The organism is Ruminococcus sp. 1001136sp1_2201st1_G3_2201SCRN_220225 (assembly GCF_040924365.1).
GTDB lineage: Bacteria > Bacillota > Clostridia > Lachnospirales > Lachnospiraceae > Blautia_A > Blautia_A faecis.
Genome location: NZ_JBCOME010000006.1, coordinates 1 through 48876, shown reverse-complemented (window position 1 = coordinate 48876; position 48876 = coordinate 1). Strand labels below are relative to the sequence as shown.

Annotated in this window: 40 protein-coding genes, 6 pseudogenes and 1 riboswitch; of the genes and pseudogenes, 3 read left to right on the top strand and 43 right to left on the bottom strand. The window is 41.0% G+C overall.

What is annotated here, in order from left to right; translation table 11 throughout:
* The 36 genes and pseudogenes from AB5642_RS03695 to AB5642_RS03520 all read right to left on the bottom strand — a co-directional run.
* Nucleotides 1–210: pseudogene (locus AB5642_RS03695) on the bottom strand (conjugal transfer protein); the annotation flags it as partial.
* Nucleotides 211–226: 16 nt separating this feature from the next.
* Nucleotides 227–1234 carry a lysozyme family protein gene (locus AB5642_RS03690; protein ID WP_195659000.1) on the bottom strand — a complete coding sequence of 336 codons (1008 nt, stop codon included), beginning with the start codon at nucleotides 1232–1234 and terminating at the stop codon, nucleotides 227–229.
* A pseudogene (locus AB5642_RS03685) lies at nucleotides 1231–2466 on the bottom strand (CD3337/EF1877 family mobilome membrane protein); the annotation flags it as partial. The pseudogene AB5642_RS03685 and the gene AB5642_RS03690, both read right to left, overlap by 4 nt.
* 6 nt (nucleotides 2467–2472) lie before the next feature.
* A pseudogene (locus AB5642_RS03680) lies at nucleotides 2473–3039 on the bottom strand (TatD family hydrolase); the annotation flags it as partial.
* A complete protein-coding gene (gene qatC, locus AB5642_RS03675; RefSeq protein ID WP_055220279.1) occupies nucleotides 3036–4406 on the bottom strand; it encodes a Qat anti-phage system QueC-like protein QatC in 1371 nt (456 codons plus the stop codon). The gene qatC and the pseudogene AB5642_RS03680, both read right to left, overlap by 4 nt.
* A 2-nt stretch (nucleotides 4407–4408) precedes the next feature.
* Nucleotides 4409–5092 carry a hypothetical protein gene (locus AB5642_RS03670; protein WP_055220276.1) on the bottom strand — a complete coding sequence of 228 codons (684 nt, stop codon included), beginning with the start codon at nucleotides 5090–5092 and terminating at the stop codon, nucleotides 4409–4411.
* Between the two features lies 1 nt (nucleotide 5093).
* On the bottom strand, nucleotides 5094–6179 hold the full coding sequence (locus AB5642_RS03665) for a P-loop NTPase fold protein (protein ID WP_368371470.1): 1086 nt from the start codon (nucleotides 6177–6179) through the stop codon (nucleotides 5094–5096).
* A 13-nt stretch (nucleotides 6180–6192) separates the two neighbouring features.
* On the bottom strand, nucleotides 6193–6507 hold the full coding sequence (locus AB5642_RS03660) for a P-loop NTPase fold protein (protein ID WP_368371469.1): 315 nt from the start codon (nucleotides 6505–6507) through the stop codon (nucleotides 6193–6195).
* A gap of 42 nt (nucleotides 6508–6549) precedes the next feature.
* Nucleotides 6550–6675, bottom strand: coding sequence for a hypothetical protein (locus tag AB5642_RS03655; RefSeq protein WP_368371468.1), 126 nt, complete (start codon nucleotides 6673–6675; stop codon nucleotides 6550–6552).
* Between the two features lie 25 nt (nucleotides 6676–6700).
* Nucleotides 6701–7261, bottom strand: coding sequence for a relaxase/mobilization nuclease domain-containing protein (locus AB5642_RS03650; RefSeq protein ID WP_368371467.1), 561 nt, complete (start codon nucleotides 7259–7261; stop codon nucleotides 6701–6703).
* Between the two features lie 630 nt (nucleotides 7262–7891).
* Nucleotides 7892–9856 (bottom strand): annotated as a pseudogene (gene brxL, locus AB5642_RS03645) (protease Lon-related BREX system protein BrxL); the annotation flags it as partial.
* 20 nt (nucleotides 9857–9876) lie between these two features.
* On the bottom strand, nucleotides 9877–12519 hold the full coding sequence (gene pglZ, locus AB5642_RS03640; protein ID WP_173717975.1) for a BREX-1 system phosphatase PglZ type A: 2643 nt from the start codon (nucleotides 12517–12519) through the stop codon (nucleotides 9877–9879).
* A gap of 9 nt (nucleotides 12520–12528) precedes the next feature.
* Complete coding sequence (locus AB5642_RS03635) at nucleotides 12529–14001, bottom strand: RNA-binding domain-containing protein (protein ID WP_173717974.1); 1473 nt, start codon at nucleotides 13999–14001, stop codon at nucleotides 12529–12531.
* Nucleotides 14002–14043: 42 nt separating this feature from the next.
* Nucleotides 14044–14994, bottom strand: a complete 951-nt coding sequence (locus AB5642_RS03630; RefSeq protein WP_173717973.1) for a hypothetical protein — start codon at nucleotides 14992–14994, stop codon at nucleotides 14044–14046.
* Nucleotides 14991–15236, bottom strand: a complete 246-nt coding sequence (locus tag AB5642_RS03625; protein WP_173717972.1) for a DUF3791 domain-containing protein — start codon at nucleotides 15234–15236, stop codon at nucleotides 14991–14993. Before AB5642_RS03625 ends, AB5642_RS03630 begins: the two co-directional genes overlap by 4 nt.
* Nucleotides 15233–15703, bottom strand: a complete 471-nt coding sequence (locus tag AB5642_RS03620) for a DUF3990 domain-containing protein (RefSeq protein ID WP_173773126.1) — start codon at nucleotides 15701–15703, stop codon at nucleotides 15233–15235. Before AB5642_RS03620 ends, AB5642_RS03625 begins: the two co-directional genes overlap by 4 nt.
* The gene (locus AB5642_RS03615; RefSeq protein WP_173717970.1) at nucleotides 15700–15939 is read right to left on the bottom strand and encodes a DUF3791 domain-containing protein; all 240 of its coding nucleotides are present in this window, start codon (nucleotides 15937–15939) and stop codon (nucleotides 15700–15702) included. Before AB5642_RS03615 ends, AB5642_RS03620 begins: the two co-directional genes overlap by 4 nt.
* A gap of 14 nt (nucleotides 15940–15953) precedes the next feature.
* A complete protein-coding gene (locus AB5642_RS03610; RefSeq protein WP_237925772.1) occupies nucleotides 15954–17393 on the bottom strand; it encodes a hypothetical protein in 1440 nt (479 codons plus the stop codon).
* Between the two features lie 5 nt (nucleotides 17394–17398).
* A complete protein-coding gene (pglX, locus tag AB5642_RS03605) occupies nucleotides 17399–20890 on the bottom strand; it encodes a BREX-1 system adenine-specific DNA-methyltransferase PglX (RefSeq protein WP_173717969.1) in 3492 nt (1163 codons plus the stop codon).
* Between the two features lie 37 nt (nucleotides 20891–20927).
* A complete protein-coding gene (locus AB5642_RS03600; RefSeq protein WP_173717968.1) occupies nucleotides 20928–22373 on the bottom strand; it encodes an SEFIR domain-containing protein in 1446 nt (481 codons plus the stop codon).
* Nucleotides 22374–22382: 9 nt separating this feature from the next.
* A complete protein-coding gene (gene brxC / locus AB5642_RS03595; RefSeq protein WP_368371466.1) occupies nucleotides 22383–25922 on the bottom strand; it encodes a BREX system P-loop protein BrxC in 3540 nt (1179 codons plus the stop codon).
* Between the two features lie 13 nt (nucleotides 25923–25935).
* On the bottom strand, nucleotides 25936–26496 hold the full coding sequence (locus AB5642_RS03590; RefSeq protein WP_195379247.1) for a DUF1788 domain-containing protein: 561 nt from the start codon (nucleotides 26494–26496) through the stop codon (nucleotides 25936–25938).
* An 11-nt stretch (nucleotides 26497–26507) separates the two neighbouring features.
* Entirely contained in the window at nucleotides 26508–27113 is a 606-nt protein-coding gene (locus AB5642_RS03585) for a DUF1819 family protein (protein WP_195379246.1), read from the bottom strand.
* A 14-nt stretch (nucleotides 27114–27127) separates the two neighbouring features.
* A complete protein-coding gene (locus AB5642_RS03580; RefSeq protein WP_002578407.1) occupies nucleotides 27128–27346 on the bottom strand; it encodes a helix-turn-helix transcriptional regulator in 219 nt (72 codons plus the stop codon).
* Between the two features lie 604 nt (nucleotides 27347–27950).
* A pseudogene (locus AB5642_RS03575) lies at nucleotides 27951–28076 on the bottom strand (helix-turn-helix domain-containing protein); the annotation flags it as partial.
* A gap of 141 nt (nucleotides 28077–28217) precedes the next feature.
* Complete coding sequence (locus AB5642_RS03570; RefSeq protein ID WP_368371465.1) at nucleotides 28218–29117, bottom strand: ORF6N domain-containing protein; 900 nt, start codon at nucleotides 29115–29117, stop codon at nucleotides 28218–28220.
* A gap of 333 nt (nucleotides 29118–29450) precedes the next feature.
* Nucleotides 29451–30401 carry an acyl-CoA thioester hydrolase/BAAT C-terminal domain-containing protein gene (locus tag AB5642_RS03565; RefSeq protein WP_195379245.1) on the bottom strand — a complete coding sequence of 317 codons (951 nt, stop codon included), beginning with the start codon at nucleotides 30399–30401 and terminating at the stop codon, nucleotides 29451–29453.
* A gap of 26 nt (nucleotides 30402–30427) precedes the next feature.
* Complete coding sequence (locus AB5642_RS03560; RefSeq protein WP_195379244.1) at nucleotides 30428–31228, bottom strand: class I SAM-dependent methyltransferase; 801 nt, start codon at nucleotides 31226–31228, stop codon at nucleotides 30428–30430.
* A 16-nt stretch (nucleotides 31229–31244) separates the two neighbouring features.
* Complete coding sequence (locus AB5642_RS03555; protein ID WP_195379243.1) at nucleotides 31245–31886, bottom strand: class I SAM-dependent methyltransferase; 642 nt, start codon at nucleotides 31884–31886, stop codon at nucleotides 31245–31247.
* A 433-nt stretch (nucleotides 31887–32319) separates the two neighbouring features.
* Nucleotides 32320–32907 carry an AAA family ATPase gene (locus AB5642_RS03550; protein ID WP_368371464.1) on the bottom strand — a complete coding sequence of 196 codons (588 nt, stop codon included), beginning with the start codon at nucleotides 32905–32907 and terminating at the stop codon, nucleotides 32320–32322.
* A gap of 13 nt (nucleotides 32908–32920) precedes the next feature.
* Complete coding sequence (locus AB5642_RS03545; RefSeq protein WP_368371463.1) at nucleotides 32921–34288, bottom strand: MATE family efflux transporter; 1368 nt, start codon at nucleotides 34286–34288, stop codon at nucleotides 32921–32923.
* A 221-nt stretch (nucleotides 34289–34509) separates the two neighbouring features.
* Nucleotides 34510–35724: a carboxynorspermidine decarboxylase gene (locus tag AB5642_RS03540; RefSeq protein WP_195391760.1), complete on the bottom strand. Its 1215-nt coding sequence runs from the start codon at nucleotides 35722–35724 to the stop codon at nucleotides 34510–34512.
* A complete protein-coding gene (locus AB5642_RS03535; protein ID WP_173717550.1) occupies nucleotides 35724–36983 on the bottom strand; it encodes a saccharopine dehydrogenase family protein in 1260 nt (419 codons plus the stop codon). The genes AB5642_RS03540 and AB5642_RS03535 overlap by 1 nt, the downstream gene beginning before the upstream one ends.
* Nucleotides 36984–37024: 41 nt before the next feature.
* Nucleotides 37025–37882: an agmatinase gene (gene speB / locus AB5642_RS03530; protein ID WP_195391759.1), complete on the bottom strand. Its 858-nt coding sequence runs from the start codon at nucleotides 37880–37882 to the stop codon at nucleotides 37025–37027.
* A gap of 3 nt (nucleotides 37883–37885) precedes the next feature.
* Complete coding sequence (speE, locus tag AB5642_RS03525) at nucleotides 37886–38740, bottom strand: polyamine aminopropyltransferase (protein ID WP_148461219.1); 855 nt, start codon at nucleotides 38738–38740, stop codon at nucleotides 37886–37888.
* A 112-nt stretch (nucleotides 38741–38852) separates the two neighbouring features.
* Nucleotides 38853–40319: an aminotransferase class I/II-fold pyridoxal phosphate-dependent enzyme gene (locus AB5642_RS03520; protein ID WP_148461333.1), complete on the bottom strand. Its 1467-nt coding sequence runs from the start codon at nucleotides 40317–40319 to the stop codon at nucleotides 38853–38855.
* Between the two features lie 796 nt (nucleotides 40320–41115).
* Nucleotides 41116–41225: riboswitch (glycine riboswitch) on the top strand.
* A gap of 2 nt (nucleotides 41226–41227) precedes the next feature.
* Here AB5642_RS03520 and AB5642_RS03515 point away from each other — a divergent pair.
* The gene (locus AB5642_RS03515; RefSeq protein ID WP_148461218.1) at nucleotides 41228–42637 is read left to right on the top strand and encodes a sodium:alanine symporter family protein; all 1410 of its coding nucleotides are present in this window, start codon (nucleotides 41228–41230) and stop codon (nucleotides 42635–42637) included.
* Between the two features lie 92 nt (nucleotides 42638–42729).
* Here the strand turns inward: AB5642_RS03515 and AB5642_RS03510 are convergent.
* Nucleotides 42730–42861 (bottom strand): annotated as a pseudogene (locus AB5642_RS03510) (DUF6783 domain-containing protein); the annotation flags it as partial.
* On the opposite strand from AB5642_RS03510, the gene AB5642_RS03505 reads away from it, so the two are divergent.
* Nucleotides 42799–42957: a DUF6783 domain-containing protein gene (locus AB5642_RS03505; protein WP_306467773.1), complete on the top strand. Its 159-nt coding sequence runs from the start codon at nucleotides 42799–42801 to the stop codon at nucleotides 42955–42957. The pseudogene AB5642_RS03510 and the gene AB5642_RS03505 overlap by 63 nt on opposite strands.
* Here AB5642_RS03505 and phoU read toward each other — a convergent pair.
* The 5 genes from phoU to AB5642_RS03480 all read right to left on the bottom strand — a co-directional run bounded on the left by phoU (nucleotide 42938) and on the right by AB5642_RS03480 (nucleotide 47287).
* Nucleotides 42938–43618 (bottom strand): phosphate signaling complex protein PhoU, encoded by a 681-nt coding sequence (gene phoU, locus AB5642_RS03500; RefSeq protein WP_173736609.1) that lies wholly within the window; start codon nucleotides 43616–43618, stop codon nucleotides 42938–42940. The two genes, AB5642_RS03505 and phoU, sit on opposite strands and share 20 nt — an antisense overlap.
* Before the next feature lies 1 nt (nucleotide 43619).
* A complete protein-coding gene (gene pstB / locus AB5642_RS03495; RefSeq protein WP_179988267.1) occupies nucleotides 43620–44369 on the bottom strand; it encodes a phosphate ABC transporter ATP-binding protein PstB in 750 nt (249 codons plus the stop codon).
* Between the two features lie 176 nt (nucleotides 44370–44545).
* A complete protein-coding gene (gene pstA / locus AB5642_RS03490) occupies nucleotides 44546–45403 on the bottom strand; it encodes a phosphate ABC transporter permease PstA (protein ID WP_173717954.1) in 858 nt (285 codons plus the stop codon).
* Complete coding sequence (pstC, locus tag AB5642_RS03485; RefSeq protein ID WP_118582954.1) at nucleotides 45396–46250, bottom strand: phosphate ABC transporter permease subunit PstC; 855 nt, start codon at nucleotides 46248–46250, stop codon at nucleotides 45396–45398. The genes pstA and pstC overlap by 8 nt, the downstream gene beginning before the upstream one ends.
* 176 nt (nucleotides 46251–46426) lie before the next feature.
* Nucleotides 46427–47287, bottom strand: coding sequence for a substrate-binding domain-containing protein (locus AB5642_RS03480; protein ID WP_173717953.1), 861 nt, complete (start codon nucleotides 47285–47287; stop codon nucleotides 46427–46429).
* A gap of 269 nt (nucleotides 47288–47556) precedes the next feature.
* On the opposite strand from AB5642_RS03480, the gene AB5642_RS03475 reads away from it, so the two are divergent.
* The gene (locus AB5642_RS03475) at nucleotides 47557–48252 is read left to right on the top strand and encodes a GTP pyrophosphokinase family protein (RefSeq protein ID WP_243872621.1); all 696 of its coding nucleotides are present in this window, start codon (nucleotides 47557–47559) and stop codon (nucleotides 48250–48252) included.
* Nucleotides 48253–48413: 161 nt separating this feature from the next.
* Here AB5642_RS03475 and AB5642_RS03470 read toward each other — a convergent pair whose 3' ends face one another.
* The gene (locus AB5642_RS03470) at nucleotides 48414–48743 is read right to left on the bottom strand and encodes a hypothetical protein (RefSeq protein ID WP_118584332.1); all 330 of its coding nucleotides are present in this window, start codon (nucleotides 48741–48743) and stop codon (nucleotides 48414–48416) included.
* Nucleotides 48744–48876 lie beyond the last annotated feature (133 nt).

Genomic DNA, 48876 nt, shown 5'->3' with positions numbered 1-48876 from the left:
CTGCAAGCGAAGTTCAATGATTTCTTTTTCATGGGTGGTGTGCTGGTCGATAGCCGTAAAATTCTTATACACCCCAAAGCTCACGCTTGCGACAAGCACCACCCACAACGCAATCACGGTTTTCTTATGTGTGCCTACCTTGACAGTACGCACCTTTTTTTCTTTTGGTTCTTTGATAGTTTCTGTCTGTTTCTTATTCTTCTTAAACATATTTTTCAAGTCCTTTCTATTGTTTTACTCGTCCTGCACCGATTAAGTGCTGTTGCCAGTAACTACTACTTAGGTCTGCATATCCTATCGGGTCGCCTGCGTGGTACATCTGTGTCGGCGAAACAAGAATACCGACGTGTGTTACATACGAACCAGCGTTATAGGTGGAATGGAAAAACACCAAATCGCCTGCTTTTGCCTGCGAGAGTGGCAGATGTTGGGTTGCGTCATACTGTGCTTGTGCTGTTCTCGGTAAGGAGATACCAGCTTTTCCATAGCACCATTGCGTCAATCCCGAACAATCAAAGGAAGTATTCGGGTTACTGCCACCATACACATACTTCCAGCCTTGATATTTCAACGCTTCATTCATTACCTTTTGTGCCAGTTCTCCCGATACCTGCGGAACTGCTAAATACTGATTGACTACTTCCACATAGAACATATTTCCATAGCCATACCGCCAGCCCCCATTCTTAGCAACGGCTATCGGGTTGGTGTAGGTTACTTTCTTTCCACCCGATTTCTCACGGGCGAAGCTCTCTGCAAGATTAAAAGTGTGTTTTTTTCCTTTTCCTGCCACATATCCCACATAGCCACCGCCATAGTTATAAGACTGTATTGCTACATTCAAGTCGTCGATACCTTGATTTTTGCAGGAAGAAAGCAGGGACGCAAAATACTTACACCCCTGCTTGATTGAGCTTTCCGTATCTAAAGAGTTGGGCGGTAAACCCAGACTTTCCGAACTCTGCATAACATCTTCTGCCGTACCACCACTTTCTACTTGAATGATAGCAAGTAGCACATTGACATACTCGGAGATACCGTTTTCTCTGGCGTACTTTTCCACCATAGGCTGATGTTTCAAGACTTCTGCGGATAAGTTCATACCCGTAATGCCAGAAGAAAAGTTGCTGTTCTCATCGTCGCTGTCCGCACTAATCAGCACCCCAAAGAAAAGCACCAGAGAAAAGAGGATAGGAAACAGATTGCCGATAAGAGCGATATGTTTCAGTTTCATTTTTTCTTCTGTCCTTTCTTCGTTACAAGGTTACGAGTTTTCTCTATGGTCTGTTGGTTCTTCTGGACGGTTTGTGTTTGCTGAACCTTTATCCTGCGGTCTTTGGTGTCATTCTGGTGTGTTTCCTGCGATACCACTTTTTCTACATTCTGCCTATGTACTGGCTGTGCAGGCTGGGTCGCTTTTCTATCAGAAGCACCAGAAGATAGCGGACGCTCTTTGATAACATTTGTCTTGACTGGCTCACTTGCTTTTGAAGTGGTCGCTGTGGCAGGGCGTTTCACTTCCTGCATTTTTTCCGCACTCGGCTTTGGAATGGTTGAAGCTGTGGCTGGTCGCTCATGGGGACGGGTAGCTCCCGTTGTCGCTGATCCGTCAGCCTTTCGCTGTGCCTGCCTTGCTTCTTGTGCCTTTTGAAGTTCCATACGCTTGTCAGCGATATTCTGTCTGCGTTGCTCCTGCTTTTCCAATTGTCCCGTCTGTCTGGACTGCTGTTCCTGCACCATGCCACGCTTAAAGTCAGACACGCTGGACTTTGCCTTTTCCTTTGCGGAATACACCGCATAAGCGGTCTGTGTCGGCATATCCTTGATGTTTTCTTTGACAGCGTTTGCCTTGTCTTTCACTTTATTTTTCGTATCTAAGACAGCACCCACCTTTGAGCCTGCACGCTGTCCCATGCTGGAAGTGATATTGCCCCGATTTTCTTTAGAAGCTGTATTTTTTCTTTCAGCCCTCTTGCCAGCAACGGCACTTCCAGCCACCGCACCAGCGACACCGCCCGAAATACCGCCAGCACTTACCGCCCTTGCAATACGGTGTTCCATACGCCTAGCTCTATGTCGCATAAACAGATACGGTCTGCGGAAAATTCTTCGTCCCATGCTTTGACTATCATTAGCGTTCAAAGAGAACATATTCATTAAATCGCCCAGCTTCATATAGATACCAGCAAAACATACTATCTGCAAGAACGCCACCATGAAGAACGGATAGTCCGTGGAAATGTTATAAAACATACTGGAAATGCTGAACGCCACCGTTACAATGAGCGTTATTCCTGCCCGTGTCATAATGGTATTAAACACCCTAACGATTGCCTGTTTTGCCATGCTTTCATAGCTCGGTATCATGGAAAGTAGAAAGCTGATAGGTAAAAACATTGCAAAGATAATAAAAAGTATCTGGCTAAACAACATCATGCCCGTAAGCAAGAATACAAATATCGTTAATACTCTTGTTTTTGGTATCAAATACAATTTTTCTTTATTCTTTTCATTTGTTACCATGTTAGAATTAAGTGAAAAATAACATCCTATATCCACTAATTGTTGCAATTGCTCTCCGTTTCCATTAAACCAATGAATAATGCACCTACGAGGACGATATTTTTTCAAAATAGATATTGCTTCTTCCTCCGCTCTTCTAAGATGCACAGACATTAATTTATCCTTTTCTGCACACACTCTTACAATTTGCTCAAAATACATACATTGTTTATTACGCGAAATATAACTTTGTCTTGAAAAATCAAGTCCTATTTCTCCTACATAATTAGTTGTATTTACCAATTGCATAAAATCATAAAAATCCGCATCTTTCAGTGATACATCCTGTGGATGGAATCCAAGTGCAAATTTCAAATATTTTGTTTCCGGATATATGCGTTTACAGGATATATATACTCCAGGCGAATTCGTCATGCACAATGTATATTGTTTTCTTTCATTTATTCCGTCATATATTTTCTGATGCTCTTTGTAATAATCCAGATGAAAGTGTGTATCAATAAGGTGTTGAATCATAATCCCAGATACTCCTTCATTCTCTGATCTGCGGAAAAAAGTTGTACTAAATCCTCTATACTTTTCTTGTATAATGATAAAAATTTTTCAACTTCCTCTTCTGTTAATTCTCCTACGCATCTAATATATCTTTTTAATTCTTTATCCGAAGAATGTTTACAACGATAGATACTTCCAAGCACCGCTCTTAAATCTGCACTCTTCTCACTTTCTTCATATTCTATCAAAAAATCATAAGCTTCTCCCTGATAAGAATATTTTTTTATCTCATCTATGTCCAAAAGTGAACTTTTGCGTATCAAACACGGATAACAGTATCCGCAGTTTACAGGATATTCTTTAGAGCCCTTTTTATTATATCTTGCTAAACAAGGATGTGAGCATGAAATTGTATCTGCATAACAGCTTTTAAATGCATCTGTATCTTTAACTTGTCCTACAATCTCTCTCTTTGTATTGTACGCAAAAAAATTAGTAATAGTATTCTTTATTCCTACCTGTTCTAAGATACCATTAAATTGTCTTAAAAAATATGGGTGAGTAGTTCTTGTACTGCAAGTCCCTTTTCTTCCTCCCGTTAGTGGAATATTGAGTCCGATGAATCCATTTTCCGGAATATAAACCGGTACATTTTCTCCTAAAATACCAGCCACGCTAAGTGCTGCACATAAAAACAGTAATGACCTGCCACGAGAAGTATTTTCGCTCCCCTTTAATATTCCTTCTTTTTCACTTATAGGAGCTCTGGAATTTGCTGTAAAACTAATAAATTTAACAGATTGTTCTGGATAAAGATCCTGAAAAGTCCTGACAAATAAATTCTGTCTTTTTGCAAGTTTAGGATATTCATTATGTCCAACCAGGCAAGGAGATCCCCCTTCTTCTAATAGTCTAATTGCACCACAAAAAGAATCCAATCCTCCTGAAAACAAACATACACAATCACAATCCTGAACATTCAAATGAATCCTATTTGCATGCTCTCTATAGCTATATATTACTTCGCTTTTTCTAAATACAATATGCCAATGATCTCCCGTTAAAAATCCAAGCATTTTTTCCCATTGTAAGCCCGTATCCTTCCATTTATCATATTCCAATACCGGAATTGATACATTTATATCTCTAGTCCAACAATTTTTAAACCTTCTTCTGGATACTCTTTTGTCTAAAGCAAAAATACTCAAACCTATTATAAATAAATCCTCATATATTGCAGGAATCTGCATTTGGTCCATCCGGTACCAGCTATTCGTTATATTTGTAAATATCGTACTATATTGTTTTCGATTAATCGAAAAAACATATGCATCTTTCCATTCGCCATCTGGCTTTTTCTCTTGTTCCTTATCAACCCAAAACCGCATTTCTACTCCTCCCCATAATACTTTTCAAATACAGACAAGGCATCTCTTAATGCATCCTCCACGATTTGTGATGTTCCCATGTTAGAAAAATCAACCGATTTCAAATTATCCAAGTTCAAATCACCGTCAATACTATTTTCTATATATTCATGCATATCATTTAAAATTGCAGATGTTTGTGCAGGTGTTTTCCCTTTGGATATTTTTTCTTCATATCTAAAATCAAAATTTTCTTTTATGTATTCTTTCAACATTTCCTTCAGTAATATATCAACTGAAACATTCCCTATATCCGCAATATCTTCTATTTCCAAATTATCCATAGCCTGTGACAATGCGTCTGCTGCCATATTATCTTCTACAGATGCTCCAGAATTTGTGAATTCATGCAGTAATTCTGTCCAAACAACTTCCGACGGCTTCCCTATAAGATCCTCTCTATTATATTCACGCAAAGCATTGTCCAGCCCACCAGACGCAACTTTTTGTGCAAAGCCTAAAGTTCTTGCAGCTGCCGATTGAAAACTACCACCTGTCGACATATCTGTTTTCATTGCTGTAGCATATTTACTAGCAGCTTTCGCTTTAGAATCAAAGTCTCTATTATTTATAAAGGCCGTCACTGCTCTTTTTGCGGTTGACCAATGCGATGTTGTTGGTGCTATATATCCTTTTGATGTACCCATATTAGCTTTTCCTCTGCTCTTTTATTTCTGTAATCTGCTCGTCTGTTAACGTTCCTCTTTTTACCATGGTTTCTAATACAGTATTCATATTTCCCGTATCACTATTATACATTGTTCTTAATGCAGCCATATCACCTGCTTTAATTGGAACTGTTGATTTTCCAATTGCATCCACTATTTTTCCTTTATATGCATCAAAATTCAAAAACAAATCTCTTACAACAAAAAATTTCATTTCACCTTTTTCGATTTTTGATACAACAACCTTAAATGTATCCGCAATTTCTTCTGCTCTCAACTTTTCCATATCTTTTATAATAGCCACCATTTGACCAGATTTAGCTCGTCCAATTCTTTCCAAAATTTCTTTCGTATTTTTACTGAATCCAGACTCGTCAATACTAGATCTTTTCAAATTTTCTCTTGTCAAATAAAAATATTTTTCCAATCGATATTTTTCTAATTCAACAGGTTTGCATTCTAGCCACTTTTTTATTTGTGATGTGTTCCACGGATTCTGAGCATCAACATTTCCCTCCATCACTTTTGTTCGAATTTCCTTAAATTCTTTATTTTCAGTATCAAATTCTTTATTCCATTCATTCAATTGTATAAACAAGTCATTATCCAACTTTTGCAACACTAATAATTTGGCTAAAATGGAAATATCAATTTCATCACCATAATAAATTTTTGCCAACTGGCGTTTGGTAATAAATGTGTTCAAAAAGCGTTTTGCCTGGCGTGGATTGCCTTTCAATGTAGATGCAACAATTTCTCTTATTTCATCAATAATTTTCGCCGTCTCATTAAAAGCTGTTTGTCCTCCATCCTGCCAATTCAATCCTAACTCACCAATCGACTTATTAATTTCTTCTAGCGTAATTACATCCCCAGAAATTGTTCTTTTTTCTTCGAATATCTTATCTATTAGATGCTTAAAACTCTCTTGTTCCAAATAGCTTTGTGTGACCAATAATAATAGATAATTTTGTATATCCTTTGCCGATAACTCCGGGATATATATTGGCAATTGAATAATTTTTTCAATGTATTCTTTGTCCAGTTCTACATCAAATCCATTCATTGGTGGATACTTTTCACGGATAGAGTACTTTAGTTTCTTCTACAGGAACTTCCTCTTTAAGTTCCTGTAATAAAGCCTCCATAATTGCAGTTTTAGCATCGTCATATGATTCAAACATCCATGCATTAATAGTTACACAAATAATTCCATCCTGACTCTTAAGTTTTTCACCTATTAACTTCAATAAGGTTGATTTTCCTGCACCCCATAATCCAAACACACCAACTGTCAATGGATTATATTGTTCATTTTTTGCAATATCGGCAATTATTCTTGCATACGGCTCATAAAATAAAATATCAATATCTGACGCATTATCTAGCCACATAAAAACCCTCCCTTGCCTTTTCATACCATCATAGTTTCTTTTTTATTTCCCATATTTAACCGGTTCTTCCGCCACCATTTGAACCTGCTCATCTCGTTCAACTTTCCGGTAATCCACAGTCTTTTTTGACCGCATTTCCCTATAAATCACCCCTGCTAACGCACTCATTACAGCATCGTACTTGCTTTTGTCCTCAAACAGTGATCCATCGGATAAAGGTTTTTGACAGATTGCTGTCACGCACTTTCTTTCCATCCTGATTCTGAAATGTGATGTGTTTCCGCTTTTCTGTCCAGTTCACACTCCATCCAAACTGTTTCATTTTTTCTATAAACTTTTCTTTGCTGATACAATTTTCCAGTGCCTTTAATACCGCCATTGCACAGTCCGCTACAAAACTGTCCTTTACCTGTTGACGGAACAGGTTATATTTATCTTTACTCCATGCAATAACTTCCCCTTTTTCAATCTGGCTTCCATCAAAGTGCTTTCCTTTCTCGACAACTGTTAGTCCACGTTCTCGGCACATCTGATTGGTAAGCTGTTTCATACGTTCCAGATCCTTTTTGGTGTTATGCAGTTTTCTTCCATCTTCATAACTCACTGAATTAGTAACCAGATGGCAGTGGATATGATCTTTATCCTTATGCACAGCCATTAAGGTCTGGAATCCACTGAACCAATTTTCTGCAAACTCTTTTCCAAATTCTAATGCCTGCTCCGGAGTAATCTGCTCGTCCTTATGCCAGTGCAACGCTCCCTTATACAGGTGCAGGACGGCGTCCTAGTCAATCAGTAAGTGTTCCGTAGGAATGTCCGGTGGACATTTCGCAGGATTACTTACGCCATTGACGTGCCAGGGTTCCAAGGGGCAGAGCCCTCTGGCAAGTTTAGGAACAGCCCAAAGGCTGGCTCCGGTGCATAGTGGCTTGCCACTTTGCGAAACTTGCCTGTCATCTCCCCACCACTGAACCGACACCCACCAAGCCATATTTTCCACCCTACGTTATCAGATCAAAATGGAGATGACGGTGGTTTTGTGGTGCAGGGACAGACTGTGGAAGAAAGAGAAAAGCTCCCATTTCGATAGATTTTCTCTTTCTGAAACAGGCTGTTCATGCATCACTCCGATGCAAAGAATCGGACAATCATGTGCCGTATCCGGCACTCTATTCTTTTCTTCGCCTTGCTTGTTCAATCCACCCATCTACCAACGCTTTTCTGTTATATTATCCTATTATTTCTGTCTTTCTTTTTCTGGATCTCTTCCCATTTCTGCTAAAAGACATAAAAATAGCAGTCATAAACATTTCTCCAATTCATAATGTCTGAAATGTCACCACTGCCATTGTCTTTTTCTGCTATTCTATTTTTGTAAAGCTACCATGATATACTGCAATAAATTCAGTGCGTGATTTGCACTTTTCTTAATTGTTATATCTCCCAACACTGCCAAGTTGCTGACAACAGGCTTTCCAAGGGCAATCGAACAAAGTGCAATTAATGTTGGCAGTGCCAATTTGTCTGTCATACCAATTCCCTGTAAATCCTGATAATTGATGATGTAGTCTTTGGTCGATGTACTAATAGAACCACTGATCCGATTACCGTTGGCTTTCAGATAATTAAATGCCGTGTTCACCGCTTCCTTGCATTTAGAATCACTGCCTAAGCCAGTCCGTTCAATTTTGCCATTGCCTGGAAGCATCTGGCTTTCCAAACGGAATACACCAATCATGCCACTTTTTCCTCTGGATACGGTATAAACCTGTCCTGGATTACACATTCCATCCGGTATCAGCTTACCGCCACCCTGTTCTGGTACGGAAACATAATGTTCTGACATATCTTCTAGATCTATATAAGAGAAGTTTACATCATAAAATTCCATACCGCCCAGTTTCTTCAATTGCTCCTTGACACGACGACGCATTTCCAATGCAATCTGAATAATTTCTTCCAGTTCTTCTTTGGTAAACTCACCATTTGGGTACATCAACTTCAGATAACCGTCTATCATACGACGAACCGCAATTGTATCACGCTGATTCAGATTTCTCCCCAAGCGGAAGTAGTGATCAAGTGCATCTCCATACTGCTCCTTGCGAAGCTCTCGGATGAACTCTGCCAAATAGTCACTGATAAAACCGTACTCATCGGTAAAATGCTCCGGTCTGAACTTCGGTATCTCCCATCCTGGAAGATAACAATGCATACGATCAAGAAATGCTGTATCTGTTCCCATTTCCTGCGGGAAAGGTGCAAACAAACTGGACGTTTTCAACAGCACGTCCACACTCTGATTGATATTTCCCACAAATACCATGGACGCAGTAGCAGCTTTTTCTTCTTTGCCACGGGCAAAAGAGCCGGATGCCATATAATCCTTCATAATCTGAATGCCATCTTTATCTTTAAACTTGATACCTGCCACTTCATCAAAAGCTACACAATCCCATAAGCCGACCAGTCCGACTGTTTTGCGTCCCATATTGTAAAACAGGTTTGCAACCGTTGTCTGTCCACCGGAAATCAAAATACTGTTCGGTGAAATCTCTTTGTAAAGATGAGATTTACCGGTACTTCTCGGTCCCAGCTCACAAAGATTAAAGTTGTTTTCAACTAATGGAATCATGCGGGTCAAAAGCAGCCATTTCTCACGATATGTAAATTCATCTGGCTCCATGCCGATAGAACGAAGAAGAATATTCAGCCATTCATCTTTCGTAAAAGCTTTTCGTCCCTGCTTCAGTTCATCAATATCAATGTGTGGCATCTGGATTGGTGTCAGCTTACGGATACTAATTGGTGAAATATCTTTCTGCTTTTTCTGTTTGGAACGAAGCGGATTTCCATCAATGTCCTCAATACCAAAGTTATTGTCACCTTCAACCTCATAATCCAGCTGAACAATACACCAGATACCGCCGCAGAGTAGGCGATCAAATTTTTCTGGATATTCATCGGCAATCGGTACATTACCAACGCCCAAATTAGAAAACTCTGCAAAAAAGCAATCCTTTTTCATATCCAATCGAACAGTCACCATATCAATGATCGTGTGACTACCTTTTTTACGCAACTGAGACAGAATCTTCTGTGATTCATCCGGGCGTACAAAGTTGTCAGCAAGAATACGCTTCACATTCTGTACGCCTTTCTCTATAACCGTCTCATCATCTGAACTGCAATACTGTCCCAACAAGAACTCAAGAACATACACTGGGACATTCGCCCCTTCTTTGATTTTCTTTGTCAGGTCTTTCCGAACAATCTTACCGTCAAAGTTCTGACGGAGCTTGTTCTTTATTTCTTCACGGGTACTTTCACCCTCTGTAAATTGCTCCATCTTTCTCTCCTCCTGCGGCATTAACTAAAAAAATCAAACTCGTCCACCGCAAAGGCGATGTCAATCTGGAATGGCTCCCGCTGTGGCAGCTGTAATCCCTGTTCATCTGCAATCACCAGATAATAAGTAGCTGTATTGCTGTATTTCAGAGATTTCAAATTAAACTGACAACGGAAAGTTCTTTCTGCACCGTTATCGCTGGTCTTATCTGCAATAATCTTCTGAATATCACTAATCTGTTTGCCGTCCTCATCTGTAAAATAAACTTGATAGGTTTCTGCTTCACGATTTGTACTGACCGCATCTTTTTGATAGAAGTTCAACGAAAAAATCATATTGCTGATTTTACGGTTTGCGGACAGTAAATCGACCGTTACCGGCTTGGTATCATATTTCTGCTTATTTCGCCTATATTCCATAGAATCATTGCGGAGATAATGATACTCAATCACCGGAACAACCATTTCCTGTAAACTGATACCACCATGTACAAAATTCATACCGCCACCATTCATTTTGATACGAATATTCTCTCTCGGTGCAAATCCATCGAATTCCGTATTTCCGCCCAAGAATTTTACAGGCATCAAGTAATCTGGTTGCACACCCTTCTGCATAATTGCATATCTTCTGCCATACTCCACACATCGCTTGATACTTTCTTTTTTTGTAATGTCAGTGTTTGTCACATCCACATCAAAAAATCCTCTTTTATCTACTTTGTCCTCTTCCTTCAAAGGACTGTATGTATAAAGAAATCCATGATCTGCTGTAATTAGAATATTCGTTCCACCAAATTCATTTACAATGATACGCACAAGATTCTTCAATTCTGAAATTGCCTTGTCACACGCAGCAAAAACAGCAGTATCCGAAGTGTGGCTGGCTTCATCAATGGTATCGTGGTAAATATAGACCACATCCATACCTTTTACCAAAGCACTTCTTTCCGCTCGTTTCATAGCAATGATGTCATTATACTTTAAGGCCACGCTTGCCGAATCTTCTGTTTTCAGAACCTTGTCCCTATAAGTACTTGCCGTAGACTGTCCATCTGCCAAAACCGTCAAAATATCGTTCCGAACCTCTACTGTCAGTTCTTTGTGCGGCAATAAAGCTGCCATACCAAACTTTGTAGTAGAAGGGAAGATACTCTGCATACTGCTGATAGAAACCTTACTTTGCGTTTCTCGCTGAAGCTGATCTGCCATCGTAGCCGCCACTTCATAACGCATGGCATCTGAAATAATTACAAATACTTTCGTATCCGAGGTTTGGATACGGGAACGGTAAAAATCCTCCTGTTGCGGTACTTCCAGAACTTTACCGTAAGTTTCCAGTTCATCCGCACATACATCAGACCAGTTGTTGCCCAACTCACCTAAGAACCAGTGCGTATAAAGTCCTTCCACCTTATCGACAACATGCTTGAACAAATCATCCAGCAGAATATTGGAAGTCTCCAAACTCTTTTGAAAACTAAGATGGAACAAACGATAATAAGTGTCCATTTGATAGTAGCTCTCAGTATATTCTTTCCAGATACTTTTCGCTTCTGCGGCATGGAATCCGGCAGAATGTTCCTTAAAGAAACTTTGCATATTCGCCACTTGTAAGATACCGTCATAAAAATTCTCAAATGGCTCATACCATACACAAGTTCTCCTTTTTTCAACGGTATTCGTAATGGTATCCACATCAATGATATGGTCACTGATCTCTGTCATTAGCTTTGTCAGAATCACTTCATTAATACACGGGAAGCATTCTGTTCCTACCAAATCCTCTACTGCCAGTTTTTCAAAGCGCTGATGCAGACGGGCTTCATCCTCAACATAACGTGCCACATCATATAATTGCGGAATGTTGTCACTATGAAGCCATTCAGAAATAAAATCATAGCAATATGCCTGATGTGGCATGGAAATAAAACCGTCCAGTCCGGCAAGATATTCCTGCCGCATGGTACGGGTCGCCGCAGTTAAAAGCAGATGAATTGCCAACCGCCCAAGATCTGGTTCTTCCTCCACAAATCCGCATCCCTGACGAACCATCACCCAAAATGCTGCGTCTGCATGATATTTTACAAAATCCTGATAAACCGTGTTATTATTCAAGTCCAGTCCCGCCTGGAATACACTACGGAGAATCATATTAGGCTGTGAATCTTTCAATCCACAAATTGCCGCCATGACAGCCACGTGTAACTGTGCCGGTGTTTCCGGAACTTTATTCTGCGTGCTAACTTTCAAACGACGGTCTTTCGCATTGAAATAAGCACGATAATTTTTAACCTGTTTCCGCATTGCCGGATTTGATATAAGTCCCATCTCATCCATCCAGATAGAAATCAGATCCGCCCGAAACTCTTCGCTGTAAAGCTCCACATCTAGAAGCCAGTTATCATCTGGGCGGTTATAGACACACGGACTGTAAACCAGATAATTTGTGGTCAAATCATCTACTGAAAGCATTTTTTTTACAGAAAACGCATTATTTCCAGTCAGCGCAATCACCTTTGCATTTTCCAAAACCACTTCATCCAGTTTATCCTCAAATTCCTTATCTTCATCGTACCAGAAAATGATACGACGCTGATAAAACTCAGGAAGAGGTGCAGCAAACCTGCGATTTAAATCTTGTATTATTTTATCTGTATCCATGCTGTCCTCCTACCTTATAATTTTCCAATTTGCTTTTCGTTTTGTTCCGCTCTGTACCAATCTACCTTTTTCCTGTAAAGAAGCGAACATTCGAGAAACCGTTCTTTTCGATATACCCATTTTTTCTGCATAATAGGCCTGTGTTGCAGACGGATTCTTCTCTATAATCTGCAACAATTTTTCTATCTGCGTCTGTTCCTTATTAAGTGGCACTTCAGCGCCATTAGTGCCATCATCAGCGCCATAATTAACGCCATTAGCGCCATTTTTAGTGTTATTGGCGTTAATTATGGCGTTATTGGTATCAACCTGACCTCGATAAATATTGATACGCAAATCAACTTCGCCACCAATAAACTCCGGCTCCTGCAGTCCGGAAGCTTTTACTTTGTCTATAATTCTTGGAATGCCGCTTCCCCAATGCTCGATCAGATTCATATAAGCAAACGCATGAGCAAGAGCTTCATTTCTGATTTTAGAATAGCCTTCTTTCATACGCTCCATCGTTTGTCCCATTGGCAACTTTCCTGGAGAAGTAATTTCTAATCGGTTGTCATATACCGCTACCTGTATCGTACCATGATCCAGATAACTACGATGTACCATAGCATTGATAATCAACTCACGAATGGCATCCGGTGGAATCTCATAAACATCCTGGCGATAAATTCCCACAATAGTAGCACCCAGATGAATATTTCTCAAGACAAACTGAAATGCTTCGTCTATCTGTTCCCAAAGCGGACCGGTATATTCTCTACGATCAACAAATACCGCTTTCGTTGTACCTTTGAACACACCACATTGCGTTGCAACATGAAGTCCTCCGTTTCCAGTCAAAATAGCAAAAGCATTAGACGGATAATCTTTTCCATCACGCTCAATCAAAATGCCCCAGGAGCGCAACTGCTGTCTTCCCACATCTTTAATCGCTGCTTTCTGTTCCTCTGTACGGGCATTTTTGACAGCCTGCTCTTTCATAGCTTTGCAAAGGGCATCAATATCTTCATCTGTAACATTTAACCCAGTACATAAAGCCTGATCGTAGTAACGATTACTGCCCTCAAACAACAATTCTTTTATCATATACTCGTCGGCAAGGCGGGTAGTTCCGGCAACACGAACATATACACCGCCATCTCTGCCAAGAGCCTTGATATAATATGGGCGCTGCCTGCCCTCTGAAACCTCTACCACAATAACAGTCTTGCCATCAACCGTTTGTAAAGTAATATCCGGGATGATTGCCGGTTCACAGCTGTCTGATACAGCATTGGCAATGGCATCCATTTTCTTGAACACATCTTCTTTGTCAAAGCCGACAACCTCTCTGGTTTTATCAGCAATTCCGAAAATGATTTTTCCTCCAGTTCCATTTGCAAAGGCAACCACAGATTTCATATATTTGATGCTTTTCTCCGGCAGGTTCTCTTTAAACTCTACATTTTTTGATTCCCCTGCAAGAATTTCTTCTATGGTCATCGTAACACCTCGCTCTCCTTAACAGTCCTAACCACCATATTTTTACTTGATTGATGAAGAAATTGAGCTCAGTGCTTTGCTTAAAGCATCTTCATCAGCCTTTTTTCTTCTCTCACTTTCCCACATACCGAGTATCTGATAAATGCATCCTTTCACAACAGGAAAATACTTTCGGCATTCTTCTTCGCTTAACTCATGAATACCTTTGCTCAAGATTCCGTAAATAGTTGCATTTTTGACCAGTATATCTGGAAGATATCCTTCCAACATCTTAATTTTTTCAGCTACTCTCGCCCGTTCAAACATCTCGTTATCAATCACATTAGCCGCAGTTTCTTTTGCTTGATAAACAAGTCTTTCAAGAATTCGTCTCAGATAAACATATGATCCAGCACCAACACCACTTGCAAAAAGTCCTATTGCAGTTCCAAGTTCCTTACGGTCCTCCTTAGAAATCACATGTTTATAAGCATCCAATTCCGGAAACGTCATATCTGCAACAGATGGATACTGCCCAATTTTCATCATAGAATTATCTGTTGTCAGGACAATATAATCAAGATGATGTTCCTCATTCATGCTGCAAACAAATTGAAATACCAAAATTCTTGACACTTCTTCAGTTTGCGATTCTTTCCACTTCCATACCGTATTTTGTTCCTTTACGTACCCTCCAACCTGTGGTGTATTTTCAAGAATACGCAACTGCTGAATTCTCCAAACTTCCTCTGAAAGTTTTTTTGAATAGCATTCATTATCATTATCTTGAAAATATATATAAGGCTTCATTGTAAAAACACGCTCTTCTTTACATTCTTTACAATAAGCACTTATTCGGACTTTTCCATCAAGTAAAAGAATTAACTCTTCAATATTATCTTCATCTATTTTCATGGACTCATAAAGTCCAGCCGTTTGCAAAAAATTTGCAAATACATTATCTTTACCGGAAACTATATCGGATGGTATTGAATCAAAAATATTATGTCTCACTTTATTCTCTCCTTTACTACCGCTTTTTCAGGCACTTTCTCCTCATATTCCTGTTTCAATTCCTCTGCCAAATACGCATCGCTCATGCAGTGCATATCAGAAACACCCTCACGGATCAGCTGATAGACCTGGGAATGATAAAAGAAATCCAATGCTGCATCCAGTGAAAGTCCCTGCTGTTTAGCAAAACATTCGATAACACGGCTATATTTTTTCTGAAGCAAAATCGGATTTGCTGTCATAGTGTTTCGCTCCCTTCAAAATGCAACAGAGACAGTGATTTCTCTGTGCGGAAACATATTTGCAGGTTCGGCTTTTCATAACGCAGGCGGTTGATGGCTTCCGTTTTATCAATCAGTCCGTCAAAGAACAGCTCCACGGTATTGAACACTTTATCATTGGCAACACCACCTACAACAAGGTCGTAATCTGTCGAATCTTTTCTACTGCGGCAGTTCAGAATGAAATCCAGCCATTCTTCGGAATAAGAATCAAATTTCAGCGTTTTCAGTTCAGATTCCCGGCTTTCATCGTATTCATACCGAGAGATAATGCCATCTTTCCCACGGCGTTTGAATTTGCCGCACCACTTCACCGCCTGTTCATACAGCGGCGTGACATAAAAGCCACGCCCGAAATCCACATTGGAGCGGGAATGAACCAAATCCGGCTTTGCAATCTCTAAAAAAGAACCATGATAAAGAATCATACTTCCACACCCCTTTCTTTCATCACATCAAGGAGGTCATCAACGATATATTCCCGGCTCTGGGTATGCAGCACTTCATATTCCGGCACGATGTAACCGTGCAAAATATCACTCTGTTCAGTAAATGCCTGATAGACACGCTCTGCATCCACACCCAGCTTTGCCGCTACATTTTCAATGCAAAATACAACAAACTCCAGCTCACTGGAATTTTTGATTTTTTCATCCGCTATCATACGCAAGCCCTCCTTTACTTCAATTTTGAAAATTCATCTATTAGTAATAGATAGAAAGCCGATGGATAAATTCCTTCTCTCAATGCAATTCTACTGATATACCTAAACTGCTTATAAAGTTCATCTTCATTTTTAGGTGTTTCCAGATTTTCTATTAATTTCATAGCTTCTTGGCACAGCGGTTTCGCTATAAAATCTGGAATTGAGTTTGCTTCTTTTATTATCTCATCCTTTGTAATAGGATCAAAAGATAAAACATTAAAAAGCTCAAAAAATTTCTTTGCTTTCTCAGAATTTGGATACTTTTTACCACAATTATATTTCGGCATATCTGCATCCAAAGATTTCCAAAGCTTTTTTATATCTGCAAATTCATACGGTTTTATCAAGGGCAATGTTTTAGGCGGTTCTCCATATGAGTAGAAAATAATTTTATTCACTGCACTCTTTTCGATACATGCAAATATGTGACTATCGTTTTGCGGAGAAAGACCTATAATATGCAATTCACCAGACAGTTCTTCTAGCTCACTAAAATGATAATCTGTAGCAATTTTTAATTCTGGATGATCAATATATGTATCTATGACCTGTGCCGTTCCAGTTACCTTGCTTTCCATGCACAATCTCGTTGCTTGAAATTCCACAATATCATTTTTATGCATCTGTTTTAGCTTCTCCAACATCTGAATCGACTTCAACTTTTTCTGTGCAACATTATACTTATGCCAGCCACTAAAATTAAGCAATGCGTTACAATAGCATTGTGGGTACTCAGAGTTAATTACAATTTGTCCTTTCTGATTATTCAAGAATCCTTGAATAGTTTCCGGATTTTCAGAATCAGCAAGAACCGAATAATCTCCGTGCAAATGATAAACAGTTTTATTAGTAAGTTTTTCTATATTATCATCATAATTCAATGTAAATATAGAATCAAAAGATTTGAAATAGCGTTTGACTGGTTTCTTCATCTTTTGATGAATTTCCTGAATCCGTCCTTCATTATAGATAGCATCAAGAATCATCCATTCCAAACCTTGCTTCGATGATATCCACATGTCTGCCAAGTCAGGATTGTCTAAGAAAGCTAGCCGAAGCAGTAAAAACCAGTCTTCTAACGGAATATCATAGTAATGCTCAAATTTACTGCGATTCGAATTTTGCTCCTTAAATTCTGAAATTGCTTCTTTTACTTCCTTTTCATCCATACTAATTTCATCATATTTTCCATAAAGAACAGAATTAGCCGTAGGTAAAAGCCCCCGAAAAATATTTTCAATTTCTTTTCCTGATAATGTACCTTCAAATAAACTATCGTACTTATCACATAATGCATTAAATACGATTCTTGACAAAATAAATCTATTTGAATAAGCTTTTCCACCAAACTGAATATTTATTCCATTCCCCAAAAGAACAGATTTCTTTTTCATTTGTTCGATTGCAATCACTCCCTTTACTTTATTTTAGCCAAAACATCCTGGAAAATTGCATAATTCTTCTTCACGCCGTCATCCAGGTCAATAGAGATCATTTGGTCGGCAAGATGATGAATCTTTTCCTCGTAGGTACGGATTTCTGCATCCTGTGCCTGCAAAACGGTCAGTTTTTTATTCAGCTTCACACGCTCCCCGGTGGAAGCGTTGGCAATACGCTGTTCCAGATCAGCAATAGCAGTACGGTAACGAGCCTGCTGCTCATGCACATAATCGGTACGGATACGGGCAATGGTGTCTGGCTGATAACGGTGCATATAGATCAGCGCCTTGAAGCCATTCTTTTTGCCACTGTCAAACAGCCAGTAGATCGGGCGTTTCTGATAAATCTTGCAATGATCTTTATAAAAATCATTCAGGAAATAATTTCGAATTACATCTTTCGGCTGACCTTTTCCGCCCAGCGCATCTGCGATGAATTTCAAGTTTTCATCCAGTTTTTCTGCACCATAAACTGTTTTCACGAACTCCACGAACAAACCAACAATATCATCCTCGAAGTATTCATCGTCGCAAATCGGGATAATGTTATCCTTATCAGCAGCAAAAGAAGCGTACTTGCTGTTGTCCCATTCGCCACCTGCATAGACAAGACCATCCACATCCAGAGAATAACGACCAAACATACAGCCAACCGCATAGGAAATGAAAGAGCGAATATCTCTGCCAAGGTCAGCCGTGCGGACGGTGACATCCTTATCCTCAACCCCCGGTGTCAGCTCATCCTGTAAGCCGTAAATGTCGATGAAGATACGGTTCAGTTCTTCCTCATTGGCTTTCAGCTGGTTGAAGCGGTCATCACATTCCGTCTGCCACTGGGTAAAAGCTTCAGCAATGGCAGAAACTTTGCGAAGCAGTGGATGGTGCTGAAAATCTAACGAAATTTCAAACGAATCCCAGTCTTTTTTAGATTCGCTCACACAATTTTTCCCAATTTCCATTGCTTCAGTTTTTACAGCTTTCAGTTGATCTGGCAATGGAATTGAACAAATATCCTGTAACTGAAAATTTAATGTGGGTGCCAAAAATGAAAGGAAAAACTGCGCAACTTTTGTATTTAGAACACTCAGCACCATTAGTGTATCGTTTTTGTTCTCTTGTAACACAGCAGTTTCTTGATACATCTGTTTGTTATCAAGATACCGAAAACTCGGTGACGCAGAACTAATTTTTCCCCATGTTACTCCAGACATATCCCAAAATTCTTCACGAATAATACGTCCTGCTTGATTGGTTTTATAATAACTTCGTGCTTCCAAAGACCAATCTATAACATTTACAATATTACCGTACCACTTTCTATAATCACCTCCCATAGCACATGGGAGCCACTTATAGTCGAATGCACCTATATCTTTTTTATTTACCTCCCAAGCAAATAAAATATACTTTGCATTATTAGTAGTTACATTTTTACCTTCGCCAAAAGCAAAATTTCTTATACTTTCTTTGCTTTTATCGAATACATTAAAAACAACATCTGATAGCCAATATGCCACTGGGCTTCCCGGAATTTTAGAAAAATTATCTGCATTTTGCTCATAATAGAATCCACAATCGTGATTTTCTATTGCTTCCAGTGTTTTTTGGCGTTGAACTTCCATTCCTCCACGGAAGTCCACCAAACGTAAATAGCATCCTTTTTTCTGTATATGACGATTTTGGAAAGCAAAAGTACACACTGGAACCGTTGCTTCCTCGAAAGCAGAATATTCAAATTGAATCAATGTTTCAACTGTGGTCTGATTATATAAGTAATTACGCATTTTTTCATAACTCTGAATGAACATCCAAACATACGGAGTGAAGAATCCACAATATCCTGATTCTTTTGTCATTTCAGAGCAATGAATTACAAATGATGAGAAGAAATCACTCTTATAATCTGCATAATTTCTTTTTATAAAATCATTTAGTTTTGGGTTCATATTGGATGCGCCCATATACGGCGGATTTGTCACAACCACATCATACTTCTGTGCCAAAGCTTCTGCCACCTGTACCAACGGTAATAATTCTCTCAATGCCGTATCACGGGACATATTTATATCTTCCGTAATCTCAGCAAAGCGGTCATATAAAGCAGACCACTCCTGCGGTGTTACGGTCAGAATAGAACCATATTCCTTTGCATCATGCAGTTCGCTGATAATGGTATCCATAGCCGTTGTTAGCTTCGCATCGCCATTACAGAAATAGTCCACAGCAAATTTATCTACATGATTGCTCTCCACAATAGCATACACATGGGGCTGAATGCTACGGCTGAAGAAACGGCGGTCATACTGACGAGCTTTCATCATTACCGCAAAGTAAGCCAGCTGTGCTGCACGGTCATCAATATCCAGTCCGTAAAGATTATTCTCCACAATGCTTGCCACCGCTTCACGGGTAGTATAGCCGTAAGATTCATAAATCTTCATCAGCACATCAAACATATATGCAAGAATATGTCCAGAACCGGAGCATGGATCAATGACTTTCAGCTGATCCGGTGTCAGTGCGGCGTATTCCTTGCGAATCTCAGCCAACTGTGCCTGTACTTCCGGCTCCTGCTCGGCTTCTTCCAGATAATAGTGCCATTTGGTATCTTCCGGGTCACGGTTTCCGGCAGCATAGGCAGACTGTTCTTCCTCAGTCGGAAGAAGCTGCTCTTTCACATCCGGGTGTCCCTCCAGCCATAAACGCCCAAGGCTGTTCTCTACCATATAACGAACAATCCAGTCCGGTGTGAAAAGCTGGGTTGCTGCAGGGATGTTTTCTTTTGTAATTTTCATATTCTTTTTCAGAGCTGCGAAAACATCGTCTTTTTTCTCACTGTTATAATACTGATACAGCCAGCCGATGATCTGGACAGCATCCTTCCAGTCATCCTCCGGAATCAGCTCAATCATCTGCTGAATCACACTACCTTCACGAAGTAGATTGTCCGGCAGAAGAAGCTCGGTGTAATCTGAGAGTCTCTGGAACATTCCCGGCAGAATCTTATTCAAAGCGTTGCACTGCACAATCAGCAGATATTTATACAATTCTTCGGTCTTTTCCGCATCTTTCAGCTCATAGACCTTTTCCATATCCAATCCATCCAAATCCAGATGAATAGCTTCTGTTATAATCTGCGGCTTAAAGTTGTTTTCCTCGTCCGTAAATACACGCACATGAGAAGGAAGATAGCCGTTGACTTCCATGAATCGCAGAGCAGAGAATCGGTTGAACCAAGTGTAGGCAACTTCCTCCATGACCTGCTTATATCCTTTATTGTTAATCTCGGCAATCAGAGCCTGACGCTGTTTCTTTTCATCAGCAGTGAGGACTTTGCCGCCAACGCTGTCCGCATTGGCATCCTCAATGTTATCCTCTGTAATACCGTATTCCACACCTTTCAGCGAAACACGGGCGATCAGCTCTGTTCTTGCCCAGATAGCAAATTTTTTTATCGCATTCTTATCCATTTATTCTCTACTAATTTTCCTTTATCAAAATTTTCTACTAGTTTCTAATTCCTAATTCTTCTGATTTAACATATTGACATATGACTGGTGCTGTTTCAAATGCACTGTTATATCGATATTCTTTAATAATTCCTTCTTTCATTTTTCTCTCAATTTCAATATATTTCTTCTTAAACGATTCCGTATCTGAATATCCCATCATTTTAGCAGCTTCTTGTAAATGCTCATTTGATTTCAACCGAATCGCAAATTGCCTAAAAAGACTGTTTCTGTATTCTGTTCTATCATATATGTATGTTATCGGAAACCAAAACCACATTCTCGTGTAATTTTCAATAAAGAGAGATGCATTATGACAAAAAATGTCAGCAAAGACAAATTCGTTCTTATTACATACCTCTATATTAATATTATTAATCCAATAACTAGCTGTTCCAGAATAATAATTTTTATCATCTTTTTGTGATACAGCTCTGTCAAGACTTTCATTATTATCATAAAAGACATCAAAACTTCCCACCTCAGCATCCCCACATCTACCCACAAAATATGTTTTGGACAATGTATAAGATAACGCATCGTAATTTTTATTTTTCAAATAATACGCTATCACATAAATGAATATCTCATGCAGCAAAGTTCTCATGACTTCTCCCTCATATCCACCTTTACTTTTTATTTCCACACATATTTCTTCCATAACGGATGCTATAATTTTGTGTGCCTCTGATACATAAAGTGAATATTTTAATAAATGTAAGAATTCATCTCGATATAATTTTGTATCTGCATACAATTCTATATACTCATCTGTTGATACACTATCTCCCAGTTCATCCTTTCTAAAATTTACTATCTTCTCTTTTACAGCAAATAAAAAATTTCTATATTCATCTTTCTTAATATTATCTGACTTCTGTTGCTTTAAGCATTCATATCCTGTACGCGTTTTTGTTTGAATAATAGATTTTTCTTCTAACCATAATGGTTTCTTTCCTAATTCTGGTTTTTCTACTATTTCTATTCCATATAAACGTTTTACTAATCTCTGATATTCTGAATCATACTTTTCTTCCTGAGATAAATCAAAATGTAACATCGTTTTTAAGTACTGAGGTTTTGAGATTTCTCCGTTTTCTCCCCGTTCAAAAATTACAGGTAAAAATTTTTCTTGTTTAACTTTGTTGTAAATTTCCGGTGAAATAATCTGTGTTTCTGTCCCTACTCCGCCATGCCTTTCATTTGCTTTTTTCTCATAAATCGGATCAAGTAATATTAATACATTTGTTATTGTTGGATCTGTTACACTCTGCTCCATAAATGCATATGTATCATTTCCTTCTTTCAAAGACCATTGGTCTAACAAAACATCAATACCATTCCCCATTAAATCTGTTGCAAAAGAACGTACTTTCAATCGATAGTCTTCAGATGCCCATGCATAAGAGATAAATACTTTTGGATGTTCTATCGTACTTTTCATAATTTCTCCTTAATTCAGCTTAATCTCGTCGCAATTCTTCAGCAACTGTTTCAGCTGAGAACGAATCTTTTCTACATAATCATCAATGTCCGCATCCGTCTGTAAGGTCTTTGCCTGGAATACAACCTGTCGATTATAGGCACGGACAACCTTTTTCTTTGCGGTCGCTGCTTCTTTTCCCGGCTGTACTGGCGGCTTCGGTGTAGGCGGAGCCAAAACAGATTCAATATTACCGACTGTATCATCCTTGTACTGACACATCGGCAAGAACATAGCATCCAGAAGGGCAAGGCTCTTTAATTCTGCGATTTTCTCCTTACACTGACGGAAATATTTGTCTGATTTTTCAATCAGATGGGATGCTTTGGAATCGCCGTTTGCGGCAGTGTGGGTTGCTTCCATACACTGACGGACCGTTTCCAGAACCTCGGCACGTTTTTCTTCCAGCATCTTGTCATGGGCGGTACGAACCGTATCCATCAACGGATTCAGTTCACGAATCCGGTTATAGTTAAACTTGCTTCCGGTCTGAACCATCGTAATCAAACGAATGGTATTCAGTGCCTTATGTGCTTCCTCATTTTCTGCAATTCGGTCAAGATCGTCGTGCAGAGATTTTTCAAACTGCACTGCCTGGTCGAATACTGTTACCTGGGTCTTGAAGAAGTTTTCAATGCCGTTGCTCATGGCTTCTTTATTATCGAAAAGAGCATCCTCTTTTTTCAGCACACACTCAATCAGGGCAATATTGTCTTTCTTCTGAAAAAGTACATCATCCATCAGATGAATGGCTTCCTGCACCAATGCACGATCCGGGTATTTATGTCCATCATAACGGGCATCCAGAGAAGCATAGTAATCACGCTGTTCACTGAATTTCTCAGTCACAAAGCGAATCAGACCATCTTCATCATCCGGTACATCCATAACATCGAAATAATCCCGGAGCATTGATTTCACATCACGCATCATCGTTGCGGAAATGGTTTTACGCTTACTGATAGAAGTCTTACCGATCTCACTCTTTTTGCGGAGCATATCCGGTAGTTTCGGGTCATCCGGCTGAATGGTATTGCCTGCGTACTTGATGGTTACTTTCTGGGAATAAATCAGCTGTGCCGCAACCGCAGCAATGTCGATTTCTTTCCAGCCATACGGAATCGCACTGTATTTGCTTTGCACATCTGCCATAGAAGTCGGCAGCTTTTTCGCATCCTGCATTTCCAGATATTCTTCCATAGCAGAAGCAGCATCACGGTTCGGTTCCATGCCCGGAAGTGCTGTTACCGCACCTGTCAGAATCGCAATAATATCTGCATCACTGCCTGCATTATCTGTAATCAGGTCGAGCTTGCTATATACATGAGCAACCAGATATTCAAGAGACTGGTCAATCTTGCTCTTGGCATTTCCGGCTTTGATTTCCAAATGCTCACCATCTACATAGAACTGCGCCCCTTCAATGGCATTTTGCAATTCGCTCATGGCACTCAGCTCATATTTTCCGGCTTCGTCCTGTTGGTCACTGATGATTTTCTGCACAGTTTTTGGAAGCTGGCTTACATTTCTCTGCTTTACATACTTGCGAATCTTCATAGCAGATTCCAGAGATTCATAGTAAGGCGTGTCAGCCAGAACCACGATTGCTTCGTTACCTTTGGATTCCGCCATCAGACGGTAATCTGTTTTTTCAATGGCATCAGTAGCCACGGTCAGGAAACGCAGACGCATACCGCCAGTTGCCACACCAACCGTAATGCCGTCCACCATCTGATCGAAAGCAAAGTCATATTTCCCATAACGGAACTTCTTGGTTGTGAAAATATCACCGTAAATCATCTGAGCAATACGCTCCACGATAGAAGCGGTATCCACATTGGTATCCCGGATTTCACGCTGAATGTCCTGTTCCTCATCGGTCAGGAAATTATAAGTATCGCCAGTTCTGCCAATATAGTTCTGGCTCATCAGACGGTCAAGGCATCCACGGACAGCTTCACGCATGATAATCTTATCCACACGAATATCGTCCGCCATAAGGATAACGATATTGTCCAGATTAGAAGGAATATCATCAATATATCGAATCAAGTACAGAAGTTTCAGCACATCCACATCCTGCTGTTCAATGCCATCCACGTTGTCAGCAGCTTTCTGACAACGCTCAATTACTCGGCGAATAGAACCGTCCAGGAAAGTATGTACGGTATCGTAAAAACGGAAGAATGGAACAAGTGCGTATTCATCCTTCTCCTGAATTTTCTGTGCAGCTTCCTGGAAACCGGAAAGCATAGAACGCTCACCACCGGACAGGTGCTTGCCGGAATTTCCATGTTTCCGGATTTCAGCAAATACTTTCTGCATGATGATGAACTGATACGGCACGAATGGGAAGTTCTCTGTAAATTCTCTCGGACCGGAATAACCTTTAATATCCAGAATAGAACCGCTAAAGCTGAACAGGTTACGAAGAACAGAATCATTCTGCTCATAAACACCTTCCAAATCTTCGGTTGCTTCTGGCTTCTTTTTCAAGATACGCTTCTGGATAACTTCATCCACGGAGGAAGAAGATAAGCTCAGTCTTGTCTTGAAACGTGCCTGGATACGAGAGAACTCATCGGCACGAACTTTAATGATTTCATCAATGGCTTCCTGTCCGGTACAGATCACCCAAATCTTACCTTCGCACTCACTTCCGATTTTCTCGGTCAGAGACTGGAGGTTCAAAAGCATATCGGTATCCGTACCAACATACTGACCAACCTCGTCAATCATAAACAGCAGACGGAAGTTTGCAGGTTTAGTATCTACATAGGCTTTCATATCTTCCACAAGCTGTGCAATAGAAATCTCTGTTGCGGTTTTATCATTGAACCACGCCTTGGCATCGTCCTCACTCATATCCAGAACTTTCATCAATGTCGGGATGATGAACTTGCCATTGAAAGCAAAGGCACGGCGCATTTCAAGCCAAGGCTTTCCTTTCTTTTCTTCAAAAACTCTGCGAAACTCCTCAGTTTTTCCCTGCTGGTCAATATAACGCTCCATCATGGCAACTTTCAGATTCTCACCGTAAAATCCCAGATGGTTGTAGAACATTTTGGCAAATACACGAAGAACCGCAGTCTTATCTTTATTGCTGAATCCCTCAATATCAATATTGAACAGAATTGTCTCGGTCTGTCCCTTTGTGGCACGATCAATCAGCATAAAGGTTGCCGGGTCATCCTCAAACTTTTTACGGAAACGCTCCACACTGCGAATGCCTTTTACCTCTTTATTTTCCAAAAGATAGGAAAGCATTTTCAAGAAGTGAGATTTACCACTTCCAAAGAAACCAGAAATCCAAACACCCATATCAGCTGTCGGCTGGTCAAAAGCATCACCGTAATAATTGAAGAACGTAATGAAGTGTTTCTTCAATTCTCTGGTAATGACATATTCATTTAACTCCTGCTCGATTACATCATCAGCAGCCTGATCTACTTTAATTACACCATTGATTTTGCGGTTAATGTCATCCGCAAACATATCTCGAATCATCATGGCTTTATCCCCCTTAATCTATGACACTGAATGCCCGGTAATAATCATTTGGTGTCAAACGATTGAATAGTTTTACATGACGACCATCAAACTCACCCGGATACATAACCAAAATCGGAACATCCGAAAAATACGGTTGCAAGGCTTCCAATAACGTATGGATTCTCATAAACGGGAACACCTCGCCCACACCTGTCAGCATCAGCACATCACCCGGTTCGTGTGGCTCATACTGGATTTTATCAATGAACTCTCCATTGCCGATTGCGGAGTTAAGCTGCTCCAGAAGATAAGCACTTCCGTCAGCTTCTTCCATATCGGGAATCGCATCTGTGATGTCCATATCATCGCAGATAGAGAGAAATGTTTTATATAAATTACAAACGATCAAATGGCAATCTAAGGACTGATCAGTTTCCAGCTGATTCACAAAATGACGGACAACCATTTCATTCTCCGGTTCATAACAGAAGATTCTGATATTCACCTCATTGCTGAGTCCCTTGCCTTCCAGGAACTCCGGTTCCTGAATCAATGCCCGAACTTTGTCCAGGCGTTCTTTTATATCACTCATCAGGCTACCTCCTACGAAAAGCAATTAAACGCTGGCAGTATCGCCGTATCGCCATTGCTTCTGATGGCATTCTCCAAAACAGGATGCAGCCATACTGGATTCAAATGATCTGCCTTGAGATTGTCGAGATATTCTGTTTCGACAAGCACCCTGGCAATGATCTGTTTTAACTTTGTTATTGTAGTATCGCTCCAGGAAGCTACGGTATCATTCTGCTCCTGCAAGCGCATAAAAAATGTATTCAAATCTATCTTACCAAAAGACGTATCTCTTAATCTGTACTTCTCACCAATAACTGTCAGCATAAATTCCCAAACCAGTCGACTCTGCTTCATCAATGCATAAAGACAAATCTGTTTTGCTACATCCGTTGGCTGTGACGCAATCGCAGCAACCAGTGAATCATCTTCCAGTGCATGAAGCCGTTTTATACAAGCTTTTGCCATGCGTGTGATAGATTTTTCCGTTGGGTACTGGAAAAGATTCTGCTCTACAATTTCTTTAACAATTGCATCATCGGAATTTCCTTCTACCATTAGCTTTGCGGTAGAACGCATTTCGTAGAAAAGGAACGGCTCTCTGGTCAAAGATGCAATATAAGGATAAGAATGATCCATGTTCCCGTACCTCCTTACTGCTCCTCTTTTTTATCAGGAACAAATTCCATGATATCTCCCACGTCACAATTCAAAGCAGAACATATCTTTGACAGAATCTCTGTACTTACATTTTCATCTTTTGATAATCGAGACATCGTTGTTGTACTAACTCCTGTCATTGCACGCAAATCTTTCTTCATCATTTCTTTATCAATTAACAATTTCCACAATTTCTTGTAACTAACTGCCATTTTTTCACCTCAATCTTATTTGCTTGAAATATCTGTTCACATGGTATTTATCATCATATCATAAAAATGCGTTTCAAACAATCTAGTCTATCAAAAATCGTAATTCAATTCTGAAATATCGCATTTAAAATCACAAGAAGCACATCTTAATAAGACAAGCTGAAAGTACAAGTGCCACTATATATCCGATTCCACAGAAAAATTTTATCTCGTTTATTTTCTCTGATTGCAATCTTATCCTTTTTTTCAATTTTTGCACTTCCTTCTCAGCTATCTTTCTATTCTGTTCCGCCTGATGCTTTAATGACCGTAATTGTTTTTCTGCTTCTTTTTGTTTTCTATATGCCTCATCAACAGCTTGCACAGATGATTTATTCACCTGTATCTGCAATTTAGAGTTCTGGTCCCGAACGTCTTTTATTTCTTCTTCGAGCAGCTCTTGCTCGCTCCTGCTCTTCAAACCGTTTCTGTTCCTCAAATCGTCGTTGTTCTTCTGAAGCAATTGATTCAGCTTCTGCGTTTCGGACAGTTCGGTTGTCAAACGATGAATTTCGTCGTTTAATTTCCGAATTTCGTCTTGCATTTCGTGATTCTCGAAGAATAGCTCTGGCAAACTTAACATCAGCGATAATAGCCCTTTCGCATTCAATGTCAGATTCTTATTCTTGAAATGATGATTACTCATTACCGTAAAATTCTTAGTTCTCTCTACACGAAAAATCTGTGCCATGCTCCCCACTTCCTTTCCAGACAGAAAAAGACGCAAGCCATATTCTTATGACTCACGCCTTTCTGCATAACTTACTTTTCTATTCTTCTGTTTCTAATTCTAATCTCTGTAAAATATCCCTTACAATACCTGCATCTTCAATCAGATTATTCCAAAGCATTTTTTACCTGCATCCTTCAAAGACGCACCAACATGATATGCTTTCGTTTTATCAAGAATTAAAAATCGATCATGAAATGCTCTTGTGTACTTCACATCCAGTTTAGGATACTGTGCATTAAAGTTATCTACATCTGTTTGAGATAATTTTGTCCGTTGCAGTGTATAAACTGTCACCGCCACATTTTCTTTCTTCTTTGACAAAATATTTAATGTTCCTACATCCACATATCCATCTACCAGAACAATTTCCGTTTCTGCCTTCTGAATCAGTCCTATTAGTAAACTGAACGCATCATATATCTGACCATCAAAAAATATGTTTTGATTAGACTCCTCATGATCTGATATGTACTCAAAAATTTGCTCCAGCTTTTCATCTGTCTTTTTCTGATATTCCAGTTGTTTTAGCTCAACGTTACTAATCCTTTCAAACAAAAGTGCATTGTTGGCTATAAACCGTCGCATTTCTACAAATGCACGCATAATACCTATGCTTACATTAATTGCCACCTCGCTATGCAATACACTGGCCAGCATGGATATTCCCTGCTCTGTAAATACATACGGTAGCGTACGTCTGCCACCTCGTCCATCCTTTTTTTCTGGCTCTTGTATTTTTGAGGTGCCAGATTGGCACTTCAAAGATTCTGTTTCTTCTGTTGTAAGCTGAAAACAAAAATCTTCTGGAAATCGTTTTATATTTCTTTTTACTGCACGATTTAAAGCTTTTGTTTCTACTTGATAAAGCATTGCCAGATCACTATCCACCATAACTTGTTTGTTTCTTACCACATAAATCAGATTTTCAATGTCCGGTGGCATGATTTCAACTATTTGTGTTTCCACTGGTTCCATTTCTTTTACTTTCTGATCCGCCATTCCATCTCCTCTATAACTTGAAATGCCAAACTGGCATTTCAAGTTACTTTACCGCACAATCATTTCTTATGAGTTTCCAAAATCCATGTTCCCATTTTACCCTATTTTTCTCATTCTGCCTACTGCTATTTTTCATACAATAATGAGGTCGCAATCCACGACCTCATCACCTTCATTTAAACATAAATCAATTCCTTGAGAATAATCTCTTCTGCAATCGCTCTGTGCTGGTTGGCTACTCTCACCCATGCCATCTAATCTTTCTCTTTATCCGGCAGTGGTTCTTTTTCTTCTAACTGTTTCAGGATCACTTCTTCCCGTTCTCTAGCTGCTTTATCCACTTTTAAAAGATCTATCTACTCTCTTCCATTTTGCAACAGCATTTCTCACCCGCTGGTCAATATCCAGACGTGCTCTGCGACATTCTTTCGGATGTTTTCTTGCTGCCTGAAATGCCAGTCTCACAAAGAGTCCGGAACCAACCGGAAGCATTGTCTTTAGCATGCTTTCTGGAAAAACAAAATGGGTTCCATGCTCATAAATTACAGACTCTAATCTGCATGTATGCGGATGTTCTTTTATACGCTGCTTCATTCGGCGGATGTATTTTGTAGTATCCCACAACACATCATCTTCCGCACCAATCAGCAATAATGTTCCATTGATTTTTTCAATCTTGATCATCTCGTCTTCTTGGATTGGATGAGCCTTTTCCGAATCGTCAAACAGTTTTCTTGAATTAATCATATCACCGGTTCGCTTTGTTTCTTTTTCAATTACATGCCAGTAATCCGGATGTTTATAGAAAAAAGGCATGTACGGAAGTGGTTCTCCTTTATACGAAAAAAGAGATTCTCCCTCAATCGGCCATTCCTTACAGCCATCTTTTTTGCCCTGCATAAATCCCTGCCAGATAAAGTCACTCGGTGTCAGACCAATCGTCAATGTAATATCTGCAAAATAAGAAGCGGCAGTTAAGGCAAGTGTTCCTGTCGTAGATACCCCGACAATTCCTATCTTCTGATTACCATGCACTTTTAACCAATTGATTGCTTTCTCTATACGTTCCAGCGGATAATTATGATGTCCATAATCCTTTTTCCCAGGTGACATCGTCATCACATTCACACCGAGTTTATGCAACCATTTCACGGATGTACGCGCCAGATAATCCTCTGAATCATCCCCGATCATGGCGATCATCGCACAGTCTGAATCTGATTTGCATTTCCAGTATGCGCCATAAAATCCATCTGTTTCCACATCAAAATGACTTTTCTTCATCTGTATCATCTCCTGCTCGTATAATATCAGCCATGTTTCTCCATAACTATTATTTTATTTGAGATGTTCCGAACGATTGGAAACTTTCCTATCACATGATAAATCGGCATAAGCTCTTTCATTCCTTCAATCAGACTGACTTCCTGTCGAACAGAAAATGCCGGTATGATTCTTTGCAGTTCCTTTCCATTCTTAACTCCCCATGTGAATTTTGCATTGCTCCCCTCTATAGATTTTTCTTTCACATGTTTTACAACAAAAGGGGACATGGTTTCAATCATTACGGTTACCTTCTGGAATGATTTCTCAATAATAGAAAACATTTTTCTAATATCCTTTTCACACAAATACATTGTAAGACCTTCGATTATTAACAGAACATTCTCACCATGATAATCGATATCATCTACATAGGATTCATCCATTGCAGACTTTGCAATCTGATATACCGGACCAGTTTCGGTAAGGAACTGACTCCTTATCTTCATCGTTTCTGACAGATCCACATTGTACCAGTGCAGATATTTTCTCTCCATCCGATAACATCTGGTATCCAGTCCACATGCAATATTTATAACAACTGTATTTGCATGCTTCTCCAGATATTGCTTAACCATCCGGTCTAATACGATTGTTCTAGCAATTACGCCATAATTCATGGCTTTATCCTTATCTGCTTTGGAAAAGTTATAGTCCAGCTTCTCCACAAGTTCTACTGCAATCTCATCCTTGATTTTGGCATTTTGCTTTTTTGTTTCTTTTGCTCTTGCATACAAAGTCTGTACCATCGTTTCCGGCACACCTGTCACATTCACTTTTTCTTTCATTGTCTATTGCCTTCTTCTATTGTTTTCTTACAACGCAATGCATCCTCATACCTTTACGGATTTCAAATTTTTCTACTTTTAATCCTGCTTTCCTACAGCATTTCATGACCACATCTCTTGTCGGAACCCGGACATCTCCGTGTCCACATATATTTGCCAAAGGCATTTCCAGTGTATTCATCAGCCATACCAATACTTTATTGTCACTGGTCACATCTCTCAGAATCAATCTTCCATTTGGGCGAAGACATCTTTTCACACTGTCAAAAAATGCCTGTGGATTTGGATAGTGATGGAAGCTCATAGAACAAATAATTGCATCAAATGAATCGTTTTCAAAAGGAAAATTTTCACAGTCTCCCACAACAAATGTTGCATTTGGAATCTCTTTCTTTTTTGCCTGTTCGATCATCGCAGGAGTCAGATCCAACCCGGTATAATGCCTGTCTGGATATTTTTCTGATAATAAAGAAATCATTGGAGCCGGACCACAGCCTGCATCCAACAATTCTCTAAACGACTCTTTCTCCAGCTCCGCCAGAATATCTGGATAATCCTTCTTACACATTTCGTATATACCCGCATGGTTACTTTCATATCTTCCTGCTGCTTTTGTAAATTCAGCAATCGACAACCTTTTGTATTCTTCGTTTCTCATGCTTTTTCCTCCAATCACTGTGCTGTTTTCGCCTTACATTCACATGTCTTCAGTTTTTTTCACATAACCATTAGAATTTGTAAAGACAGGAAACCAAAAATATTCATTTTCCATAAATCAATATTTTCATAGAAATCTGCCCTCTTTTTCAAGCAAGCAACCAATGTTAGCATTGTCTAACTCATATTTTCTAAAAAACCGTGTGAAAACAAAACTGTAATTCCACACGGTTTCTTTTCTTATGCATCCAGTATATCACCTTTATCTGGTTTATCAAGCAGATTTTGTCATTATGTCTCACATTCAGAAGAATCCATATTTTTCCATCCATAGCGAAAAATAGAAATTGCCATAGAAACCTCACTAACTATTTCGTCTAATATTCCTGCCCTGGAACCAACAGCAATTTGTAGTAAACAGTATACACCTCCTGTTATTTAATGCATTCCATAATGATCTTCTCACATCTGTCATATCCAAGCTGTGAACTGTTCAGACACAACGTATAATTACTGGCCTTTCCCCATTTCTGCTCCGTGTAAAAGTTATAATTTGTCATACGTCTTTTATCTGTGTCTGCCATCATTTTCACAGCTTTCTTCTCATCTACATTATATAAGCGAATGATCCTCTGTGTTTTCTCCGGCATATTTCCATGAATAAATACATTCAGAACATCGTCACGGTCTTTCAGGATATAGTCCGCATTTCTTCCAATGATCACGCAAGGGGCCTTCTCGGCTAGTTCTAAAATAACTTTTCTCTGCGCCTCATGTACCATATCCTCCACAGATCTTCCTGTGATGTCACGTCCAGCAAGTGCATATGCAAACATCCCTTTTTTCGGAGATAATTCTGCATTTTCCTGAATGTATTCTGGCGATAATCCGGACTTTTCTGCAATTTCATTAATAACATTTTTATCATAATAGGCAATTCCCAGCTTCTTCGCGACTTCTTCTCCGATAAAACGTCCACCGCTTCCAAATTCTCTGCTGATTGTAATGATTCTTTTTGCCATTTCCAGTTCCTCCTTAACGCAAAGCATCAACTTTGTTTTTTCTGATTCTTTTTAAAAATACATATCCTACCAGACATGCAGTTACTTCTGTAATTGGAAATGCCCACCAGATCAGTGAAACGCCTGCCTGACCATTTCTTACAAACAGGGAAAAGATTCCTGCCAGCGGCAGAATGATAATAAGCTGTCTCAAAAGTGAAATAACCAATGATTCCACACCACCGTCCAACGCCTGATAAATGCCCTGATAAGCAACATTGATTCCGGCAAACAGGAAGCTTACCGAGATCACTCTCATCGCACCGATAAAATATTCTCTCGACTGTCCCGCATTAAACAGCGTTGCAAATGCTCCGGGGAAAATCTCCGTAATTGCAATTCCAATAATCATTAATGCAACGGTATAAATAAGTCCATATTTGATACCATCCTGAATTCTCTTTTTACTTCTCATTCCATAAGCAAATGCAATGATCGGAGTGATCGCATCTCGCAGACCAAATGCAAGGAAGAGAACAAACTGCTGCACTTTATAGAACAATCCATAAGCTGTCTGTGCTGACGGATTGAACTTCAGGATCAGATTCATCACATAAACCATAATAGACATCAGCGCCTGAGCGATAATCGCCGGAAGTCCAATTGCATAGATTTCCTTGATAATTCTGCCATCCGGCTTCATGTATTTTGCCCCATGCTCAAATTCCTTATCTAATTTGATATGAAAGATAAGCAGTAATACTGCGGATGCTACCTGTCCAATTACAGTTGCGTAGGCTGCACCTTTCACTCCCATTTCCGGGCAAGGTCCAATCCCATAGATCATGATCGGATCAAGGATGATATTTATAACTGCTCCAACCACTTGACCGATTGTAGAATAAAGAGAGCGTCCTGTGGCCTGTAACAGCTTTTCAAACAAAGAAAAGAAGATGATTCCAAAAGAAATCACACAACATATCCGCAAATAACTGACTCCCATCTCAAGTACTTCTGCATCTACTGTCTGAGATGAAATATATGCTCTCACTCCAAAGATGCCAAATAATAAACAAACTACATAAATGATCACCCCCAGGAACAGACTGTTTCCAGCTACCTTTGCAGCTTTTTTACGGTTTCCCTGTCCCAGTGTCCTTGCAAGAAGTGCATTGGTTCCTACACCCGTTCCGATTCCCACTGCCACCATAAGCATCTGAACCGGGAATACCAAAGTCAGTGCATTTAGTGCTGATTCACTGCCCACTCTCATATTTCCTACAAATGCGCTGTCTACAATGTTATAGACTGCCTGCAATGCCATGGATAAGATCATCGGAATTCCCATCTGGACCATCAGCTTATTCACCGGCATCTCCTTCATCTTGTTGCTTTCCGCCATTTTGCTTTAACTCCTCTCTTTTTTTCTGCACAAAAAAAGTGCGCACTCTGTCATATAAGCTGGACTTACGCTGACAGGCTACACACTTTTTCATGGCGATATTATTCATTTTTAGCAAAATAAAAAACGAGCAGCTTGTAAACTGGATTTACGCTTACCTGCTACTCGTTTGATTTAATTATATTGCCTGTTTTTCAAAAAGTCAAACAGATTTTTTATGATCACCTGCGATGTCCAAGTCTGCCTTTAAAATCCTCGTAACCGAAATCAGTCAGACGTTCCATGGTTTTATCACCATGCCGCAGCCAGATATCAGGCAGGGGCATTCCGTTAAAGGTATTGTTTTTGCAGGTTGTATATATGGCCATATCACCAAACATGAGAAGATTTCCGTATGTCAAAGGCTTTTGAAAGCTGTAATCTCCTATAACATCCCCGGACAGACAGGTTGGTCCTCCAAGACGGACTGTAACAGCATTCTCTCCTGACTCCCCTGCTCCAAGAAGGGGCGGACGGTAAGGCATTTCCAGAACGTCTGGCATATGACATGCAGCACTTCCGTCCAAAATTGCAAGCCGGGTATCACCATTTTGCAGCACATCCAGCACAGTTGTCAGAAAGAAACCGGCATTTAAAGCCCATGCCTCTCCAGGCTCCAGGTAAATATCCACCTTCCATTCTTCCTTTGCCGCCTCAATGCACTTTTCAAGCCGTGCAATATCATAACCTGGTCTTGTAATATGATGTCCTCCTCCCAGGTTCAGCCATTTTACCTGAGAAATCAGATCTCCGAATTTCACCTTCACCGCTGCAAGAGTGGTTTCCAGATCAAAGGAATCCTGCTCGCAAAGGGTGTGAAAGTGAATACCATCCAATAATCCGGTCAGATCCGGATGCATTTTCACAGCAGCCTCCCACTGTGCTCTCGTAGTACCCATACGACTGCCCGGGGCACAAGGATCATAAATTTCATGTCCCTCCTGGGTAGAGCATTCCGGATTGATCCTGAGCCCTACGCTTTTTCCGGCCTGCTTCGCTCTTTTTCCAAAACGGAGAAGCTGGGAGGGTGAGTTAAACACTATATGATCTGCAAAGCAAAGCAGTTCTTCAAATTCATCCTCACGGTATCCGGCACAAAATACATGTACCTCTTTTCCTGGCATCTCCTGGGCGCCAAGCCTTGCTTCGTACAGTCCACTTGCTTCTGTTCCAGCCAGATAAGGCTCCAGAAGGTGATAGCAGTCATAATTGCTGAAAGCCTTCTGCGCCAGGAGCATTTTACATCCTGTTTTTTCGGCGATCTTTCCCATTAATTCTGCATTTTTTATAAGCGCTGTTTCGTCAAGAACATAACAAGGCGTCTTGATTTTCCGAAATTCCGGCGGAATAATTCCGCCGGATGCTGCAAAGGGTGGTCTTGTATCTGTTTTTTCCATTAATCAACCAGCTCCGGATTATGATTTTCACTGCGTGGAAGTCCGTATTTGTCAAGTGCCTCCAGGAACGGATCCGGGTCAAATTCTTCTACTGTATACACTCCTGGACGAATCCATTTTCCGGTAAGCATCATTAATGCCCCACACATGGCTGGAACACCTGTCGTGTAGCTGATTGCCTGGCTTCCAACCTCCTTATAGCATTCCTGATGGTCACAAATATTATAAATATAGTAGGTTTTCTCCTGTCCATCCTTTACTCCGGTGAAAATACAGCCAATATTGGTTTTACCTTTGGTACGGGGACCAAGGCTTGCCGGATCCGGAAGAAGCGCCTTCAAAAACTGGATAGGAACAATTTCCTGTCCGTTATAGTTGATCGGGGTAGTAGAAAGCATTCCCACATCCTCCAGACAACGCATGTGATCCAGATAGCTCTGTCCAAAGGTCATAAAGAAACGAATTCTCTTTACTCCCGGAATTGTCTGGGCAAGAGACTCGATTTCCTCGTGATGAAGAAGATACATATCCTTATCGCCAACCTGGTCAAAATCATATTCCCGCTTAATGGCCATCGGAGGAATTTCCACCCAATGTCCATTCTCCCAGTAGCTTCCAGGAGCGCTTACCTCACGAAGGTTGATCTCCGGGTTAAAGTTGGTTGCAAATGCATACCCATGGTCTCCTCCGTTGCAGTCCAGAATATCAATGGTATCAATCTGGTCAAACTCATGCTTTAATGCATATGCACAGTATGCCTGTGTAACGCCCGGGTCAAAGCCGCAGCCAAGAAGTGCAGTAAGTCCTGCCTCTTCAAATTTCTTCCGGTATGCCCACTGCCAGGAATAATCAAAATATGCGGAAAATCCAGCTTCCTTACAGCGTTTTTCGTAAATAGCACGCCATTCCGGATCATCGGTATCTTCCGGCTCATAATTTGCCGTATCCATATAGTTTACGCCACATGCCAGACAGGCATCCATAATTGTCAGATCCTGGTATGGAAGTGCAATGTTCATTACCAGATCCGGTTTGTAACTATTGATCAGCTGGATCAGCTGGTTTACATCATCTGCATCTACCTTTGCTGTGGTAACAACTGTTTTTGTTTTTCCCTCCAGCTTCCGGGCAAGGGCATCACATTTTTCTTTTGTCCTGCTTGCAATACACAGTTCTGTAAATACCTCATCTGCCTGACAGCATTTCTGGATTGCTACACTGGCTACTCCGCCGCAGCCGATTACAAGTACTCTGCTCATATTTTTTATCTCCTTTTTTATAATTCACTATCGCGCTGTTTTTATTTCGCCACTGCCAGCAGCAGTTCCCTGACCACCTTGCATGCTGTGGCTGTGGAAACACCGCTTGGATCCAGCATAGGTGCCAGCTCATTGACATCCGCTCCCACAATATTTAATCCTGATACCTTCCGGATAGCCGCAAGAAGCTCAAGGAAGCTTACACCTCCCGCCTCCGGTGTACCGGTTCCCGGAAATACGGATGGATCCAGGCAATCCAGATCAATGGTAAAATATACTGGAACCTGCTCTCTGTCCAATTTCTGTATGGTCTCTTCCAAGCCTTCAAAGGTAAAGGGATGAAAATCTGTATGTTCCTTTGCAAACCGGAATTCTTCTCTTTCCCCACTTCGGATGCAAAACTGATGGATCCGTCCATCTCCCAGAATATCATGGCATCTGCGAATGACACACGCATGGCTTAAACGGGCACCAAGATAATCATCCCTCAAATCTGCGTGGGCATCAAAATGAATAATATGAAGCCCTGGATATTTTCTGGCTGCGGCTTTTACAGCCGCCAGTGTCACCAAATGCTCGCCGCCTAAAAGCAAGGGTATCTTTCCTGCTTCCAGAATTTCCCAGGCGCGATTCTGTATATCCGCAAGTGCCATTTCACTGCTGCCGAAGCAAAGCTCCAGATCTCCACTGTCAAATACCTGAATATCTGTAAGGTCGCGGTCCTGATAAGGGCTGTAGGTTTCCAGTCCAAAGCTTTCATGACGAATAGCAGAAGGGCCGAATCTGGCTCCAGGTCGAAAGCTTGTGGTAGAATCAAAGGGCGCTCCGTAAAGAACAATCCCTGCTTCCTCAAAGCTGCTGTCACAGCCGATAAAATTCTCAATATTAGGTAAAATCATAAATCAGTCCTCCACCTCCTGAAGCATTTCCTCCAGAAAAGCCGGAAGATAAAAGGCGCCTCTGTGAAGCCTTGTGGTATAGTAACGGGTGCGAAGATTCAGGGCGTTCCATGCCTCCGGATCCAGATCATCCACCGGATGGTACTTTTTGCTTGCAAAACCAAACAGCCAGTAGCCGGCAGCAAAGGTAGGAATATGTGCCTGATAAACACGACTGATCTGGAACGTACTGGCAATTCTTTTGTGACTGCGCTGCATGGCGTGGGCGTCCTCAGAATAAAAAGGACTTCCCTGCTGATTGACCATAATTCCATCCTCTTTCAGCGCATTATAGCAGTTTCCATAAAATTCACGGGTAAACAAGCCTTCCGAAGGGCCAAAAGGATCGGAAGAATCCACGATGATAAGGTCATATTTATTTTCACAGCGTCGGATAAATTTCAACGCATTTTCGTAATGAAGATGCACTCTCCTGTCATCAAGCCTGCAGGCATTTCCCGGAAGATAGGCACGGCAGGCTTCCACTACCATGGGATCCATCTCTACCAGATCAATATGACGAACACGGTCATATCTTGTCAGTTCACGTACAACTCCGCCGTCTCCTGCTCCGATTACAAGAATATCCCTGGCTTCTTTGTGAACAGCCATAGGTACATGGGTAATCATTTCGTCATAAATAAATTCGTCACGTTCCGTGAGCATTACATTGCCATCCAGTGTAAGAACCCTGCCAAATTCCGGTGTCTCAAAAATATCAATTCGCTGATAGTCGCTCTGCCTTGAGTAGAGCTGACGGTTTACCCGGATACTATGCTTCACATCCGGTGTATGAAATTCCGAAAACCACATTTCCATTTTCTTTACCTCCCTGCCAGAGTGTGTTTTAAAATTATTTCCGCAAAATGTGTGTCACAATTTGCAGACAGCCTTTTTCAAACAGTTACTGTTCACTCCGTTCACAGTAACTTCAAACATGCTCCAGCACATTTAACCGTAATATATCCGGATCTTCCGGACCTGTCATGTTACATCCTTTTGCCTTGGCATATTCAATATAATCCAGGATTTCCGGGGTGATCCGCTCTCCTGGAGCCAGAATTGGAATTCCCGGGGGATAACACATTACAAATTCACTGCATACCTTTCCTTCCGTTTCCCGGAGAGGAAGGCTGCATTTTTCTGCATAAAACGCTTCCTGAGGGCTTGTTACTACCTGGGGATCAATATATTCCTGATCCAGCAATCCTGATTTATCCTTCTGGAAACGTCTGCGGATTTCCGCAAGGGCACTTACCAGCCGCTCTACTTCCTGGGCACGGTCTCCAATTGACAGATAAGCCAGAATATTTCCGATATCACCAAATTCGATCTGAATATCATATTCATCTCTCAGAATGTCGTAAACCTCAATTCCTGCAAGTCCGATATCCAGGGTATGTACACTTAATTTCGTAATGTCAAAATCAAAAACCGAATCTCCATTCACCAGTTCTTTTCCAAATGCGTAATAGCCGCCAATGGCGTTAATCTCTTCCCTTGCATATTCTGCCATATCTGCTACCTGATGAAAAATCTGACGTCCGCGCTGTGCAAGATTCCGCCGGGAAATGTCAAGACTTGACATCAGAAGATAGCTTCCAGAGGTAGTCTGGGTCAGGTTGATAATCTGACGGACATATCCGGCATGGACGTCAGGTCCAGTCAGAAGAAGGCTGGACTGGGTCAGGCTTCCACCGCTTTTATGCATGGATACAGATGCCATATCTGCACCAGCTGCCATTGCCGAAACCGGCAGACCTCCTCCAAAATAAAAATGAGTCCCATGGGCTTCATCTGCCAGACACAGCATTCCTGCTTCATGAGCCATCCGCACAATTGCACGAAGATCACTGCAAATTCCATAATAGGTAGGATTGTTTACCAGCACAGCCACTGCATTTGGATGCTCCTTAATTGCCTTTGCCACCTGTTCACGGCGCATTCCAAGAGAGATTCCAAGTCTCTGATCTACTTCCGGATTCACATAAACCGGAATTGCTCCGCACAGAACCAGCGCATTCAGCACACTTCTGTGAACATTGCGGGGAAGAATGATCTCGTCTCCCCTCTTACAGGCTGTTAACACCATGGTCTGTACGGAGCTTGTAGTTCCGCCAACCATGAGAAAGGCGTGAGCTGCTCCAAAAGCATCTGCTGCCAGTTCTTCTGCCTCCCGGATCACAGATACAGGATGACAGAGATTATCAAGCGGCTTCATGCTGTTTACATCCACGCCTACACATTTCTGCCCCAGAAACTCAGTAAGCTCCGGATTTCCTCTTCCTCTTTTATGTCCTGGCACATCGAAGGGTACCACCCTCATGCGCCGGAAATTTTCCAGAGCCTCGTGAATTGGTGCACGATTCTGGTCCAGTTTAAAACGAGTTCTGTTCATTGCGTCTCCATTTCCAGTTCCTTTGTCTGTATAAAGAATCCTGTTTGCAGGATTCTTCGCCTGCAAAGGGGCGTCTCCAGCGCCATCTGCTCTTCCGCTGCAGTGGAATCCTACCCGGCAGAGCTTTTTATATAATAGGAAATTCCAACGGGATTTTCTATTACACAAAAAAAGCAGGCTGCCTTAAAACCGCAAACCTGCTTGGATCATTCTTCCCGATTCTATCTCCATTGACTTATAATAAATATAGGAATCCTCGTATTTACATAAAATAGAAATCCGGATGATATATGTCAGAGTCTATATAGCAATCATACTTTTACTACTCTTATTGACCGTTTCACAAGTCTGCGCATCAGGCGCATAGTGGTTATCAAAGGAACCAACTTATAAAATTTGAGCTTCTAACTCAATCAATAAGGCAACCAAAGTTACCATCAGCGGCAGTGGACCCGGCTGTCCGTATGGCCTTAACCCCAAATGGAGTGATCCAAAATAATTGCTTTGAAAAGACTCTTTCTTTGTCTTTCAAAATCTTCATAAGCATAGCACATATGAAAATGCATGTCAACTGTTTCATTTTATGATACCAGCAGATTGCGGAAATGATTTTCCAAACACGCTCCTGTACTGCAATGAAGTAAAGGCAAATATTTTTCTTGTCAAAACAAAATATTTTTCTAACATTTTCATTGAAATTTATGATCGTATATGATATTCTGTGTGTTAGTGTGTTTCTGCACAGTACGAATGGCCGTCATGCTCGTACATTTTATAAAAAATGTATAGGCAGGTTTTTCGTAACTCAGGAGAGTCTCTTCAAAAAAATTTATGGAAGAGCGCCGAAGGTGTACGCAGCATTTGTAATGCTGTTAATCTCTCAGGCAAAAGGATGGAGGAAAGAGAACATGTTTACACAAATCAACAACTTTATCACCTGGTTTGACGGAGTAGTCTGGGGACTTCCGTTAATCATTCTGATCCTGGTCACAGGATTCCTTTTAACCGTTCGGTTAGGCTTTTTACAGGTAAGACATCTTGGAAAAGCACTGAAATTCATGGTAAAAAATGAAGAAGGCGGCGAGGGTGAAGTCACAAGCTTTGGTGCGCTCTGCACAGCTTTGTCCGCAACTATCGGAACCGGTAACATCGTAGGTGTTGCCACTGCTATTGCTGCAGGCGGACCCGGAGCCCTGTTCTGGATGATCGTTGCTGCATTCTTCGGAATGGCAACCAAATACGCAGAAGGCCTTCTAGCCATCAAATACCGTACCATCGACAAGGACGGACACGTTCTTGGCGGACCATTTTATTATATTGAGAATGGTATGGGAAAACAGTGGAGATGGCTTGCAAAGATTTTTGCATTCTTCGGAGCCGGGGTCGGTCTTTTCGGAATCGGTACCTTTACTCAGGTAAACGGTATTGCTTCTGCAGTAAAGAACTTCTTTGACCCGGATACCGTACACACCGTTTCCCTTTTTGGAAATACATACTCCTGGGCAACTGTAATCGCCTGCCTGATTCTTACCTTATGTGTAGGACTTGTAGTTCTTGGCGGTATTCAGCGTATTGCAAAGGTTTCCCAGATTATCGTTCCATTTATGGCGGTTCTTTATGTTGCACTTGCACTGATCATTGTGATCACAAATATTACTGCAGTTCCTGGTGCCATCGCTACAATTGTAAAAACAGCCTTCAACGGAAGTGCCCTTGCAGGCGGTGCCATGGGAACCATGGTTGTGGCAATGCAGAAAGGTATTGCCCGCGGTATTTTCTCAAACGAGTCTGGTCTTGGTAGCGCTCCTATTGCTGCGGCTGCCGCTCAGACAAAGGAACCGGTTCGCCAGGGACTTGTTTCCATGACCGGTACTTTTATTGATACCATTGTAATCTGTACCATGACAGGTCTTTCCATTGTCATTACCGAAACCTGGAATACAGGACTTGAAGGTGTTGCGATTACTACTGCAGCTTTCCAGAAAGGTCTTCCATTCCCTGCACAGTTTGCCTCCTTTGCTCTTATGCTGTGCCTGGTATTCTTTGCATTCACAACCATCCTTGGATGGGATTATTACGGTGAGCGCTGCCTGGAATACCTTTTCAACCGCAACATGACTGCCGTAAAGACTTACCGTTGGTTATATATCATCTGCGTCTTCTTCGGACCGTACATGACTGTTGCTGCTGTCTGGAACATTGCAGATATCTTCAATGCCCTGATGGCCTTCCCGAACCTGATCGCGCTGCTTGCTTTAAGCGGTGTAGTCGTAAAGGAAACAAAGGATTTCTTTAAAAAACATAAAAATTACGAATAAAATAAAAATAAAGAAAGAATTCCTCTCCTGAAAAACATAGAGCCTTGTCTGATACGATGCTTTTAGCCAGTCAGACAAGGTTCTTTTTCTTGCTAAAAAGAGGCAAAACGTGTTTGCCCCTGTCTTTGTTCTAGAGCGTGTTTGAAAAGGCTTTCTGCAAGATGTGCGTCACAATTTGTGGGAGATTTCGCTCGGATGAGGGCGCCGTAGCGGGCTACGGCAACCGAATTCGGGTGAAATCTCCCGCAAAGTGGGGCGTGCAGATTGCGGAAATGATTTTTCAAACACGCTCTAATCTTATTATAAGGAATCCGGATTAAACAGATCGCTGATGCTGTCTCCGTTTCTGTGAATTCCGTCTACAGAAAACTCTGCCCACTCTCCGATGTTGGTGGCGTGGTCGCCGATTCGCTCATAGTATTTGGAGATCATCAGAAGATCAAGAACCTCGTCACTGGAAAAGTCCATGGTGTTCTGATCCAACGCATTTCTTACTTTATTGAAAAGATTATCCAGAATATCATCACTGCTGATCACCTTTTTTGCCAGATCACTTTTTTCCTCTACATAAGCAGTAACACTGTCATTTACCATATGCATGGCATAATCTGCCATTTCCTGAAGTGGAATAGCAGTTACTGGTACATGAACGCTGCCTGTGTTCAGAATCTCCGCAATATCAGTAGCCTGGTCGCCGATTCGCTCCATATCTGTTACCATCTTAAGTGCTGCGGAAATTTTGCGAAGATCAGTACCAACCGGCTGCTGTTTCAGAAGAAGCTGCATGCAAAGAGCCTCAATATTATGTTCTTTGTCGTCAATCTCCTTTTCAATTCTTCCAATCTCCTTTGTGGCAGCCTCACGAACCTCCACGCTTGCCAGAAGCTGACAGGTCTTCATGATGGCCTGACCGCACAGATTTCCCATTTCCAGGATCTCATCTGAAAGCCTGGAAAGCTTTGCGGTATACACATCTCTCATATCAACCAAACCTCCCTGTAATATACTCTTCTGTTTTCTTGTTCTGTGGTCTGGAAAACAGTTCTGTAGTATCGTTGTATTCAATAATCTCACCCAGCAGGAAAAATGCAGTCTTGTCAGAAATACGGACTGCCTGCTGCATGTTATGAGTTACGATCACGATGGTGTAACGGTCTTTTAATTCCAACGCCAGATCCTCAATGTGAGATGTGGAAATTGGATCAAGTGCAGAGGTAGGCTCATCCATAAGAAGTACCTCCGGCTCTACTGCAAGAGCTCTTGCAATGCAAAGTCTCTGCTGCTGTCCGCCAGACATACCCAGGGCGCTCTTTTTCAACCTGTCTTTTACCTCATCCCAGATAGAAGCATTTCGAAGAGCACGCTCTACGATATCGTCCAGTTTTTCCTTGGAATGAATTCCATGAGTACGAGGTCCATATGCAATGTTATCATAAATGCTCATTGGAAAAGGATTTGGTTTCTGGAAAACCATCCCAACACGTTTTCTAAGAAGGTTTACATCAATATCACCATAAATATCCTCACCGTCCAGACAAATATCGCCTGTGATCTTGCAGCCTTCCACAAGATCGTTCATACGGTTTAAGGATTTCAGCAATGTGGATTTTCCGCAGCCGCTTGGACCAATGAACGCGGTAATCTTCTTTTCCGGAATCTCCAGATTAATATTTTTCAAGGCATGGAAGCTGCTGTAGTACAGATCCATGTTTTTTACATCTATTTTACCCATAATTCTCCTTGCTGCAGAAATTTTTAGTTCTATTGCATTTTCTAAACAACTCTGCTGAGTGTGAATTTTTATCAAGCTGACGTATCGCCTGCTGGCAATATTATCATATATGAAAGTTAGTTATTTCTCGCCTATTGCGCTGCCACAACTGCATACATTCGCAACACCTGTGGCACTTACTGTCCGTTTGTGGCTTTGCTTAAATGCTTTGCACAGAAACCGGATACCCAGTTCAGCACAAGTACGAAGATCAGCAGAATAACCGCTGTAGCATAAGCCTGATCCATGTAAAGTCCCTCACTGGAAAGCACATACATATGTACTGCCAGGGTACGTCCGGATCCCATCAGACTGGATGGAACCTTCGCCACAGAACCGGCAGTATAAATCAGGGCTGCAGTCTCACCAACAATACGTCCTGTCGCAAGTACCACACCGGAAAGGATTCCAGGAATTGCACTTGGAAGCACCACTTTAAACACGGTGCGGAGCTTTCCTGCCCCAAGGCCAAGGGAAGCTTCTCTGTACGCATCCGGGACACCCATAAGTGCCTCCTCTGTAGTACGGATGATCAGCGGAAGGATCATAATCACCAATGTCATAGCTCCCGCCAGAAGGGAATATCCCCAATGGAGAGCGGTACTGAAAAACAGAAGACCGAACAGACCGAAGATAATGGATGGAATTCCCTGAAGAGTCTCTGTTGTAATACGGATGATCTTAACCAGCTTGCTGCCCTTTTTCGCATATTCAACCAGATAAATTGCTGCAAAAATTCCAAATGGCACTGCGATCGCCAGAGATAACAGGGTGATAATCAAGGTGTTGATCAGTGCCGGCATCAAAGATGCATTGTCAGAATTATATTCCAGTGCAAACAAGTCTGGTGTCAGATTTCCAACACCTTTTATCAGAATAAAACCAACAAGAAACGCCATAACTGCCACTGTAATAATTGCAGATAACCATACCAGGAGCCTCAGGATGGCAGAACCAGGATGATTTTTCCAATAAGATAATTTATTTTTACTCATCTTCTGCTCTCCTTTTCAGGGCTGATACACACAGGTTGATAATCAGGATGAATACGAAAAGTACAACACCTGTAGCAATCAGCGCTTCCCTGTGAAGATCGGTTGCATAGCCCATTTCAATTACAATATTTGCGGTCATGGTTCGAAGTCCTTTGAAAAGCCCCTGTGGCATCCAGGTCTGGTTTCCAGCTACCATGATCACTGCCATCGTCTCACCAATGGCACGTCCGATTCCAAGAACCACGCCAGCTAATACACCTGATTTTGCAGCCGGGAAAACAGTGCCAAATACACTTTTTTCGTGGGTTGCTCCAAGTGCCAATGCCCCTTCATAATAACTTGTGGGAACACTTTTTAAGGCTGGTTCTGCAACGCCGGTTACCGTTGGAAGGATCATAATTCCAAGAAGTACAGAAGCTGTCAGCATGGTACTTCCATCATGACCGGTAAGCTGTCGAAGCAGCGGGACAAACACTGTCAAACCGAAAAATCCATAAACAACAGATGGGATTCCTGCAAGGAGGTTTACCATTGCCTTTAATGGTGCATACAGCTTTTTCGGACAATAAAATGCGAGGAAGATTGCAAGCAGAAGGGCTGTTGGAACTCCCACCACAATTGCCCCTGCTGTTACATAAATACTTCCCAGAATGAATGGAAAAATTCCATACAGTCCATTGGATGGCTTCCACTTCATTCCAAACAGAAAATCTGGCAGACCAATCTTCGCCATTGCCGGGATTCCGTTTGCAAACAGGAAAATGCAGATTAATGCAACGGCTAATACGGAGGTACAGGCCGCTGCGAGGAATACAAATTTCATTACATTTTCATTGATCGATTTCATATAAAGTGAGTTCCTTTTTTATTCGGAAAATTTGGATCCTGCAAAGTTTTTTGCGGGCTTTGCAGGATTCCTTATTTCTGTTTCTTGTTTCGTAACTGTAAAGGTACTTTATTTCTTTACTCTTCACTGATAGCATTCCGCAAGATGTTTTTTGTGAACAGTAACTTTATTTCTTATTATTTTGTAAGGTCTTCCCAGGTCGTGATGTTGCCTGTGTAAACATCTTTTACCTGCTCGCTGGTAAGTTCCTCAACACCACTGTCGTTGTTTACGATTACAGCGATACCATCTTTTGCGATAACAGTTGCGGTAAGACCAGCCTCAGTCTCGCTGTCTTTTAAATCACGGGAAGCCATACCGATGTCGCAAAGTCCGTCGATTGCAGATGTCATACCGGTTGTGGAATCGCTCTGCTGAACCTCAATTTCAACTTTGTCATTTACTGTTTTATAGCCTTCAGCAAGTTTTTCCATAACAGGTGTTACAGAAGAGGAACCAGCTACTACAACTTTTCCTTCTACAGCAGCTGCTTCGTATGCAGGTTTGTCGCCTACTGAGATGTATCCGTTGTCTTCAATAATCTTCTGTCCATCTGCACTCATGATGTATGTAATGAAATCCTGTGCCGCTTCGCTTACATCATCCTTTGTTGCAATGTTGAATGGACGAACTACTTTGTAATCTCCGGATTCAATGTTTTCTGCTGTTGCCTCTGCTCCGTCGATTTTTAATGCTGTTACACTGTCATCCAGAGAACCAAGAGATACATATCCGATTGCATTTACGTCCTGTGCTACTGTGCTTAACATAACGGATGTGCTGTTTGTGATCTTTGCTGCTTCTGTTGTATTGTCTACTTTATTTCCATCTGCGTCTTTTTCTTCAATTCCAAACAGTTCAATGAATGCACCTCTTGTACCGGATCCGTCTTCTCTGGAGCAGATTGTAATATCTCCGGAAGCTGCTGCCATTGCTGTTGTTCCCATTGTTGCTACTCCTAATAATGCCGCCATTGCTACTGCTAAACCTTTTTTCATAGTTTTAAATTCTCCTTTTCTTCGCGGTCCTAATGTTTTTTATCTCTTTCGCGATTACAGTTGTATCTTAATGTTTGGATGTAAAATGCACTAGCTTTTAAAAGTAAAATCACAGTAAAATATGACAGCGGTATTTTATATGTTTTTTAACAATATTTTCTTATCCTTCACTGGATATTTCTAAGGATTTATTCGTTGCTTCCACAGCGTTTTTCTTATATAATAAGACTATATAAAATTCTTCATGCAGGATAATCTGTATGTTAAAAATGAAAGGATTCGCCATGAACGAAGGAGAAAAGAAAGCGCCCTGGCTGGATACGCCAGATCCGCAGCGTTTTATCAAAAATGCAGCAAAGTTTAATGATCTGATGATGATGTATAGATGTGCCATCCGGGAGGTACAGACCAAGCTGGAAGTTCTGGATGATGAATTTTCAGTAGAGTATAAGCGAAATCCCATATCTTTTATTAAGACAAGGATAAAGAAACCAGAAAGTATTTACCGGAAACTGCAGAAGCTGGGATATGATTTTACAGCGGAGAATATTCAGGAACAGTTAAATGACGTGGCTGGAGTCCGGGTGGTCTGTGCTTTCATTGACGATATTTACACAGTGGCCAATCTGATTGCCGGACAGGATGATATTAAAGTTATTAAAATCAAGGATTATATCAAGAATCCGAAACCAAATGGTTATCGTAGTTATCATATGATAGTGGAGATTCCTGTATTCTTCTCCAAGGGGAAAACACCTATGAGAGTAGAACTTCAGATCCGCACCAACGGCATGGACTTCTGGGCTACATTGGAGCATCAGCTCCGCTACAAGAAGGGAATCGAGGACTTGCCAGGATATGCAGAGATCAGTGAAGAACTGCTCCGCTCGGCGCAGGCAGTAATCGAAACGGATAACGAAATGCAGCAGATTAAGAATAAGATTGGCATGTTTCATGATATTTAAGACAGGCTCAATCTACATAATTTTACGGCAGACAAAATTAATTGTCTGCCGCTATTTTTTAGCCGAAACTTTAGAAACTTTTCAATTCGGCACTAGTATTCTATTATTACGAAATAATATAACGTAAGTAAGAATAAACTTTTTCTCTGACAATCTCTCTTTTATTTCAGCCACACGAATACACAGAATAAAATAAACAAAAATGCCGCACTTCCAAAGATCAGTCCCACAGTCAGTGACGCCTTCAGCGAAAGCCAGATGATTCCTCTTCTTTCTTCCTTCGTCATCGGCGGATTCTGAAAAGCGCTCAGATCATCCGGTACTTCATTTTCCATTCCCGGTTCCGGTACTTTTACATCAAATTCTTTTCTGCTCTTAGATGGATCGCCAGGAAATATCTGCCATGGTCTTCTGGAATTCCAGGGCATACCATCCACATCCATATTGGCTACTGTGTAATCGGGCAATTCTTCTTTTTTTCTTTTTCCCATGTAGAACCTCCTGTTTTGCTATTTAATGTGTTGGTCGTTATCCCAGACGCGATTTTACAATGTATATTCACCGCCGCGCGTCGCAACGTTCCGGCAAGCTAATGACTAACTACGACTAAGACGCTCAGGAAAG

Excerpts from the sequence above, each read along its gene's own strand:
- pglZ (WP_173717975.1), bottom strand. The coding sequence starts at position 12,519 with ATGGATACAGATAAAATAATACAAGATTTAAATCGCAGGTTTGCTGCA.
- AB5642_RS03550 (WP_368371464.1), bottom strand. The coding sequence starts at position 32,907 with ATGGCAAAAAGAATCATTACAATCAGCAGAGAATTTGGAAGCGGTGGA.
- AB5642_RS03555 (WP_195379243.1), bottom strand. The coding sequence starts at position 31,886 with ATGAGAAACGAAGAATACAAAAGGTTGTCGATTGCTGAATTTACAAAA.
- speE (WP_148461219.1), bottom strand. The coding sequence starts at position 38,740 with ATGGAAATGTGGTTTTCGGAATTTCATACACCGGATGTGAAGCATAGT.
- speB (WP_195391759.1), bottom strand. The coding sequence starts at position 37,882 with ATGATTTTACCTAATATTGAGAATTTTATCGGCTGTGACAGCAGCTTT.
- AB5642_RS03470 (WP_118584332.1), bottom strand. The coding sequence starts at position 48,743 with ATGGGAAAAAGAAAAAAAGAAGAATTGCCCGATTACACAGTAGCCAAT.
- AB5642_RS03670 (WP_055220276.1), bottom strand. The coding sequence starts at position 5,092 with ATGGGTACATCAAAAGGATATATAGCACCAACAACATCGCATTGGTCA.
- AB5642_RS03505 (WP_306467773.1), top strand. The coding sequence starts at position 42,799 with ATGTGCGTCACAATTTGTGGGAGATTTCGCTCGGATGAGGGCGCCGTA.
- AB5642_RS03635 (WP_173717974.1), bottom strand. The coding sequence starts at position 14,001 with ATGACCATAGAAGAAATTCTTGCAGGGGAATCAAAAAATGTAGAGTTT.
- AB5642_RS03560 (WP_195379244.1), bottom strand. The coding sequence starts at position 31,228 with ATGAAAGAAAAAGTGAATGTGACAGGTGTGCCGGAAACGATGGTACAG.
- AB5642_RS03600 (WP_173717968.1), bottom strand. The coding sequence starts at position 22,373 with ATGAAAAGTACGATAGAACATCCAAAAGTATTTATCTCTTATGCATGG.
- AB5642_RS03625 (WP_173717972.1), bottom strand. The coding sequence starts at position 15,236 with ATGACAGCAAATCCGATTTTGCTTCAGAAAAAATATAGCCGTGTTATC.
- AB5642_RS03585 (WP_195379246.1), bottom strand. The coding sequence starts at position 27,113 with ATGGATCATTCTTATCCTTATATTGCATCTTTGACCAGAGAGCCGTTC.
- pstB (WP_179988267.1), bottom strand. The coding sequence starts at position 44,369 with ATGGGTAAAATAGATGTAAAAAACATGGATCTGTACTACAGCAGCTTC.
- AB5642_RS03590 (WP_195379247.1), bottom strand. The coding sequence starts at position 26,496 with ATGAGTGATATAAAAGAACGCCTGGACAAAGTTCGGGCATTGATTCAG.
- pglX (WP_173717969.1), bottom strand. The coding sequence starts at position 20,890 with ATGGATAAGAATGCGATAAAAAAATTTGCTATCTGGGCAAGAACAGAG.
- AB5642_RS03665 (WP_368371470.1), bottom strand. The coding sequence starts at position 6,179 with ATGAATGGATTTGATGTAGAACTGGACAAAGAATACATTGAAAAAATT.
- AB5642_RS03615 (WP_173717970.1), bottom strand. The coding sequence starts at position 15,939 with ATGATAGCGGATGAAAAAATCAAAAATTCCAGTGAGCTGGAGTTTGTT.
- AB5642_RS03580 (WP_002578407.1), bottom strand. The coding sequence starts at position 27,346 with ATGGCAGTTAGTTACAAGAAATTGTGGAAATTGTTAATTGATAAAGAA.
- AB5642_RS03690 (WP_195659000.1), bottom strand. The coding sequence starts at position 1,234 with ATGAAACTGAAACATATCGCTCTTATCGGCAATCTGTTTCCTATCCTC.
- AB5642_RS03620 (WP_173773126.1), bottom strand. The coding sequence starts at position 15,703 with ATGATTCTTTATCATGGTTCTTTTTTAGAGATTGCAAAGCCGGATTTG.
- phoU (WP_173736609.1), bottom strand. The coding sequence starts at position 43,618 with ATGAGAGATGTGTATACCGCAAAGCTTTCCAGGCTTTCAGATGAGATC.
- brxC (WP_368371466.1), bottom strand. The coding sequence starts at position 25,922 with ATGATGATTCGAGATATGTTTGCGGATGACATTAACCGCAAAATCAAT.
- AB5642_RS03515 (WP_148461218.1), top strand. The coding sequence starts at position 41,228 with ATGTTTACACAAATCAACAACTTTATCACCTGGTTTGACGGAGTAGTC.
- AB5642_RS03655 (WP_368371468.1), bottom strand. The coding sequence starts at position 6,675 with ATGAGTGCGTTAGCAGGGGTGATTTATAGGGAAATGCGGTCAAAAAAG.
- AB5642_RS03535 (WP_173717550.1), bottom strand. The coding sequence starts at position 36,983 with ATGAGCAGAGTACTTGTAATCGGCTGCGGCGGAGTAGCCAGTGTAGCA.
- AB5642_RS03545 (WP_368371463.1), bottom strand. The coding sequence starts at position 34,288 with ATGGCGGAAAGCAACAAGATGAAGGAGATGCCGGTGAATAAGCTGATG.
- AB5642_RS03565 (WP_195379245.1), bottom strand. The coding sequence starts at position 30,401 with ATGAAGAAAAGTCATTTTGATGTGGAAACAGATGGATTTTATGGCGCA.
- pstC (WP_118582954.1), bottom strand. The coding sequence starts at position 46,250 with ATGAAATCGATCAATGAAAATGTAATGAAATTTGTATTCCTCGCAGCG.
- qatC (WP_055220279.1), bottom strand. The coding sequence starts at position 4,406 with ATGCGGTTTTGGGTTGATAAGGAACAAGAGAAAAAGCCAGATGGCGAA.
- AB5642_RS03520 (WP_148461333.1), bottom strand. The coding sequence starts at position 40,319 with ATGAACAGAACTCGTTTTAAACTGGACCAGAATCGTGCACCAATTCAC.
- AB5642_RS03660 (WP_368371469.1), bottom strand. The coding sequence starts at position 6,507 with ATGTGGCTAGATAATGCGTCAGATATTGATATTTTATTTTATGAGCCG.
- AB5642_RS03480 (WP_173717953.1), bottom strand. The coding sequence starts at position 47,287 with ATGAAAAAAGGTTTAGCAGTAGCAATGGCGGCATTATTAGGAGTAGCA.
- AB5642_RS03475 (WP_243872621.1), top strand. The coding sequence starts at position 47,557 with ATGAAAGGATTCGCCATGAACGAAGGAGAAAAGAAAGCGCCCTGGCTG.
- AB5642_RS03540 (WP_195391760.1), bottom strand. The coding sequence starts at position 35,724 with ATGGAAAAAACAGATACAAGACCACCCTTTGCAGCATCCGGCGGAATT.
- pstA (WP_173717954.1), bottom strand. The coding sequence starts at position 45,403 with ATGAGTAAAAATAAATTATCTTATTGGAAAAATCATCCTGGTTCTGCC.
- AB5642_RS03570 (WP_368371465.1), bottom strand. The coding sequence starts at position 29,117 with ATGGCGGATCAGAAAGTAAAAGAAATGGAACCAGTGGAAACACAAATA.